The organism is Sphingopyxis sp. USTB-05 (assembly GCF_023822045.1).
Classification (GTDB): domain Bacteria; phylum Pseudomonadota; class Alphaproteobacteria; order Sphingomonadales; family Sphingomonadaceae; genus Sphingopyxis.
Map to the genome: position 1 here is coordinate 1,485,260 of NZ_CP084712.1, position 56,858 is coordinate 1,542,117.

General features: G+C 62.0%; 52 protein-coding genes, 1 tRNA gene and 1 pseudogene (2 of these 54 running past the window's edge). 20 read left to right on the forward strand and 34 right to left on the reverse strand.

The features are described 5' to 3' along the window. Window positions 1–1,782, forward strand: the 3' portion of a protein-coding gene (gene recG, locus KEC45_RS06595) for an ATP-dependent DNA helicase RecG (protein WP_252171686.1). Its footprint begins 285 nt before the window's first position; the window shows 1,782 of its 2,067 coding nt (coding positions 286–2,067); its start codon lies beyond the left edge, outside the window; its stop codon occupies window positions 1,780–1,782. Here recG and KEC45_RS06600 read toward each other — a convergent pair. After that, window positions 1,779–2,120 carry a PilZ domain-containing protein gene (locus KEC45_RS06600; RefSeq protein ID WP_062181546.1) on the reverse strand — a complete coding sequence of 114 codons (342 nt, stop codon included), beginning with the start codon at window positions 2,118–2,120 and terminating at the stop codon, window positions 1,779–1,781. The genes recG and KEC45_RS06600 overlap by 4 nt on opposite strands. A 75-nt stretch (window positions 2,121–2,195) precedes the next feature. After that, window positions 2,196–3,422, reverse strand: a complete 1,227-nt coding sequence (gene tyrS / locus KEC45_RS06605; RefSeq protein ID WP_252171687.1) for a tyrosine--tRNA ligase — start codon at window positions 3,420–3,422, stop codon at window positions 2,196–2,198. 41 nt (window positions 3,423–3,463) lie between these two features. On the opposite strand from tyrS, the gene KEC45_RS06610 reads away from it, so the two are divergent. The 3 genes from KEC45_RS06610 to KEC45_RS06620 are packed head-to-tail and all read left to right on the forward strand — an operon-like array spanning window position 3,464 to window position 6,476. After that, window positions 3,464–4,012: a DOMON-like domain-containing protein gene (locus tag KEC45_RS06610; RefSeq protein WP_252171688.1), complete on the forward strand. Its 549-nt coding sequence runs from the start codon at window positions 3,464–3,466 to the stop codon at window positions 4,010–4,012. Between the two features lie 2 nt (window positions 4,013–4,014). Then, window positions 4,015–5,214 (forward strand): exo-beta-N-acetylmuramidase NamZ domain-containing protein, encoded by a 1,200-nt coding sequence (locus KEC45_RS06615; protein ID WP_252172022.1) that lies wholly within the window; start codon window positions 4,015–4,017, stop codon window positions 5,212–5,214. A 14-nt stretch (window positions 5,215–5,228) separates the two neighbouring features. Continuing rightward, window positions 5,229–6,476, forward strand: a complete 1,248-nt coding sequence (locus tag KEC45_RS06620; RefSeq protein WP_252171689.1) for a Xaa-Pro peptidase family protein — start codon at window positions 5,229–5,231, stop codon at window positions 6,474–6,476. Between the two features lie 378 nt (window positions 6,477–6,854). Here KEC45_RS06620 and KEC45_RS06625 read toward each other — a convergent pair. From KEC45_RS06625 to KEC45_RS06645, 5 genes and pseudogenes are all read right to left on the reverse strand, one after another. Then, window positions 6,855–7,619 (reverse strand): annotated as a pseudogene (locus KEC45_RS06625) (DUF817 domain-containing protein); the annotation flags it as partial. Between the two features lie 80 nt (window positions 7,620–7,699). After that, entirely contained in the window at window positions 7,700–8,089 is a 390-nt protein-coding gene (locus tag KEC45_RS06630) for a VOC family protein (protein WP_252171690.1), read from the reverse strand. A 12-nt stretch (window positions 8,090–8,101) separates the two neighbouring features. Continuing rightward, complete coding sequence (locus KEC45_RS06635; protein ID WP_252171691.1) at window positions 8,102–8,908, reverse strand: lipid II flippase Amj family protein; 807 nt, start codon at window positions 8,906–8,908, stop codon at window positions 8,102–8,104. Window positions 8,909–8,949: 41 nt separating this feature from the next. Further along, on the reverse strand, window positions 8,950–9,642 hold the full coding sequence (locus KEC45_RS06640; protein ID WP_252171692.1) for a DUF2185 domain-containing protein: 693 nt from the start codon (window positions 9,640–9,642) through the stop codon (window positions 8,950–8,952). Between the two features lie 7 nt (window positions 9,643–9,649). Further along, on the reverse strand, window positions 9,650–10,828 hold the full coding sequence (locus KEC45_RS06645; protein WP_056369108.1) for a VWA domain-containing protein: 1,179 nt from the start codon (window positions 10,826–10,828) through the stop codon (window positions 9,650–9,652). A 601-nt stretch (window positions 10,829–11,429) separates the two neighbouring features. Between KEC45_RS06645 and KEC45_RS06650 the strand changes: the two genes are divergently transcribed. Next, on the forward strand, window positions 11,430–12,827 hold the full coding sequence (locus tag KEC45_RS06650) for a methyl-accepting chemotaxis protein (protein ID WP_252171693.1): 1,398 nt from the start codon (window positions 11,430–11,432) through the stop codon (window positions 12,825–12,827). Here the strand turns inward: KEC45_RS06650 and KEC45_RS06655 are convergent. From KEC45_RS06655 to KEC45_RS06670, 4 genes are all read right to left on the reverse strand, one after another. Further along, the gene (locus KEC45_RS06655) at window positions 12,818–13,243 is read right to left on the reverse strand and encodes a GFA family protein (RefSeq protein ID WP_252171694.1); all 426 of its coding nucleotides are present in this window, start codon (window positions 13,241–13,243) and stop codon (window positions 12,818–12,820) included. The two genes, KEC45_RS06650 and KEC45_RS06655, sit on opposite strands and share 10 nt — an antisense overlap. Further along, on the reverse strand, window positions 13,243–14,088 hold the full coding sequence (locus tag KEC45_RS06660; protein ID WP_062181524.1) for a MoxR family ATPase: 846 nt from the start codon (window positions 14,086–14,088) through the stop codon (window positions 13,243–13,245). Before KEC45_RS06660 ends, KEC45_RS06655 begins: the two co-directional genes overlap by 1 nt. Window positions 14,089–14,193: 105 nt before the next feature. Continuing rightward, complete coding sequence (locus tag KEC45_RS06665; RefSeq protein WP_252171695.1) at window positions 14,194–14,865, reverse strand: hypothetical protein; 672 nt, start codon at window positions 14,863–14,865, stop codon at window positions 14,194–14,196. Between the two features lie 261 nt (window positions 14,866–15,126). Continuing rightward, window positions 15,127–15,423, reverse strand: a complete 297-nt coding sequence (locus KEC45_RS06670; RefSeq protein WP_252171696.1) for a PspC domain-containing protein — start codon at window positions 15,421–15,423, stop codon at window positions 15,127–15,129. 601 nt (window positions 15,424–16,024) lie between these two features. Here KEC45_RS06670 and KEC45_RS06675 point away from each other — a divergent pair. Then, window positions 16,025–16,264, forward strand: coding sequence for a hypothetical protein (locus tag KEC45_RS06675; RefSeq protein WP_152682373.1), 240 nt, complete (start codon window positions 16,025–16,027; stop codon window positions 16,262–16,264). 48 nt (window positions 16,265–16,312) lie between these two features. Here the strand turns inward: KEC45_RS06675 and ychF are convergent, their stop codons facing one another. Next, window positions 16,313–17,410, reverse strand: a complete 1,098-nt coding sequence (gene ychF / locus KEC45_RS06680) for a redox-regulated ATPase YchF (RefSeq protein WP_062181516.1) — start codon at window positions 17,408–17,410, stop codon at window positions 16,313–16,315. A gap of 142 nt (window positions 17,411–17,552) precedes the next feature. On the opposite strand from ychF, the gene KEC45_RS06685 reads away from it, so the two are divergent. Both KEC45_RS06685 and KEC45_RS06690 read left to right on the forward strand, forming a co-directional pair. Next, window positions 17,553–18,209, forward strand: a complete 657-nt coding sequence (locus tag KEC45_RS06685) for a CAP domain-containing protein (protein ID WP_252171697.1) — start codon at window positions 17,553–17,555, stop codon at window positions 18,207–18,209. Between the two features lie 68 nt (window positions 18,210–18,277). Continuing rightward, the gene (locus KEC45_RS06690) at window positions 18,278–19,429 is read left to right on the forward strand and encodes a serine hydrolase (protein WP_252171698.1); all 1,152 of its coding nucleotides are present in this window, start codon (window positions 18,278–18,280) and stop codon (window positions 19,427–19,429) included. Window positions 19,430–19,472: 43 nt separating this feature from the next. Here KEC45_RS06690 and KEC45_RS06695 read toward each other — a convergent pair whose 3' ends face one another. The 9 genes from KEC45_RS06695 to KEC45_RS06735 all read right to left on the reverse strand — a co-directional run bounded on the left by KEC45_RS06695 (window position 19,473) and on the right by KEC45_RS06735 (window position 26,445). Then, on the reverse strand, window positions 19,473–21,347 hold the full coding sequence (locus KEC45_RS06695) for a PhoX family phosphatase (protein ID WP_062181507.1): 1,875 nt from the start codon (window positions 21,345–21,347) through the stop codon (window positions 19,473–19,475). 144 nt (window positions 21,348–21,491) lie between these two features. After that, window positions 21,492–21,920 carry a GNAT family acetyltransferase gene (locus KEC45_RS06700; RefSeq protein ID WP_252171699.1) on the reverse strand — a complete coding sequence of 143 codons (429 nt, stop codon included), beginning with the start codon at window positions 21,918–21,920 and terminating at the stop codon, window positions 21,492–21,494. After that, complete coding sequence (gene pth / locus KEC45_RS06705) at window positions 21,917–22,486, reverse strand: aminoacyl-tRNA hydrolase (RefSeq protein ID WP_062181502.1); 570 nt, start codon at window positions 22,484–22,486, stop codon at window positions 21,917–21,919. The genes KEC45_RS06700 and pth overlap by 4 nt, the downstream gene beginning before the upstream one ends. 69 nt (window positions 22,487–22,555) lie before the next feature. Continuing rightward, the gene (locus tag KEC45_RS06710; RefSeq protein ID WP_062181500.1) at window positions 22,556–23,191 is read right to left on the reverse strand and encodes a 50S ribosomal protein L25/general stress protein Ctc; all 636 of its coding nucleotides are present in this window, start codon (window positions 23,189–23,191) and stop codon (window positions 22,556–22,558) included. A gap of 153 nt (window positions 23,192–23,344) precedes the next feature. Continuing rightward, the gene (locus KEC45_RS06715) at window positions 23,345–24,196 is read right to left on the reverse strand and encodes a TraB/GumN family protein (RefSeq protein WP_252171700.1); all 852 of its coding nucleotides are present in this window, start codon (window positions 24,194–24,196) and stop codon (window positions 23,345–23,347) included. Window positions 24,197–24,240: 44 nt separating this feature from the next. Next, on the reverse strand, window positions 24,241–25,167 hold the full coding sequence (locus KEC45_RS06720) for a TraB/GumN family protein (protein ID WP_252171701.1): 927 nt from the start codon (window positions 25,165–25,167) through the stop codon (window positions 24,241–24,243). A 55-nt stretch (window positions 25,168–25,222) separates the two neighbouring features. Continuing rightward, window positions 25,223–25,660, reverse strand: coding sequence for a hypothetical protein (locus KEC45_RS06725; protein WP_062181491.1), 438 nt, complete (start codon window positions 25,658–25,660; stop codon window positions 25,223–25,225). Further along, the gene (locus KEC45_RS06730) at window positions 25,653–25,865 is read right to left on the reverse strand and encodes a helix-turn-helix transcriptional regulator (RefSeq protein ID WP_062181488.1); all 213 of its coding nucleotides are present in this window, start codon (window positions 25,863–25,865) and stop codon (window positions 25,653–25,655) included. Before KEC45_RS06730 ends, KEC45_RS06725 begins: the two co-directional genes overlap by 8 nt. A gap of 253 nt (window positions 25,866–26,118) precedes the next feature. Further along, window positions 26,119–26,445, reverse strand: a complete 327-nt coding sequence (locus KEC45_RS06735) for a UrcA family protein (RefSeq protein WP_252171702.1) — start codon at window positions 26,443–26,445, stop codon at window positions 26,119–26,121. Between the two features lie 275 nt (window positions 26,446–26,720). Between KEC45_RS06735 and KEC45_RS06740 the strand changes: the two genes are divergently transcribed. The 7 genes from KEC45_RS06740 to KEC45_RS06770 all read left to right on the forward strand — a co-directional run bounded on the left by KEC45_RS06740 (window position 26,721) and on the right by KEC45_RS06770 (window position 35,389). After that, window positions 26,721–27,602: a glycine--tRNA ligase subunit alpha gene (locus KEC45_RS06740; RefSeq protein ID WP_062184001.1), complete on the forward strand. Its 882-nt coding sequence runs from the start codon at window positions 26,721–26,723 to the stop codon at window positions 27,600–27,602. A gap of 130 nt (window positions 27,603–27,732) precedes the next feature. Beyond that, a complete protein-coding gene (gene glyS / locus KEC45_RS06745) occupies window positions 27,733–29,730 on the forward strand; it encodes a glycine--tRNA ligase subunit beta (RefSeq protein WP_252171703.1) in 1,998 nt (665 codons plus the stop codon). A gap of 112 nt (window positions 29,731–29,842) precedes the next feature. Beyond that, window positions 29,843–32,503: a pyruvate, phosphate dikinase gene (ppdK, locus tag KEC45_RS06750; RefSeq protein WP_252171704.1), complete on the forward strand. Its 2,661-nt coding sequence runs from the start codon at window positions 29,843–29,845 to the stop codon at window positions 32,501–32,503. 5 nt (window positions 32,504–32,508) lie between these two features. Then, entirely contained in the window at window positions 32,509–33,084 is a 576-nt protein-coding gene (locus tag KEC45_RS06755; protein ID WP_252171705.1) for a DUF1214 domain-containing protein, read from the forward strand. A gap of 1 nt (window position 33,085) precedes the next feature. Then, the gene (locus tag KEC45_RS06760) at window positions 33,086–33,613 is read left to right on the forward strand and encodes a DUF1254 domain-containing protein (protein ID WP_252171706.1); all 528 of its coding nucleotides are present in this window, start codon (window positions 33,086–33,088) and stop codon (window positions 33,611–33,613) included. A gap of 44 nt (window positions 33,614–33,657) precedes the next feature. Further along, a tRNA-Arg gene (locus tag KEC45_RS06765) sits at window positions 33,658–33,734 on the forward strand. 203 nt (window positions 33,735–33,937) lie between these two features. Beyond that, window positions 33,938–35,389 carry a CHAD domain-containing protein gene (locus tag KEC45_RS06770; RefSeq protein ID WP_252171707.1) on the forward strand — a complete coding sequence of 484 codons (1,452 nt, stop codon included), beginning with the start codon at window positions 33,938–33,940 and terminating at the stop codon, window positions 35,387–35,389. 86 nt (window positions 35,390–35,475) lie between these two features. On the opposite strand, the gene KEC45_RS21860 is transcribed toward KEC45_RS06770, so the two are convergent. After that, window positions 35,476–38,331, reverse strand: a complete 2,856-nt coding sequence (locus KEC45_RS21860) for a TonB-dependent receptor (protein WP_302851616.1) — start codon at window positions 38,329–38,331, stop codon at window positions 35,476–35,478. 517 nt (window positions 38,332–38,848) lie between these two features. Between KEC45_RS21860 and KEC45_RS06790 the strand changes: the two genes are divergently transcribed. Continuing rightward, window positions 38,849–41,056: a nuclease-related domain-containing protein gene (locus KEC45_RS06790; protein WP_252171708.1), complete on the forward strand. Its 2,208-nt coding sequence runs from the start codon at window positions 38,849–38,851 to the stop codon at window positions 41,054–41,056. A 71-nt stretch (window positions 41,057–41,127) separates the two neighbouring features. Further along, on the forward strand, window positions 41,128–41,235 hold the full coding sequence (locus KEC45_RS06795) for an excalibur calcium-binding domain-containing protein (RefSeq protein ID WP_252171709.1): 108 nt from the start codon (window positions 41,128–41,130) through the stop codon (window positions 41,233–41,235). Window positions 41,236–41,587: 352 nt separating this feature from the next. On the opposite strand, the gene KEC45_RS06800 is transcribed toward KEC45_RS06795, so the two are convergent. From KEC45_RS06800 to KEC45_RS06825, 5 genes are all read right to left on the reverse strand, one after another. Further along, window positions 41,588–42,226, reverse strand: coding sequence for a hypothetical protein (locus KEC45_RS06800; protein ID WP_252171710.1), 639 nt, complete (start codon window positions 42,224–42,226; stop codon window positions 41,588–41,590). Next, window positions 42,223–42,915 carry an HNH endonuclease signature motif containing protein gene (locus KEC45_RS06805; RefSeq protein WP_252171711.1) on the reverse strand — a complete coding sequence of 231 codons (693 nt, stop codon included), beginning with the start codon at window positions 42,913–42,915 and terminating at the stop codon, window positions 42,223–42,225. The genes KEC45_RS06800 and KEC45_RS06805 overlap by 4 nt, the downstream gene beginning before the upstream one ends. A 1,165-nt stretch (window positions 42,916–44,080) precedes the next feature. Then, window positions 44,081–44,500 (reverse strand): hypothetical protein, encoded by a 420-nt coding sequence (locus KEC45_RS06815; RefSeq protein WP_252171712.1) that lies wholly within the window; start codon window positions 44,498–44,500, stop codon window positions 44,081–44,083. 23 nt (window positions 44,501–44,523) lie between these two features. Next, window positions 44,524–44,847: a hypothetical protein gene (locus KEC45_RS06820; protein WP_252171713.1), complete on the reverse strand. Its 324-nt coding sequence runs from the start codon at window positions 44,845–44,847 to the stop codon at window positions 44,524–44,526. A gap of 101 nt (window positions 44,848–44,948) precedes the next feature. Then, complete coding sequence (locus tag KEC45_RS06825; RefSeq protein WP_252171714.1) at window positions 44,949–45,275, reverse strand: hypothetical protein; 327 nt, start codon at window positions 45,273–45,275, stop codon at window positions 44,949–44,951. Window positions 45,276–45,368: 93 nt separating this feature from the next. Between KEC45_RS06825 and KEC45_RS06830 the strand changes: the two genes are divergently transcribed. Both KEC45_RS06830 and KEC45_RS06835 read left to right on the forward strand, forming a co-directional pair. Further along, window positions 45,369–46,241 carry a DUF2726 domain-containing protein gene (locus KEC45_RS06830; RefSeq protein ID WP_252171715.1) on the forward strand — a complete coding sequence of 291 codons (873 nt, stop codon included), beginning with the start codon at window positions 45,369–45,371 and terminating at the stop codon, window positions 46,239–46,241. A 27-nt stretch (window positions 46,242–46,268) separates the two neighbouring features. Continuing rightward, the gene (locus KEC45_RS06835; RefSeq protein WP_252171716.1) at window positions 46,269–46,523 is read left to right on the forward strand and encodes a hypothetical protein; all 255 of its coding nucleotides are present in this window, start codon (window positions 46,269–46,271) and stop codon (window positions 46,521–46,523) included. A gap of 303 nt (window positions 46,524–46,826) precedes the next feature. Here KEC45_RS06835 and KEC45_RS06840 read toward each other — a convergent pair whose 3' ends face one another. From KEC45_RS06840 to KEC45_RS06870, 7 genes are all read right to left on the reverse strand, one after another. Then, complete coding sequence (locus KEC45_RS06840) at window positions 46,827–47,756, reverse strand: nucleotidyltransferase and HEPN domain-containing protein (protein WP_252171717.1); 930 nt, start codon at window positions 47,754–47,756, stop codon at window positions 46,827–46,829. Window positions 47,757–47,808: 52 nt separating this feature from the next. Beyond that, entirely contained in the window at window positions 47,809–48,057 is a 249-nt protein-coding gene (locus tag KEC45_RS06845; protein WP_252171718.1) for a sigma-70 region 4 domain-containing protein, read from the reverse strand. Further along, entirely contained in the window at window positions 48,054–49,625 is a 1,572-nt protein-coding gene (locus tag KEC45_RS06850; protein WP_368389969.1) for a tyrosine-type recombinase/integrase, read from the reverse strand. Before KEC45_RS06850 ends, KEC45_RS06845 begins: the two co-directional genes overlap by 4 nt. A gap of 1 nt (window position 49,626) precedes the next feature. Beyond that, window positions 49,627–51,117 (reverse strand): VCBS repeat-containing protein, encoded by a 1,491-nt coding sequence (locus tag KEC45_RS06855; protein ID WP_252171720.1) that lies wholly within the window; start codon window positions 51,115–51,117, stop codon window positions 49,627–49,629. Window positions 51,118–51,144: 27 nt separating this feature from the next. After that, window positions 51,145–53,619 carry a TonB-dependent siderophore receptor gene (locus KEC45_RS06860; RefSeq protein ID WP_252171721.1) on the reverse strand — a complete coding sequence of 825 codons (2,475 nt, stop codon included), beginning with the start codon at window positions 53,617–53,619 and terminating at the stop codon, window positions 51,145–51,147. A 77-nt stretch (window positions 53,620–53,696) separates the two neighbouring features. Continuing rightward, on the reverse strand, window positions 53,697–54,902 hold the full coding sequence (metC, locus tag KEC45_RS06865) for a cystathionine beta-lyase (protein WP_252171722.1): 1,206 nt from the start codon (window positions 54,900–54,902) through the stop codon (window positions 53,697–53,699). A gap of 14 nt (window positions 54,903–54,916) precedes the next feature. Further along, a complete protein-coding gene (locus tag KEC45_RS06870; protein WP_252171723.1) occupies window positions 54,917–55,606 on the reverse strand; it encodes an RNA polymerase sigma factor in 690 nt (229 codons plus the stop codon). A 315-nt stretch (window positions 55,607–55,921) separates the two neighbouring features. Here KEC45_RS06870 and KEC45_RS06875 point away from each other — a divergent pair, with 315 nt between their 5' ends. Beyond that, window positions 55,922–56,858: the 5' portion of a dicarboxylate/amino acid:cation symporter gene (locus KEC45_RS06875; protein WP_252171724.1), read on the forward strand. It continues 407 nt past the right edge of the window; only the first 937 of its 1,344 coding nucleotides appear in the window; the start codon lies at window positions 55,922–55,924; the stop codon falls past the right edge of the window.

Genomic DNA, 56,858 nt, shown 5'->3' on the forward strand with positions numbered 1-56,858 from the left:
CGGCTCGTCTATTTCGGGCGGACGTCGGGGCTGGCGCGCAAGCTCTTCCCACTCGGCGAGAAGCGCTGCGTGTCGGGGCGGCTCGACCTGTATGGCGACATGCGTCAGATCGTACATCCCGATCAGGTGGTGGAGCCCGGCGATGAGGGCGGAATCGCCGAGCATGAGCCAGTCTATCCGCTTACCGAGGGGCTCACCAACGCGCGGCTGTCGCAACTGGGACAGGTCGCGCTCGAACGTCGGCCCGATCTTGCCGAATGGATCGATGCGCCGCTGCTCGCCAGTCGTGGCTGGCCCGCGTGGCGCGAGGCGATGGAACGCGCGCATGCAAGCCCGCGCGACGAACCCGCACGCGACCGGCTCGCCTATGACGAGATTTTCGCGAGCCAGGTCGCGCTGATGCTGATCCGGCAAGGGCTTCGGACACGCAAGGGCAGATCAATCGTCGGCGACGGCCGGCTGACCGATGCGCTTAAGCTGCCTTTCGGACTGACCGGAGCGCAGGAACGCGTCGGGCGTGAGATCGCGGGCGACATGGCACAGGACACGCCGATGCTGCGGATGCTGCAGGGCGATGTCGGTTCGGGCAAGACGCTCGTCGCGTTGCGCGCGATGCTCGCGGCGGTCGAGGCTGGGACGCAGGCGGCGTTGCTCGCCCCGACAGAAATCCTGGCGCGTCAGCATTTTGCGACGTTGCAGCGGATGCTTGGCGGACTGCCGGTCAACATCGCGATCCTGACCGGCCGCGACAAGGGCAAGGTACGTGAATCGACGCTGATGGGGCTTGCGGACGGCACCATCGACATCCTCGTCGGTACGCATGCGATCTTCCAGCAGGCGGTAAATTACCGGGACCTGGCGCTTGTCGTCGTCGATGAACAGCATCGCTTCGGTGTCGCGCAGCGGTTGATGCTGACCCAAAAGGCGGCGCGTCCGCCGCATTTGCTCGTCATGACCGCGACGCCGATTCCGCGCACGCTGCAACTCGCCAATCATGGCGAGATGGACGTGTCGCAGATCGACGAGATGCCGCCGGGACGCACCCCGGTCGATACGCGCGTCATTTCGCTCGATCGGCTCGACGACGTCGTGGACTCGCTCGATCGGCACCTTGCAACGGGCGCACAGGCCTATTGGGTTTGCCCGCTTGTTGCCGAAAGCGAAGGGAGCGAACTCGCCGCCGCTGAAGATCGGGCGGCGTTGCTCCGCGCGCGGTTGGGCGATCAACGGGTCGGGCTGGTTCACGGCCGGATGAAAGGCCCCGAGAAAGACGACGTCATGGCGCGCTTTCAGGCGGGCGAGATCGGGGTTCTCGTCGCGACGACGGTGATTGAGGTCGGGGTCGATGTGCCGGCCGCCAGCCTGATGATTGTGGAACATGCGGAGAATTTCGGACTTGCTCAGCTTCACCAATTGCGTGGCCGTGTCGGGCGCGGCGCGGCGAAGTCGGTCTGCCTGTTGCTACGCTCGCAGAATCTGTCGGAAACGGCGCGCGAGCGGCTCGCTCTGATGCGCGATACGAACGATGGTTTCGTGATTGCGGAGAAGGATCTGGAATTGCGCGGCGGCGGGGAACTGCTCGGGCTCAAGCAGTCGGGCGACGCCGATTATCGGCTCGCGACGCCCGAACAACTCGTGCGCCTGCTACCCGTCGCGCATGACGACGCACGGCTGTTTGTCGAACGCGATGGCGGTATGGAGGGCGCAAGGGCAGAAGCCGTGCGCCTCTGCCTCTATCTGTTTGAACGCGATGCGGCGGTGCCGCTGCTGAGAAGCGGTTAGTTTGCGTCGCCGCGAGCGCCCATGGCGCGGATCATCGGCAGATAATCTTCAACAGAGATCGACTTGTCGAACTGGACACCGGTCTTGCCGCCGAGCGACCAGACGACCTTTGCGGCAGTGCGGCCGATGATCGGCATGCGGAACACGACAAGGTCGCCGGGCTCAAGCCCGCGCTCGAAACGCATCAGCAGGCCGTCGGCGCTGATATTGACGCATGTGCACATTTCCTGCCGTCCGTCGGGCATGACGAATGGCAGGCGACAATAAACGTCGCTACGCGGCGCGATCCGCTGGTCGAGGCCGACATAATGGGCCTTGCTCGTGTCAATCTTGCGCATATCTGTGGACCTTGTTGATTTGGCCATGAACGATCCATCCGATTGCTGAAGAAGTAGTAAATGCGTTTGTGGCCGTTACCGCGTCACAAGGCCATGTTTTTTTGAGCCGAGGCTCAGCGGAATGGGGTTCGCGCCCGGCTGGATCAGGTGCTGCGGGTCGCGAACGACATTGCCATCGACCTTCACGGCGCCCTCTTCGAGCTTGCGGCGCGCCTCCTTGTTCGACGTCGCAAAGCCGAGTTCGCGCAGCGCATCGACGACGCTGATACCGTCGGCGGGCGCGACAACTTGCGGAAGGTCGCCGCCTATCTGCCCCTTTTCAAAGGTTTGCGTCGCGGTCGCCGCCGCCGCCTTTGCGGCCTCTTCGCCGCGGCACATTGCGGTCGCCTCGTTGGCGAGAATCTTCTTTGCCTCGTTGATCTCCGCGCCCTCGAGCGCTTCGAGCCGGGCGATCTCGTCCAGCGGCAGGTCGGTGAACAGCTTCAGAAACTTGCCGACATCGCGGTCGTCGCAGTTGCGCCAATATTGCCAGTAGTCAAAATGGGACAGTTGTTCCGGATTTAACCAGACGGCTCCGGCAGCGGTTTTGCCCATTTTTGCTCCCGCGGCGGTGGTCAGCAGCGGAGTCGTGAGGCCATAGAGATCGGCGCCGTCCATGCGGCGGCCAAGCTCCATTCCGTTGACGATATTACCCCACTGGTCCGATCCGCCCATCTGCAGCCGGACATTCATGTCCTTCGACAGGTGGCGGAAGTCGTATCCCTGCAGGATCATGTAGTTGAATTCGAGGAAGGTCATCGGCTGCTCGCGCTCAAGCCGCAGCTTGACGGAGTCGAATGTCATCATGCGGTTGATCGTGAAATGCGTGCCAACTTCTTGCAGCAGTTCGATGTAACCGAGTTTGCCGAGCCAAGACTGATTATCGACCATAACCGCGTCGGTCGGACCGTCGCCGAAGGTCAGAAACTGCTGAAAGATGCTAAAGATCGACGCGATGTTTGCGGCGATCGTCTCGTCCGACAGCATCTTGCGGCTTTCGTCGCGCCCGGTGGGGTCGCCAATCCGCGTCGTCCCGCCGCCCATCAGCACGATCGGCTTGTGCCCTGTCTGTTGCAGGCGCCGTAGCATCATGATCTGGACAAGGCTGCCGACGTGCAAACTGGGGGCTGTTGCGTCGAAACCGATATATCCGGGGATGACCTGTTTGGCGGCAAGTGCATCGAGCCCTTCCGCGTCGGTCGTCTGATGGATATAGCCTCGCTCGTCGAGCAGGCGCAGCAGGTCGGATTTGTAACTGGTCATAGCGGGCGGGCGCTTAGCATGGGGTTTGATATTTGGATAGCATGCGCAGAACCCTCATCTGTCATCCCGACACGCCGGCGAAGGCCGTTCGGGCGGTTGCGGTCGAAATCACGCTGTCGTTCGACGATGGCTTTGCGCTGCGCTATCTCGTCGAAGGCAGGATTGACGAACTCGTCGTGCCGAAGGGGGAGGGCGAATTGGTCATTGCCGATAGCGCGACCGACGGGCTCTGGCAGAGCACTTGCTTCGAAGTCTTCCTGACCGAAGAGGGACAGCCCGACTATACCGAATTCAATTACAGCCCCGACGGGCGCTGGGCCTGTTACCAGTTCGACGATTATCGCTCGTTGCTGCGTTCGGATGAACTCGCGCCATGGGAAATCTCGGCCGAGCGTGGTGAGCAAAGCTATGCCTTGCGCATTGAGCCCGGCATCTTTCCCGACATGGGTGCGAAGCTCGCACTGTCGGCGGTGATCGAGGAACTCGACGGTACCAAAAGCTATTGGGCGCTCGCGCATCCGCCGGGCAAGCCCGACTTTCATCATCCCGATTGCTTTGCGCTCACGCTTGGGGCACCCGACGCGGCATGACAGTGAACTTCGGTATCGACCGCCTGCTCGCCGACCCGGCGCTTCGCAAACCGCTCGAAGGCAAGCGCGTAGCGCTGCTCGCGCATCCCGCCTCGGTCACCGCTGACCTGACGCACAGTCTCGACGCGCTTGTCGCGATGGGTCTCGATATCACCGCAGTGTTTGGGCCGCAGCATGGCGTTCGCGGTGACCTTCAGGACAATATGATGGAGTCTCCGGACTTCACCGATCCGACCTATGGCATGCCGGTGTTCAGCCTTTACGGCGAGGTGCGGCGCCCATCGGGTCAGTCGATGCACACCTTCGACGTGATGCTCGTTGACCTGCAAGACCTTGGCTGTCGCATCTACACCTATGTGACGACCTTGCTCTATATCCTCGAAGCCGCGGCCCAGCATGGCAAGGCGGTGTGGGTGCTCGACCGGCCCAATCCCGCGGGGCGCCCCGTCGAGGGCACGCGACTTCTGCCCGGCTGGGAAAGCTTTGTCGGTGCCGGGCCGATGGTGATGCGTCACGGTCTCACGATGGGTGAGATCGGGCACTGGTTCATCCGCCACTTCGGCCTCGACGTCGATTATCGCGTCATCGCAATGGACGGCTGGGATCCCAAAGGCCCCGGCTTCGGCTGGCCTGAGGATCGCGTGTGGATCAACCCCAGCCCGAACGCCGCGAACGTCAATATGGCGCGCGCATATGCGGGCACGGTGATGGTCGAAGGAGCCACGCTCAGCGAGGGCAGGGGAACCACGCGCCCGCTTGAACTGTTTGGCGCGCCTGACATCGATGCGAAGGCGGTGATTGCAGAAATGCATCGTCTCGCACCCGAATGGCTCGGCGGATGCAAGCTACGCGACATCTGGTTCCAGCCGACTTTCCACAAACATGTCGGCCAGCTCAACAGCGGCGTTCATATCCATGCCGATGGTCCCTGGTACGACGACGATGCGTTCCAGCCCTGGCGCGTGCAGGCGCTGGGGTTCAAGGCGATCCGCTCGCTGTACCCCGATTATCCGATCTGGCGCGGCAAGGATTTCAAATATGAGTACACCGACGATGTCCTCGCGATCGACGTGATCAACGGCGGCCCCGGCCTGCGTGAATGGGTCGACGATGCAGGCGCGGCGGCGGGCGATCTCGATGCGCTGGCGCAGCCCGACGAGGCCTCTTGGCGTGAGGAAATCGCCGATCTTCTGATTTATTGACGAAGGGGAAAATGATGCATCGACGGCAATTTCTGGGAACGGCGACGCTGGCTGGCTTTGCGGCGACTTTGCCGGCACCCGTGTTCGCCGCCGCCGATACCGCCGGTCTCCCCAACCTCGCCGCCAAGGCCGTCCCGATCGGCAAGGCCGAGCGTGTAGCGCGGATCGCCAAGGCGAAAGAGCTGATGCGCGCGAACGACATTGGCGCTTTGTTGATCGAGCCTGGATCGAGCCTCATCTATTTCACCGGCGTCGAATGGTGGCGCAGCGAGCGGCTGACCGCCGCGGTGCTGACGCGTGAGGGCGAGGTTGCGATCGTCACGCCATTTTTCGAGGAACCGTCGGTGCGCGAAAGCCTGGGCATCGACGCCGAGGTGCTGACATGGAATGAGGATGAGAATCCGCTTGCTGCAGTTGCCGCATGGCTCGGCAAGCGCGGCCTTGCCAAGGGCCGCATCGGTGTCGAGGAAACGGTCCGCTATTTTGCGGTCGATGGGCTGGAAAAGGCGATGCCCGGCGCGACGGTGGTCAATGGCGCGCCCGTCGTGCGCGGATGCCGGATGCACAAATCCCCCGCAGAAATCGCGCTGATGCAGATCGCCGCCGACATCACGGTCGCCGCCTATCGCCACACCGCGCCGCGGGTCCAGGTTGGAATGACTCCCGCCGACATCGGCGCGATCATGGCCGCCGCGACGAGGGCGCTCGGCGGCAAGAGCGAGTTCGAGTTGATCCTGCTCGGCGAGGCGAGCGCTTATCCGCACGGATCGGGCAAGCCGCAGGCGGTGAGGGATGGGGAGGTTGTGCTGATGGACTGCGGCGCGACTGTGCATGGATATCAGTCGGACATCTCGCGGACCTTCGTTCACGGCAAGGCGTCGGCGCGCCAGCGGCAGGTGTGGGATCAAATGCGCAAGGGGCAGGATGTCGCCTTTGCCGCCGCGAAGCTCGGCACGCCCGCGGGCAAGGTCGATGATGCAGTGCGCGCTTATTATGAAAGCCTCGGTTGGGGCCCGGGCTACAAGCTCCCCGGTACTTCGCACCGCACCGGCCACGGGATCGGCCTCGATGGACACGAGCCGGTCAATCTGGTGCGCGGCGAAACGACGAAGCTGGCACCCGGCATGTGTTTCTCGAACGAGCCGGGCATCTATATTCCGGGCGAGTTTGGCATCCGCCTCGAAGATTGTTTCTACATGACCGACACCGGCCCGAAATGGTTCAGTGAGCCGCCGCCGTCAATCGACCGGCCGTTCGGCTAAGGGCTCTTCTTGCTCCCAAACGATAAAATTAGCGTTGTCGGTAGACGCCACCGCTTCGATCATTTTCGCATGGTCGAAGCCACGTAGCTTAGTGATCCGATCGAGGACGAGGGCTTCGCCCCTTGCGCCTTGCGGGTACAATAATGTTGGCTGACCATCCGACCCGAAGAACAGCCACCAAACATCGGCCCCCCAAGGTCCGCTGTCGTTGGTTTCGATCGCGATCCCCGCGATGTCCGATAGCGCGCAGGTGCTTCTCCCGCCTGTGCCATCGATTACCGTCAACACATCATCGTCGATCGCCACAAGCCAGCGAGCTTCCGGATGAAGAGCGGGTGCGATCTCTGCACTGCTCGCGTCCGGCACCTTCGGCCGCTGAACCAGACTGACCAGCACGAACGAGATGATCATCAGCAGATACCAGCTGCCGAGCTTTTCCAGCCCGACCATGTGCCAGCCGTCGTCCTGGCTCGGATAGGTCCAGGCGCGCGCGAAGGTGCCGATATTTTCGGCGAACCAGATGAAGAGCGCGACGAGGCCCCAGCCGACGAGCAACGGCATGCGGCGATGGATGTGGAGCGGGCGGAACCACACCTGACAGCGCCAGAAGAGCAGCGCGGTTGCCATGAACAGCAGCCATCGGATGTCGTACAGCCAATGATGCGCGAAGAAATTGACATAGATCGCCGCCGCCAGCGCATAGCTTGTCCAGGCAGGCGGATAGCCGGAGTAGCGAAAGTCGAAGATGCGCCAGACGCGCGCGATATAGCTGCCGACCGCGGCGTACATGAAGCCGGAGAAGAGGGGGACGGCGCCAATGTGGAGCAAGCTTGCTTCGGGATATTGCCACGATCCTGCGGCGGTCTTGAACAGCTCCATCACCGTGCCGACGATGTGGAAGATGAGGATAACCACAGCTTCCCTAGGCGTCTCCAGCCGGAAGGCGAGCATGCCGAGCTGGATTAGCACCGCACCGATCGTGATCGCGTCATAGCGGTGGAGCGGCGCGCCATCGGGCCAGAAGAGATGCGTGCCGAGCAGCAGCGCGAGCATCAGCCCGCCGAACAGGCACGCCCAGCCCTGTTTGAAGCCGAAGACCAGAAATTCGAGAAACCAGCCCCGCGGTCCGGGCTCGATCGCCATCGCCTCCAACCGCGCCCGGACGGCATGAAAGCGGCTGTGGCTTCGTGGAGATTCAGGCACGAAGGGCAATCGGCATCGCGTCAGGCCGGTTCCGAGTGAAGAGCGATACGGTTTCCTTCGCTATCCTCGATTTCCGCGACGAACCCGGCCAATCCGATCGCCGTTTTGGGATACAACACCGACCCACCCTCAGCCTCGGCTCTTTTCAGCGCAACGTCGACATCGTCCACCGTGAAGTAGACGATGGCGCCCGTCTTTGACGGTATATAGACGTCGCCCCTGGCTAGAGCGCCGCTTGCCCCCGGGGCATCATCGCTCCGGGGGAACAGGGCCATGTCGTAACCGTCGATTGTCTGGCGTTCGAGCCGGAGCCCGAAAACAGCAGTGTAGAAGCCTATCGCCCTGTCCAGATCAACCACGGGGATTTCGAAATAGCCCACCGGGTTGCGGCGCCTTTCTCCTGCGGTCATGCGCCTCGGCCCTCAGACATAAACGGCGACGTAGGCGATCAATGCGGCAGCGGGCAAAAGGAGCGCTTGCGCGAGGACCGTGCCGGCGAGGCGGCTCAGCGAAATGAAGGTGATCGCGCGGCGGAAATCGGCCTCGTCGACTTTGCCCTCGACCGCATCGTCGGTCATCACCGACAATTGCGGGTCGATGAAGGCGAAGAGCAGGATGGTCGCAAAGCCGTTGATCAGCGCCGAGAGCTGCGATGCGGTGACGCGGAATTCGGGGGCGAGATACCCGGCGTAGAGCGAGGCGACGACGCCGACCGCCAGCAGCGACTGCGCAAGGCAGTTGGCGATCAGCACGCCCCAACCAATACCTTTCGGCATCTTCCAGCTTTTGAGGTGCGAAAGGCTGGGGATGGTCAGCGACCGGCCCAATGTGCGCAGACCGCTCGGGCTGGCAGCCTTCAGCGCCAGCTTCGTCGTCGAGCGATTGTTCTGATACCAGCCGATCGCGGTGGCGAACATGCGCTGCCCTGTCGGCACGAGCAGGATACCGATCAGCGTCGCGACGCTAGCCGCAGCAAGCACGAACTGCATGTCGATGAACAGCGAAGCGCCGCTGCCGTCGTGGATACGCGTCTCGATCCGCTTGGCGAGGAAGGGGCCGAGGAAACTGTTCGAGGTGCGCGAGAAGAGCACGAGAATGTTGAAGAGCGCGAACGACATTGCGATCCGCCGGGTGCGAACGCCCGCGATGCGCGCGGCATAGGCAAGCGCGCCGATGAGGTTGATGAAGGCTGTGAGGAGCAGGATGGTGACGAGGGGGAGGTCGATCATCGTCGGGGATTAGCCGCGTGGCGGCGCGATTTCGAGCGATTTCACTCGGAGCTTCGCATTTCCGTGGGGACGAATTTGCCTGTGCTCCAGTCGCGTAGAAAGGCGCTACCGACCGGTTCGTCGATCAGGTGAAGCCAACTATCATCCTTGTTCAACACCTTGCCGACGGCGATGTAGCTGAAACTCGGACTATTATATTCCTCGTCGGTCAGGTTGCGCGTGTCACATCGAAAACGCCAGCCGCTGTCCGGAAATTTGTCGCCGTCACGTGGTGGGTCAGGTTCTTCGCGATAGAGATACTCCACCTTGAGCCGGCCATCGAGAATTTGATCATCGACGAAGCAGCGTTCCCAATACCAGCGGCGTTCAGGCCCGGATGGTGGCGGGACAAGGCGATCCTTGGCCCAATCGATATCGATGATGTATCCGCGCCGGAATTGTACGATGTCGCCATATTCCAACTGGGGCATGTCGGCCGGGTTATTGTCGAGCGTACCAGTCAGCTCGTCGCCGTCGGCGGCGGTGACGATAACCCACATCCGCTCGGCACCCCACTCGTCGCTTGGCGGAATCGATTCGAAGATGATCTTGACGAGATCGCCCGGCGCGACAGCAAGCAGCTCGTTCTCCGACGGCAGATAATAGGTGTAGGGCGCGCCTGCAGCCGTGGGGCGAGGGTCGTCTATCCGGTATTTGCCGAACCAGCCGCGCAACCAGTCGCTGAATCCCGCCAACGTCGGCTCAATGCTTTCGCGTCAGCTCGCGCATGGCATCGTCGAGCCCGGCGAGGCTGAGCGGGTACATGCGGTCGTTCATCAGCTGTTTGATCAGCTTCACCGACTGGGTGTAGCCCCAATGCGCCTCGGGCACCGGGTTGAGCCAGACCGCGGCGGGGTAGACATGGGTGATCCGCCCGAGCCAGACGGCGCCGGACTCTTCGTTGAAATGTTCGACGCTGCCGCCCGGATGGGTGATTTCATACGCGCTCATCGACGCGTCGCCGACAAAGATCACTTTATAATCATGGCCATATTTGTGGAGGATGTCCCACATCTGGTGGCGTTCGGACCAGCGGCGCTTATTGTCTTTCCACACGCCTTCGTAGGGGCAGTTGTGGAAATAGAAGAATTCGAGATTCTTGAATTCGGTCGTCGCCGCGCTGAACAATTCTTCGCAGAGCTTGATGAACGGGTCCATCGATCCGCCGACGTCCAGGAACAGCAGCAGCTTGACGGCATTGCGCCGTTCGGGACGCATCTTGATGTCGAGCCAACCCTGCCGCGCGGTGCCGTCGATCGTGCCCGGAATGTCGAGCTCGTCCGCCGCCCCCTCGCGCGCAAATTTGCGGAGGCGGCGCAGCGCGATCTTGATGTTGCGGGTGCCGAGTTCCTTGGTGTTGTCGAGATTCTGGAACTCGCGCTTTTCCCAGACTTTCAGCGCGCGTTTATGCTTGCTCTCGCCGCCGATCCGTACGCCTTCGGGATTATAGCCCGAGTTGCCGAAGGGCGAGGTGCCGCCGGTCCCGATCCACTTGCTACCGCCTTCGTGGCGCTTCTGCTGTTCCTCGAGCCGCTCTTTCAGCGTCTCCATGATCTTGTCCCAGTCGCCGAGCGACTCGATCGCGGCCATTTCCTCGGGCGTCAGAAATTTCTCGGCGACGGCCTTCAGCCAGTCGGCGGGGACGTCGACGGGGTTCTGGCCGTAATCGGAGATGATGCCCTTGAAGACCTTGTTGAACACCTGGTCAAAGCGGTCGAGCAGACCTTCGTCCTTCACGTAAATCGCGCGGGACAGGTAATAGAATTGCTCGGGGCTACGGTCGATCACCTCGCGGTCGAGCGCCTCGAGCAACATGAGATGTTCTTTCAGGCTGGCGGGAATGCCCGCAGCGCGAAGCTCGTCGAGAAAGCCGAAAAACATGGGACATGACTATCCTGTCGGGCGCGCGGGCGCAATCACTTTACGTTTACGGAAAGTGACGGGCTGGGCGGTGAATAATTGCGCGACCTTACGCGCAAATCGCAATTCAGGACCGGGGTGTAGTCTGCTTAAAGCCACAAAAGCCTCGCATGCACGAACCAAAATCGAGTCCTTTGTGGCGTCAAGAACAAGGGATGCGCATGAGCTCAGCGCAAAAGTCTTCTTTGTCACATCAAGCGGCGGACGGCTTGCGGAGATCTGCGGGAGATAGGTGGAGGAAAGCGAGCGTCGCATCTGGCAGGATAGATCATCGCCCGGCCTTTTTTGGAAAGCGGTTTTTGCGTTGATGGAGGGGCGGCGAATTTCGACCGATTGCTGCCCTCCACATCGTCGTCACCCCGGGCTTGACCCGGGGTCCCGCTTGAGGTCGAAGCCAGTGAGTGCGTCAAAACGCAGGATCCCGGGTCCAGCCCGGGATGACGGAAGTGGGTGACTGAACCTCCGCCTACCACCCCAAAGCTGCGTCCATTCCTACCCATTGACCCGCCGTTAACCAATGTTGGGCATAGCTTCGCGATCATTCAGGGACGCGGGCAAGCCAATGAAATATGATCCGATCAATCCGTCGGCGCAAATCCTCGATCAGTCGGTTGCGAGCGATTGCGGCGAGCTGGCCGTTGGGTGCAGCGATGCCGCGGGGCGGATCAAGCTTGCGACCGACCAGATGGATCGTCAGATCGGCGAGCTTGGCCGGCTTGAGGAATATGTCGTCAGTCTTGAAGCGGACCAGCGTCAGATCGCCGATTCGACAGACGAGGCGAAGATATTGTCCGCGCGCGCATGCGAGCAGCTCGACGCCGGGGCCGAACGCGTCAACGCTGCGGTCACCGAATTCCGCTCAGTCATCGACCTAGTCGCGCGGCTTGGCACGCATGTCACGAATTTCGCCGCGGTGATGGAGCAGGTTCAGCAGGTCAGTCAGTCGATCGAGTCGATCGCCAAGACCACCAACATGCTCGCATTGAACGCAGCGATCGAAGCCGAGCGCGCCGGCGATGCCGGACGTACCTTTGCGGTGGTCGCCGCCGAGGTGAAGAAGCTGGCGCAGAATACGCGCGGTGCGACCGACGAGATTCGCCGTTCGATCGGCAGCCTCGCCGCCGAGGCGAGCGGGCTCGTCACCGAAATCCAGTCGGGGGTCGAACAGTCGAGCCGCGCCGAGGCGCAATTCGAGACGATCACCGATGCGCTGCACGACGCAACGCATCTTGTCGCCCTGCTAGACGATCAGAGCGATCGCATCGCGCAAAGCTCCGCGATGGTGCATGCGAATGGCGCGAAAGTGCGCGAGGCGCTCGACAGCGTCGTCACTTCGGTGCGCGACAATAGTTCAACGCTGGAAGGCACGCGCGATTCGATCCTGTCGATGGAGCATGTGTCGAAGCGCATGTTCAACGCCGTGATTTCGGCGGGGGTGTCTCCGCAGGATTCGGCGATCGTCGAATTGGCGGCAAAGGTACGCAATGAATTCGTCGGCCTTGCAGAAGCCGCGATCGCGCGCGGCGAACTGACGATGGAGCAATTGTTCGACGCCAATTATGTCCGCGTGCCGAACTCGAACCCCGAACGTTTTCGCACGACGCTGTGCGACTGGGCCGATGACAACTGGCGGCCGCTGTTCGATCGCATCGTCGCCAGCCATCCGGAGATCAAGATGTCATCGGCGGGCGACATGAACGGCTTCCTGCCGACGCATATCACCGACTGCTCGCGTGCGCCGACGGGCGACATCGAACATGACACCGCCCACTGCCGCAACGGCCGCATTCTCTATGACGAGACCGATGCAGCGGCGAAGCGCAGCACCGCGCCCTTTTTCATGACCGTCTATCGGCAGGAGGGCGATGGCATCAACTATCTGACCGTGCGCAACGTCTATATGCCCGCGGTGATAGGCGGCCGCCGCTGGGGCGACGTCGAGGTTGCCTATCAACTCTGAGGGCTGGGCGGTGCCGGCGGCTGCGCCGGGAAAGCTTCCATCGCGGGATCGATGATCGCCCATTCGGGCGCCTCGCTCGTCCAGATCGCCATCGTCGGCTTGAGGTCGTGCGGCTGGTCGAGCACGCCGAGGCGCACGACGCGCATCTGTGGCCGCGCCGAAGATCCACTAAACATCGGGGTGCCGCATGTGGGGCAGTGCGAGCGGGTCAGCGTGTTGCCGCTGTCGGCGACATAGCTGTCCGACGCCGTGACGCCCTCGACGACGATATCGTCGGTCCGGAAAATGGCGTTATGCGTAGGTCCGCCCGCCGCGATCTTCTGGCAGCGCCTGCACCAGCACTGGCGCACCGCGATCGGCTGGCCATCGATGCGCACTTCGACCGCGCCGCACGAGCAGCGTCCGGTATAGCCCATCAGCTTCCCTGACGGCGCGCCATGAAGGCCAGCTTTTCGAACAGCATCACATCCTGCTCATTCTTGAGCAATGCGCCGTGGAGCGGCGGGATCGCCTTGCCGACGTCGCGGTTCTGGAGCACCTCAAGCGGCATGTCCTCGTTGAGGAGCAGTTTCAGCCAATCGATCAATTCGCTCGTCGACGGCTTTTTCTTGAGGCCGGGAACTTCGCGGACCTCATAGAAGATGTCCATCGCGCGGCTGACCAGCGTTTTCTGGATGCCGGGGAAATGGACGTCGACGATCGACGCCATCGTGTCGCGGTCGGGGAATTTGATATAGTGAAAGAAACAGCGGCGCAGAAAAGCGTCGGGCAGTTCCTTTTCATTGTTCGAGGTGATGACGACGATCGGGCGTTCCTTTGCGGTCACCGTCTCGTCGGTCTCGTAGACATGGAAGGCCATGCGATCGAGTTCCTGAAGCAGGTCGTTCGGGAATTCGATGTCGGCCTTGTCGATCTCGTCGATCAGCAGCACGGGCAGCTTGGGCGAGGTGAAGGCTTCCCACAATTTGCCCTTGCGGATGTAATTGCGAATGTCGTGGACGCGCTCTTCGCCAAGCTGGCCGTCGCGCAGGCGCGCGACCGCGTCATATTCGTACAGGCCCTGCTGCGCCTTCGTCGTCGACTTGATGTTCCAGGTGATCAGCGGCGCATCGAACGCCTTGGCGATTTCCTCGGCCAGCACGGTCTTGCCGGTGCCGGGCTCGCCCTTCACGAGCAGCGGACGGCGGAGCAATGTCGCGGCATTGACCGCGACCTTCAGGTCGTCGGTCGCGATATAGGCGCTGGTACCTTCAAAACGCATGCGTCGCAGCCTTCCCTTAACGTGAACGTCAAGCCGGCATAGCGGGCGCGGGGGAGCGGTGCAAGCCGGAGGGAAAGACAGTGGCTATCGCTGACGGGGGCAGGGTCAGGGATGCGCGCGGCTGGCGGCGCGCGCTGCCATCAGATCCCAGAGGCCGCTGTGCTGGGTAACCAGCTGCTGCGCCCCGAAAACCATCGCGCGTTCGACCGCGGGCGTGCCTGCGACCGTCGCCGCGAGCCTGGCCGTGTCGCGCAGGTCGGGCAGGGTGCAAGTCGGCGGGGTCAGGTCGAGCCGCTGCGCACTGATGTCGAGCAATACCCGGATCGTGCGCCAGTCGAGGGTCAGCGCGATCGCGGCGCCGACAGCGCAGCCGTTGCGATCCGATTCGGCGAGCATGTCGATGGCCTTGCGCTGCGCGGCGACCGCGGCCTCGCATTGCGCCTGGCCCTGCGTACTCGGTACGGGGCCGACGGCAGACGCGATCTTGGTCAGGAAGGCTCGCTCTTGGACAAAGGCTTCGGCGGCCTGGTTCATCCACTGACGCGTAGTGGGGTCGACTGTCTTGCGCGCGACATTGTCGATCACGCCGGGATAGCGTCCGTGGAGCAGGCAGAGGAAATGGACGGCGTCGGCGAGGTTGCGCATCGCGTCCGGCCCGTTCGACAGCGCGCCAGAGCGGACGTGCGGATGCGCGCCGGTGCCGTCGCTGGCGACCAGCGAATCGAGCAGTTCGGCGACGCCGCGCGTCTGCGCTAGGGGCTGGGTCGACTGGCTCAACGCTTGATCCTCGCTGGGGCCGGGGCGCTGGGACCCAAGCCGATGGAATTACAGCGATCGGTTATAGAACGACGTCGTAAACGACGCGTTTATAGAGGGCGGTTTGATTTGCCGCGGGTCTGTTCCAGTCAGGGACAAGGAGCTCGAAAACGAAGAGACCGGCAAGCCCCGGGGGAAGCTTGCCGGTCCCGTCGATGCGGCGTCCTAGGACGCCGTTAAAGCGGAGGGCCAGACGGGGAGAGGGTGCCCGGCCGGTACCGCTCAAGCTGCGAGCGCGAGTTCCTCGGCCTTTTCGGCTTTGGGTGCATCGGCCTCGACCGCGCTCAGCGTCGGCTGGGCGGCGGCGGCCGTCTTCGCGGGGAAGATCAGGCGCGAGGCGAGGACGACAAGACCGAGGGCGAAATAGCCAACGAAGGTCTCTGCCGGAAAGAAGAAGAGCGGCGCGACGAAGGCGAGGCGCAGCCACAGGGGATTGAAGCCAAAATCCTGGCCAACGGCCTCGCAGATACCGAAGAAGGTGTCGCGGCGGCGGAAGAGGTTGGTGGTTTCGTTTTCCATCTTTTTTGTCTTTCCCTTTGGCTGCAGGCACTGCCCTGCGCCGATGCCCAATGCATCGCAAAGGCCGTGCCAATTTTCGCGAGACCCGGATTTCTGAGCTTTTTTGTGTCAGCCGCGAACGGCCGCTTGCTCTCTGTCCTGAATCAATTCCCACTCTGTGGGAACGATTGCCATTTGGTGGGTGGCTCCTGAACCTTTCATGAAGCCCCCGCATCCCGATGACGAGCGCTATCTGGGCGTCAAAGATGAAGATTTAAAGAGCGTCAGTGAAAAAAATTGTGCGCCGCAACATTGATGCAAGCATTTGTTTTCGCGGCAAACGGCCGATTGCTGACATAGTTTATCCTCGTCACCCGCGACTTGATCCGGGGTCCCGCTTGATATCGAAGTCAATGGGTGCGTTAAAAAAGCGGAATGCCGGATCAAGTCCGGGATGACGAATGGAGAAATCTGCCGGGAGCTGCCGCTTCTTCTCCCCTCCCTAAAAGGGAGGAGGGCGTCGGCTCAATACCCCGCAGACGACATTCCGCTTAATGTCTGTTACAGATATCGCGGGGCTGTCGGCGCCGGTCGCGCGAAAATCGTGAGGGAGCAGGGCGACATGACGGAGAGTTTCGGGGCACTGGTTGGCTGGACACACCATGATGCGGGCGACCGCATCATGCTACGGCTCGAAAGCGTACAATCCCCGGAAGCGGCCAAGAAGCACGATCCCGATTTGTTTCGGTGCCTCATGACCAAGCAGCAAGCCGCCATCCTGGGCAATTATCTGGTGCAGCTTTCCGGTCAGCCCCCGCTCGTGCCGAAAAAGCGGAGTTGGTTTCGTCGTCACTTCGGTTGACCGGATACGCTTTCAGCATCCAGCCACCTTGCAACGACGAATTCCCGATCAGCTATGCAGGAAATGCATCACGTCGCCATCGTGGACGACATAGGCCTTGCCTTCGGCGCGCAGCTTGCCCGCCTCGCGCGCCTTCGCTTCGCCGCCGAGCGTGACATAGTCGTCATAGGCGATCGTTTCGGCGCGGATGAAGCCCTTTTGGAAATCGCTGTGGATTTCGCCCGCGGCTTCGGGTGCGGTGGCTCCGGTGTGAACGGTCCATGCGCGCGCTTCCTGCGGTCCGACGGTGAAGAAGGTGATGAGGTGGAGCAACTCGTAACCGGCGCGGATGACACGCGCGAGGCCGGTTTCGTGCAAACCCATTTCTTCGAGGAACTCAAGCCGGTCGGCCATGTCCATGGTGACCAATTCGCTTTCGATCGCGGCTGACACGACGACGGCCTGTGCGCCCTCCGATGCAGCCTTGGCGAAGACCTTTTCGGAAAAGGCGTTGCCGTTCGCGGCGCTGCCCTCGTCCACATTGCAGACGTAGAGCACCGGCTTTGACGTCAGGAGCTGGGCGGTGCGCAGCACACGGGCTTCCTCGTCATCCTTCGGCTCAACGAGCCGTGCTGGTTTGCCTTCGCGCAGCAGGTCGAGGGCTTGCCCGAGCACCGAGGCGGCAATCTTCGCTTCCTTATCCCCCTGCGCGGCCTTCTTGGCGAAGGCGGGAACGCGCTTTTCGAGGCTTTCGAGGTCGGCGAGCAGCAGCTCGGTTTCAACGGTTTCGGCGTCGGCGACGGGATCGACCTTGTTTTCGACGTGCTGGATGTCGTCATCTTCGAAACAGCGCAGCACATGGACGATCGCGTCGACTTCACGGATATTGCCGAGGAACTGGTTGCCCAGGCCTTCACCCTTCGACGCGCCGCGAACCAGGCCCGCAATGTCGACGAAGGCGAGCTGGGTCGCGATGATCTTCTTGCTGCTCGCGATCGCGGCGAGCTTTTCAAGCCGCGCGTCGGGCACCGCGACGTTGCCGATGTTCGGCTCGATCGTGCAGAAAGGATAGTTCGCCGCCTGCGCTGCTGCCGTTTCGGTCAGCGCGTTGAACAGGGTGGACTTGCCGACGTTGGGCAGGCCGACGATCCCGCATTTGAAACCCATAAAAACTCCGTGAGGTTCGGCGCATTGTTGAGTGGGCGCCGGTGTTGCAGCGCCCCTAGCGCCAGATTGCTCTGTGCGCCAGTCTTTGCGGGCGGTTTCGCCGTTGCGCGCCGTTCAGATTTGCGGCTCTATCGCTGCGGCCATGACGAAACCCAGCTTCCTTGTTGCCGCCGGCGTTCTTGTGTTTTTCGGCGTATCCGCCGCGGCCACCGCACAGAGCCGTTTCGAAGAGGGCGTCTTCACCGAACTCAACCGCTTTCGGAGCGACCCGGCTGCCTATACCGACTATCTGCGCGACTATCGTCCGCGCTTCGAGGGCAAGCTGCTGGTCGCTGAAGACGATAGCGAGATCGACATCATGACGCGCGAAGGTGTTGTCGCAGTCGATGAGGCGATCAGCGACCTCGGCCGCGAAAAGCCGCTGCCGACGCTGGAATGGAGCGACGCGTTGTCGCGCGCCGCGGCCGATCATGTCGCGATCCAGTCACGGTCGGGGGAGGTAGGCCACTATACGAAGGGGCGCGGCCCCGGCGAGCGCATGAAGGCGCGCGGCGGCGGGCCTTATGTGAACGAAGTCATCACCTACGGCCATCACACACCCGAAGGCGTGGTCGACCAGTTGCTGATCGACGACGGGGTTCCCGATCGCGGGCACCGCCACAGCCTGCTGCGTTCGACACACCGCTATGCCGGCGTTGCATGCGGCTCGCATCCCGTGCACCGGACGATGTGCGTCATCTTGATGTCGCAGACGCGCGACGGATCGCCGCCGCCGCCTCCACAAAGAAAATCGCCCTGACGGCAGCATCTTGCATGGTGTATTGCTATAATATAGCAGTCTCTGTGTCTTGATATCGGGAGGTCGCGATGCGCGTTGCGAAACTTGGCTGGTTGCTGCCGTTACTGATGCCGACACCCGCAGCGGCCAAATCTATCCCCGACCGAGAGGCTATTGCCAGGACTGCGCAAAAGGCGATGAGCGCGACCGGCGCACGCGGCCTCGCGATCGCGACGATCGACAGGGGCAAGGTCGTCTCGGTGCAGGCGTTCGGCGAGCGCAACGCCAAAGGTGACCCGCTCACACCTCATACGATCATGTATGGCGCGTCCCTGACCAAGGCGGTCTTTGCCTATAGCGTGCTGCGGCTGGTCGACGAGGGCAAGGTCGATCTCGACAAGCCGATTGCAGGCATGTTGACGAAACCGCTTCCCGACTATGGCAATCTCGACGCCTATGGCAATTGGGGCGACCTTGCGGGCGACGATCGGTGGCGGACGATCACGCCGCGCATCGTGTTGAACCACAGCACCGGTTTTGCGAATTTCCATTTCCTCGAACCCGATGAAAAGCTGCGCATCCATTTCGACCCCGGCAGCCGCTATGGCTATTCGGGTGAAGGTATCATGCTGCTTCAGTTCGGCATCGAGAAGGGGCTCGGCCTCGACGCGGGCAAGGAAATCCAGCGGCTTGTATTCGATCCGCTGAAAATGCCGAACAGCAGCCTCGTCTGGCGCCCCGATTTCGCGGCCAATCTGGCCGATGGCTGGGAGATCGACGGCAAAGCGGTGCCGCATGACGAGCGCGGCCGCGTTCGGGCGGCCGGGTCGATGGATACGACGATTTCCGATCTGGCCAATTTCGCGGCGGCACTGGTGTCGGGGCAGGGGCTGTCGAAGGCGTCGCGCAATGAACTTTTGCGGCCGGGCCTTGCCATCCGCTCGCGATCCCAATTCCCGACGCTGGACGGGGACGCCCCGGCGGGAGAGCAGCCGACGGGCGTCGCATCGAGCGTCGGCTTGATCACTTTTACCGGACCGCAGGGTGCCGCCTTCTTCCGCGGCGGGCACAATGATTCGACGGGCAACACCCTCGTCTGCCTTGAAAAGGGTCAGCGCTGCGTGCTGATCATGTCGAACGACGTTCGCGCCGAGGCGGCGTTTCCGATGATCGTGCGCGATATATTGGGTGAAACCGGTGCGCCGTGGCGCTGGATCTTCGGCGATATGAAATTCGTATGAGGCGGCCGCCCGCTTCCATGGCGGAAGCGGGCGGCGCGCGATATCAATTCCCGACAGGCTGATTGTCGGTCCGCCGCACGACGATCGTCGACGAGCGCGGTTGCTGTCCGGCAACCGGCCAGTTTCCGGTCGGGTGCTGGATGTTGACGAAGAAGGTGCGCAGGTCGGGCGTATAAGCAAGGCCCGTGATCTCGCAGCCGAGCGGTCCGACGAGGAAGCGCTTCGACTGCTTGCTCACCTGATCGACATAGAACATCGCATTGTGGCCAAAGGCCTGATCGATCGTTCTGCCAGCCACGCCCGAATTGCCCGGGACGCTGTGGTCGGTCTGCACCCACATACGGCCCTGCGGGTCTATGCGGAGACCGTCGGGGCTGGAAAAGGTGTCGCCGACGATGTTGCCGACCAGATTGCTGCCGCCAGCCGAAAGCGACGGGTCGCCAGCGGTCAGGAAGATTTCCCATGTAAATTTGGTGGCCAGCGGCGAATCGCCTTCTTCACGGAACTTGATGATGTGCCCGTGCAGGTTGGTGACACGCGGGTTGGCGGGGTCGACGACGCGGCGGCCGCTATTGTTGGTCAGCGTGCAATAGACCGCCTTGTTGTCGGGAGCGACGGTCAGCCATTCGGGGCGATCCATCACGGTGCCGCCTGCGACGCGCGCTGCCGACTGGCAGTTGAGCAGCACATCGGCCTGGTTGTTGAAATTGACGATCGTCGGGGTGGGCGGCGTCGTGCTCTGGCTGACGTTGCCCGGATCCGACGCGGCTGCGGTCAGGCCGTTCTGCCCGGCGATCAGCGCGCGCCATTCGCCCGTGCCGTCGGCATTGAACCGCGCGACATAGAGCGTGCCATTGTCGAGCAGGTCGGTATTCGCTGCGCGGTTCGTCGTGCTGTACGCCTGGGCAGGGATGAACTTATAGATGCAGCCCGGCGTGGTGTCGTCGCCCATGTAGAATGCGACGCGATTGGCGCTGTTCGTCATATAGGCCACATTTTCGTGGTTGAAGCGGCCCATCGCGGTACGCTTCGTCGGCTGCGCCAGTTCGCGCCGCGGGTCGATCTCGACAACCCAGCCATAGTCCGTGGTCGGCTGCGTCGGGTCGAAATAATTGTCCATCGTCTCTTCACAGGTGAGATAGGTGTCCCACGGCGTGCGGCCGCTCGAACAATTGTTGAGCATTCCCTTGATCGAGGACGACAGCCGGCTGGCGGCCGGGCCGCTCGGGCGATAGCTGCTGTTGCCCGTATAGCGGCGGTTATAGGTCGATCCGGCCTGGACCGCCCATTTTCCGTCGCTGCCCTTGGCGATTTCGACGACGCCGATGCCGACGGCCGAGAGTGCGATCGCCTTCTGGTCGGCGGTCGCGGTTGCCGCGTTGTACGTGCCTGCCATCAGGATGTTGAAGTCGGGATATTCATAGTTCATCGCCAAGAGGCCGCGGTTGTTCGCGTCGACGCCCGGAAAAGCGAAATATTCCATGCCGTCGTGATTGCCGCCGGCCCATTTCTCGGCAATCGCGGGGGTCGGGAAGCTGCCGGTATAGGGCGCACCCGCCTCGACCGAATCGCCCGCTTTCAGCAGCACGTCGACAGTGTAGCCCGCAGGCACGGTCACGGCGTCGTTCTGGTTCGCAGCGACCGCGGCGAAGCTGGCTGCAAAGCTCGGCGGCGGGGTCGGCGTGGGGGTCGGCGTCGGGGTCGGGTTGGGCGGAAGGGTGACGGTCGGATCGCCGCTGGTGTCATCGCAAGCGGCGAGGGCCATGACGGGGAGGATCGACAAGCCGAACAGGCCGTTTCTCAGCAGCGTACGGCGCGTCGGATTTTGGGCAACGATGGCCTCGAGACTGTCCGGCCCCGGCAGGCCGTCAGTTTCGCCGCGAAAAGGCGCGCGGGCTTCGTCGGTAAGATGTGACAATGCAGTTCCCCTGTTTTCGGTTGAGCTCCGGACTCGTTGTCCGGATGAGGTGGCGCACCGATTGCAGAGGGAGGTGTCAGCTAGATGGCTTCACCAAGTCGGGAGAGTATGATTCATATGACGCTTCAGTGACATGGTGAGCGGTCAGTTACGCCCATCTTCACCAGCGAGCCATCGGGCGAAGACGCGGACGTCCTGCGGTTCCCAGCCAAGATGCTCGTAAAGGCCCGCTGCGGGGTTGCCGTCGCGCAGCATCAGTTCGACCTTTGGGCAGCCACGCAGCCGCAGCCATTCGCATGAAGCGTCGAGCAACTGGCGCGCGATACCCTGACCCTGTTGGTCCGGGGCGACGCCCAGATAATAGATCCATCCCCGGTGCCCGTCGAAACCCGTCATGGCGGTGCCAATAATGCGCGTATCGCGCTCGGCGAGGATGACGGTCGACGCATTATGACCCAGCGCGCGAAGGAAGTCCGCTCCGGGGTCGTTCCAGGGCCGCGTCAGGCCGCATGCTTCCCAGATTGCGACGACCGCATCGCGGTCGGCGACGGTCGCAGTGCGCGTCGCGATCACGCCTGCAGGCGCAGCGCGAGGTCGCTCTGGAAGCGAACATCGTCGCCGTCGGCGAGCCACTTCGCTTCGGCAGCGATCGCACCCAAAAGGTCGATCAGCGGTTCCATTTCGCTTTTGTGATAATTGCCGAGCACATGACCGGTGACGCGGTCCTTGTGGCCCGGATGACCGATACCGATGCGCACGCGGCGGAAATCCTCGCCGATATGCTGGATCATACTGCGAATGCCATTGTGGCCGGCGGCCCCACCGCCTTGCTTCACCTTGACCTTCATCGGCGCGAGGTCGAGCTCGTCGTAAAAGGCGGTGACGTCCTGCGCGGTCAATTTATAGAAATCGAGCGCGGCGCGCACGCTACGACCGCTTTCGTTCATGAAGGTGCCGGGTTTCAGCAGCAGGATGCGCTGCGATCCGATACGGCCTTCCTGGACCCAGCCCTGAAACTTCTTGGCTGGCGCGGGAAAGTCATAAAGGTCGGCGATGACGTCCGCGGCCATGAAGCCGACATTGTGACGGTGCATCGCATATTGGGGCCCGGGATTTCCGAGGCCGACCCAGAGCTGCATGAGACTGCCTTTCTCAGGGTCTGTCGTTGGCGGCCCCCTCCGATCGAGGAAGGGGCCGGCCGAACGGGATTAGGCTTCGTCGCCGCCTTCGGCAGCTTCGCCTTCGTCCTTCGTCGTGTCGCCGTCGCTCGACTTGAGCGCCGACGGGGCGACGATGGTGGCGATGGTGAAGTCGCGATCGGTGATCGCGCTTTCGCTGCCCTTGGGAAGGGTGACGTTGCTGATGTGGATCGAATCGCCGACGTCGAAACCGGTGACGTCGATCGTGATCTCGTCAGGAATCTTGTCCGCGTCACAGGCGATTTCCAGCTCGTGACGGACGATGTTCAGCACACCGCCGCGCTTCAGGCCCGGCGAGGCTTCTTCGTTCGCGAACACGACGGGAACCGCCACGGTGACCTTGGCGTCCTTCGAGATGCGGAGGAAATCGGCGTGGATCGGACGATCCTTGACCGGGTGGAAAGCGACGTCCTTGGGCAGGGTGCGGATGGTCTTGCCACCCACGTCGATCATCACGACCGAGTTCATGAAATGACCCGTCATGAGCTGCTTCATCAGCAGCTTTTCTTCGACGTGGATCATCAGGGGTTCTTCTTTGCCGCCATAGACAACGGCGGGGACGCGGCCATTACGACGCAGGTCACGCGAGGCTCCCTTGCCTCCGCGTTCGCGCGTCTCGGCCGTCAGCGTCAGCTGATCGCTCATGATATTTCTCCGAGAAACAGTTACACAGTTCCGCCACGCCTCCAGGGATGACCATGACGGAAGCCGGGGCGCTTAGCGGGGAAGCGGCGGAAATGCAAGCGTGAGTGATTTCTGGCTACGCTTCTCTTGCTTCGTCATGGCTGGTAAACCCGCTTATTGTACGCGCGTGACCTTCAGCCCTTCGGCCTCAAGCATCGCGGGCACGCCGTCGGACCCAACCAGATGCCCCGCGCCGACTGCCATCAGTACCGTGCCGGGCTGCTCCAGCCGCTTTTGCACCCATAGGCTCCAGCGCCGGTTGCGGTCGGTGAGGATCGCCTTGCGCGCTGCGGGGACGGCATCGACATCTTCGTTGATGACCCGTTCCAGCGCCGCGACATCGCCGCGGCCCCACGCAGTAGTGAGGGCGCCGACGTCTTTCACGGCATTGCCCGCCTTCTCGGCCGCGCGGGTCAGGAGCGTGCGCTGCGTCGCCGGGTCGAGCGTTTCGAAGAACATGATCTGTTCCTGCGCCGTCTCTAGGCCGCCAATTCGCTTTCGCGCGTCCTTGAATCGCGCGGTCAGGCGCGTTTCGACGCCGTTCGACGAATCAAGCTCGGCCTTTTGCGCCACCCGCTGGCCCATCATCACCATCACCGCCCAGTCGTCGAGTGCGTCGCCGCCGAAATCGCCCCCGGCGGCCTCCAGCGCGCGGTAACCGGCGAGCGCTTCCGGCGGGAGCCGTTTCGCCATCGCGAGCGGCTCAGTTCGCGGGGCGAGCGTCTGAAAGACGGCGCCCGCATTCGCGAGTTCGGCGGGCGACAATTCCATCACCAACTCGTCGGCCGCGGCGATGGCGTCGGCGACCTTGCCGCCATCCCAGTCAGTGCCGCGCGGCAGCGCGTGCATCGCGCCGAGCATATAGATTTGCGTGTCCTCGTCGGCGACCAGCCACATTGCGGGACGCGCCTGTTGTGCCGGGTCTGCGGTACCGCATGCGGCGAGCAGGCACGGCAAAAGGGCCACCGCAAAGCGGCGACCCCAATGATGCGAAGGGCGCGATGCTCCCTTCAATATTTGACCCGCTTGGCGATGAGCCCATTTGCCTTGAGGTAATCCTGGACGCTCTTCTCGCCCGCGAGATGGCCTGCTCCAACGGCGACGAACACCGTGCCGGGCTGATCCATCCGCGCCTTCAACTGATCGGCCCACCGCGCATTGCGATCCCAAAGCAGCACCTTGGCGAGTTCAGGCGTCTTGGCCAGGCTTTCGTTCATCGTCACCGCGAGCCCCTCGGGATCGCCCTTCGCCCATTGCACGACCATCTTGTCGAGCTGCGGCCCCAGCTTGTCGAGATCACTGACAACCGAATTCAGAAAGCTGATCTGCTGGCTTTCGGGAAGTGTATCGAAATAGCCGAGTTGCTGGTTCAGCGTTTCGAAGCCCGCAATCGGCTTGCCGGCCTTCTTGGCGGAGCTCGTCAGAAGTTTTTCGACGCCCTGTTCGGGGTCGTAACCGAGTTTGGTGACGGGCAGCACCGACAGGGTCATTGCGGCAAACCAAGGCTCGAACAAATCGAACTGCGCCGGCGCTATCCCAAGGCTCGCGAGCGCGGCCTGATAAGCCTTGAGCTGTTCGGCATCGAGGCGGGAGGAGAGTGTCTTGCCGCTCTGGTCCATCGCCAGCGGCATCATTTCCTTTGCCATCGCCGCCTGATCCTCGGGCATCACCATTTCGAGCATCAGTTCATCGGACTTGTCGAAGGCTGCCTTCACCGCTTCGTCGAACCAGCCGAGGCCGGGTTTCAGAACGTGGACCGTTCCGAAGAGATAGATCGTCGTGTCATCGTCCTTGACGACCCACAGCGCGGGGTCGGCGTCGGTCGTCGGCGTAGCCGCTGCCGTCGCGGGTTCGGCGGCGTGGACGGAAAAAACCGCAACCGGGGTCAGCGCGGCGATCGCGCATCCTGCGGTAAGCGTCTTGAACCAGGTCTTCATCGGAGAATTGCCTTTCTTGAGCGGCTTAAACATTTGCGCGGAAAGCGGAAAGGGGTCAGCGAAACTTCAGCCATAGATATACGATGCAGTTCGCCACCAGTGAGAAGACGAACAAAATCATCGCATCGACGGGCGGTGCCATGCCGGCGCGGTGGAGGACCCACCAGACGGGAGCCGGAAAGATAAAGGCGTACCATCCGGCCATGCTGGCCCAGAGCCAGGCGCGTTCCTCATGATCGTCGATCGCGCGGTGATAAATGATCATGCAGATCGCGAGGCCGATTGCCCATGCCAGCGAGGCGCCGATGGCGAAGCCCGGCGTCAGCGCGCCGCTGAACAGCGTCGCGGCGGAATGCGGTGCATCGGCCTGATCGGCGACCATCCAGCCGCCGACGATCCCGCCGATCACCGCGGCGAGTCCGAGCGAGGTCCAGTAGCGCTTTTGCCGGGGAGACATACGGCGACGGGGCTTCGAAACATCGGCATCAGTCATTGTCATTTCCTTCGTGGCCGTCGTCGAAGATTTCCTCGATCGGCATGTCGAACAGGCGCGCGAGCTTGAAGGCGAGCGGCAGCGACGGGTCATATTTCCCCGTTTCGATCGCATTCACCGCCTGCCGCGAGACATCGAGCCGGTCGGCAAGCTCCGCCTGGCTCCAGTTCCGCATCGCGCGCAGCACTTTCAACTTGTTGTTCATCGGCGCCTCGCCAGTTTTTCCGCCCGAAGGATCATCGACATCCCATAGCCATCAAATTGGCGGCGAAGGGGAATATTTTGTCGAGCCTCTTCGGGCGGTCGGGGTTGGAGCGACAGGGGCGGATAGGCTTCGCCAGACAGGAAATTGAGGAACAAGGGACTGGAGCGCCGCCACCGGGGGGAAGGGCGCTCCAGCCCAAGTCGCCTGCCGCCACCGGATCGGAGCGGCGCGAACGAAGCCGTTGCTTCCGCACTTATCGAGCGGCGCTGACCATCAGCAGCGCAAGCTGCGTGCCGCCTTGCGCCCGAGCGATCGCGCGCTGGGCGTGGCTTTCGGCCTGTGCCAACGCTGCGGACACACATACCGCGCGGCGGCCGTTTTCTGCGGCGCCGCGAGTCCGGTTGTCGCAGACGCTGCGCGCGGCGCTTTTCAGGCGGGTGTTCAACTGGTCGCGATCCGCGGCGCGAGCCAGATTAAGGTCGTCGATACGAACGACGGCCGTCTCGTCTTTGGCCTGCGCTGTGGCGGGCATTGCGACCGCGGTGAGCGAGAGGGCGAGGATCAGCGTGCGGGTCATCATGTCTTGTCTCCTTGGATCGATGGGTCTTGGTCAACTGAACCTGTCTTCATGTCAGGTATGCATGACTATATGTCGCGATTTGCTGACTGTGTCAATGACACCTTACAAAAAGTTCTGAAGACCTGACTAAAGCGAGCATTTTCGCGCCGTGGCGAAGGGATGGGAGCCTTGACCATGCGCCGCCGCTGGGCCAATGCGGCGGCGATTTTTGCACCTGCGAAGGAATTGCGGCCGTGGCCGACGGGGCGGACAAGACACCACTCAGCTTTCAGGACATGATCCTGACGCTGCACGCCTATTGGGCGGCGCGCGGTTGCGCGATTCTACAACCTTATGACATGCGCGTGGGGGCGGGGACTTTTCACCCGTCGACAACGCTGCGCAGCCTCGGCCCCGAGCCGTGGAACGTCGCCTATGTCCAGCCGAGCCGCCGTCCGACCGATGGCCGCTATGGCGAGAACCCGAACCGGCTCCAGCATTATTACCAATATCAGGTGATTTTGAAGCCGTCGCCCGCCGACCTGCAGGAACAATATCTGGGCAGCCTTGCCGCGATCGGCATCGATCCGCTTCTCCACGATATCCGCTTCGTCGAGGACGATTGGGAATCGCCGACGCTTGGCGCATGGGGTTTGGGCTGGGAAGTCTGGTGCGACGGGATGGAAGTCACCCAGTTTACCTATTTTCAGCAGATGGGCGGCTTCGACTGCAAGCCCGTCGCGGGCGAGCTCACTTACGGGCTCGAACGGCTGGCCATGTATATTCAGAATGTCGATAATGTGTACGACCTGCGCTTTTCCGACGCGGTCGGCGATGTCGCGGCGGTCAGCTATGGCGATGTGTTCCTGGAGAATGAAAAGCAGTTCTCGAAATGGAATTTCGAGGTCGCCGACACCGATACCTTGTTCGCGGGCTTCAAGGCGGCCGAAGCCGAATGTCAGCGCGCGATTGCGGCGAATGTCCCGCTCGCCGCTTATGATCAGGCGATCGAGGCGAGCCACCTCTTCAACCTGCTCCAGGCGCGCGGCGTGATCAGCGTGCAGGAACGCGCCAATTATATGGCGCGCGTCCGCGACCTCGCGAAGGGTAGCTGCAAGGCGTGGATCGACAGCCAGTCCGAACGCTGGACCGCCAAATATCCGGGGTGGACGCTGTGATGGATATTGTCGCCACCTCGCTTTCCGTTCGTGTCGAGCGTAGTCGAGACACCCTTCGGAATGGCGCCGTCCTTCGGGGCATCTCGACTTCGCTCGATGCGAACGGAGTTTGGGGTTCGGAGGATTTGCAATGACCGATTTTCTTCTTGAACTGCGCAGCGAGGAAATTCCGGCGCGGATGCAGGCTGGCGCGCGCGCCGAGCTTGAAAAGCTGTTCCGGGCGCAATTGTCGGCCGCGGGACTGGAAGCGGCCGATCTCACCATCTGGTCGACCCCGCGCCGCCTTGCGCTGATCGCCAAGAGCCTTCCCGAAGCAACCGCCGCGGTCAGCGAGGAACTCAAGGGCCCGCGCAGCAGCGCGCCGCCGCAGGCGCTCGAAGGCTTTCTGCGCAAAACCGGCCTGACGCAGGACCAGCTTGAGGACCGCGACGGCGTCTATTTCGCCGTGATCGACAAGCCCGGCCGGGCAACCGCCGACGTGCTTGCCGAAGCGATCCCCGCGATCGTCCGCGCCTTCGCCTGGCCCAAGTCGATGCGCTGGGGCAAGGAAAGCGCGAGCAGCGAAAGCCTGCGCTGGGTGCGCCCACTTTCGGGCATCGTCGCGATCTTTGGCGAAGAGCTGATCGCGTGTGAAGTTAGCGGGATTTCCGCGGGTTTCGCGACGCGCGGTCATCGCTTCCACTGCCCGGGCGAGATCACGATCGGCTCGGCATCCGACTATGCCGAGAAGCTGCGCGCGTGCCATGTCATCGTCGATCATGAGGAACGCCAGTCGATCATCCGCGACGGCGCCGCCAAATCCGCGGCCGACGCCGCGCTGACGCTGGTCGAGGATGAGGGACTGGTGATCGAGAATGCCGGCCTGACCGAATGGCCGGTGCCGTTGCTCGGCCGCTTCGATGAAGCGTTTCTGGAAGTGCCGCCCGAGGTCATTCAGCTCACGGCGCGCGTGAACCAGAAATATTTCGTCGTGAACGACGCGGCGGGCAAGCTGGCGAACGGCTTCGTCTGCACTGCGAACATCGACGCGGTCGACGGCGGCGCAGAGATCGTTGCGGGCAATCGCAAGGTTCTGGCGGCGCGGTTATCGGATGCGCGTTTCTTCTGGGATCAGGATCGCAAGACTAGGCTCGAAGATCACGCCAAAAAGCTCAACCGCATCACCTTCCACGAAAAGCTCGGCACCGTTGCCGACAAGGTCGAACGCGTCGCGAAGCTCGCCGAATTGCTGGCGAGCGAAGGCATCGTCCCCAACTGCGACCCCGCGCTAGCGCGACAGGCCGCAGAACTCGCGAAGGCCGACCTCGTCACCGAAATGGTCGGCGAATTCCCAGAACTACAGGGGCTGATGGGCGGCTATTACGCCCGCGCCGAAGGCCTGCCTGACGCCATCTCCAACGCGATCCGCGACCATTACAAACCGGTCGGACAGGGCGATGATGTGCCGACGGCGCCGGTAACGGTGGCTGTGGCGCTTGCGGACAAGCTGGATACGCTGCGCAGCTTCTTTTCGATCGATGAAAAGCCCACAGGGTCGAAGGATCCGTTCGCTCTTCGCCGAGCGGCGCTGGGCGTCATCCGGACCCTGACCGAAAATGGGCTGCGCTTTGCGGTCGCTGACGGCGAACTGCTCGACTTCTTCGCCGACCGCCTCAAGGTCCAGCAGCGTGAAGCCGGCGTCCGCCACGACCTGATCGACGCGGTGTTTGCGCTCGGGGGCGAAGACGATCTCGTCCGCCTGCTCGCTCGCGTGAAAGCGCTTCAGGCGTTCATGGCGACCGAGGACGGCACCAACCTGTTCGCGGGTTACAAGCGCGCGGCGAATATCCTGAAGCAGGCAGGCGAGGTGAGCGGCGCCGCCGCTGTGACGCCGCCGACCGATGCCGACGCGATCTTGCTCAAGGCCCTCGACGCGGCCGAACCCGCAGCCTCTGCGGCCGTCGCCGACGAACGCTTTACCGATGCCATGGCCGCGCTGGCCAGCCTCCGCGCTCCAATCGATGCCTTTTTCGATGGCGTGATGGTCAACGATCCCGACGAAGCAATCCGCGCCTATCGCCTCGGATTGCTCGCCCGATTTACCGGCGCGGTGCATGGCGTGGCCGATTTCTCGAAGATCGAGGGCTGACGTTACGGCTATGCGCCTCTCTTTATACCGCACGAAGTAAATCTGAATCGACGATAACAACTCTCCACCCTATCCAGCCGCAACCTCCTCCCCGGGGCAGCAGGAGCATATGATGACGAAGATGGTGCATTTGTTCGGCGGCGCGGCCACGACGGCCGAGCGCTCGAAGGAATTGCTGGGCGGCAAAGGTTCGAACCTCGCCGAAATGGCCTCGATCGGCTTGCCGGTGCCCCCGGGCTTTACGATCACCACTGACGTCTGCACCGCATATTACGCCAATGGCGAGCAATTCCCGGCCGGGCTGGTCGGGGATGTCGCGGCGGGTATCGCGCATATCGAGGGCATCACGGGCAAGAAGTTCGGCGATGCCGCCGACCCGCTTCTTGTGTCGGTCCGTTCGGGCGCGCGCGTGTCGATGCCTGGCATGATGGACACCGTGCTTAACCTCGGGCTCAACGACCGCACGGTCGTCGGCCTGTCCGAAGCCTCTGGCGATCCGCGCTTCGCATGGGACAGCTATCGCCGCTTCGTCCAGATGTACGCCGACGTCGTCATGGGGCTCGACCATGCCGAGTTCGAAGAGGCGCTGGAAATCGCCAAGGAAGACAAAGGCTTTTACCTCGACACCGAGATGTCGGCCGAAGACTGGCAGGCGCTGGTCAAGGAATATCAGGCGATCGTCGAGCGCGAGACCGGCGCACCATTCCCCCAGGAACCGAACGACCAGCTTTGGGGCGCCGTCGGCGCCGTCTTCGCAAGCTGGGAAAGCGACCGCGCGAAAGTCTATCGCCGCCTGAACGCGATCCCCGGCGAATGGGGCACCGCGGTCAATGTGCAGGCGATGGTGTTCGGCAACATGGGCGACACCTCGGCAACGGGCGTGGCGTTCACGCGCGACCCGGCGACCGGTGAGCGCGCCTGGTACGGCGAATGGCTGATCAACGCGCAGGGTGAGGACGTCGTCGCGGGCATCCGCACGCCGCAATATCTGACCAAGATCGCGCGCGAGAATGCCGGTGCCAAGCCGCTGAGCATGGAAGAGGCGATGCCCGAGACCTTCACGGAACTCGGCCGCGTCTTCGATACGCTGGAAACACACTACCGCGACATGCAGGACATCGAGTTCACCGTCGAACGCGGGACGCTTTGGATGTTGCAGACGCGCTCGGGCAAGCGGACCGCAAAGGCCGCGCTCAAGATCGCGGTCGATATGGCGGCCGAGGGGCTGATCACCGAAGAAGAAGCCGTCGGCCGCGTCGATCCGGGCGCGCTCGACCAGCTTCTCCACCCGACGCTCGACCCCAATGCATCGCGCGACGTGCTGACGAAGGGGCTTCCCGCAAGCCCCGGCGCGGCGTCGGGCAAGATCATGTTCGACGCCGACAGCGCCGAAAAGGCGGCAGCGATGGGCGAGGCGGTGATCTTGGTTCGCGTCGAAACCAGCCCCGAGGATATTCACGGAATGCACGCCGCAAAGGGCATATTGACCGCCCGCGGCGGGATGACCAGTCATGCGGCAGTCGTCGCACGCGGCATGGGGCGTCCCTGCGTCTCGGGCGCAGGCGGGCTGTCGATCGACGGCAATGCGCGCGTGTTGCGCGTTGCGGGACGCGAACTGCGCGAGGGCGACATATTGACGCTCGACGGTTCGACCGGCGAAGTGATGGCGGGCGAGGTCCCGACCTTGCTCCCCGAACTGGTCGGTGACTTCGGTACCTTGATGGGCTGGGCCGACAAGGTCCGCCGCATGAAGGTCCGCACCAACGCCGAAACGCCGCAGGATGCGCAGGTCGCGCGCGATTTCGGCGCCGAGGGTATCGGTCTGTGCCGCACCGAGCATATGTTCTTCGACGCTGCGCGCATCACGGCGGTGCGTGAGATGATCCTGGCGGACAGCGAGGACGGCCGCCGTGCGGCGCTCGCCAAGCTACTGCCCGAACAGCGCGGCGATTTTGCTGCGATCTTCGGCGTGATGGCGGGGCTTCCCGTGACGATCCGTCTGCTCGATCCGCCGCTCCACGAATTCCTGCCGACGCGTGAGGAAGATTTCGCCGATGTTGCCGAGGCCGCGGGAGTGGGGATCGAAGCGCTGAAGGCGCGTGCGAACGAACTTCATGAATTCAACCCGATGCTCGGTCACCGCGGCTGCCGCCTCGGCGTCACCTATCCCGAAATCTACGAGATGCAGGCCCGCGCAATCTTCGAGGCGGCGTGTGACGTTGCCGCCGAAACGGGCGCTGCGCCGATTCCCGAAGTGATGATCCCGCTGGTGGCGACGCGCCGCGAATTCGACTTGATGAAGGCAGTCGTCGACACCCAGGCGAAGGCGGTGTTCGCCGAAAAGGGGCGCGAGATCGCCTATCTCGTCGGCACGATGATCGAACTGCCCCGCGCTGCGCTGATGGCTGGCGAGATCGCGGAGACGGCCGAATTCTTCAGCTTTGGTACCAACGATCTGACTCAGACGACGATCGGCATCAGCCGCGATGACGCCGGGCGTTTCCTCACCCAATATGTGGACAAGGGGATTTTCCTGACCGACCCATTCGTCAGCCTTGACGTCGAGGGTGTCGGTCAGCTCATCGAGATCGCGGCGGATCGCGGCCGCGCCACGCGTCCGGCGGTCAAGCTAGGCATTTGCGGCGAGCATGGCGGCGATGCGCCGAGCATCCATTTCTGCGAAAAGACGGGCCTCGACTATGTCAGTGCCTCGCCCTACCGTGTGCCCATCGCACGTCTGGCGGCAGCTCAGGCGGCGCTTAAAAGGGGGTAGGGCGCATGAAGAGCTGGCACCGCTATGCTATCACTCTGGTGGGCGGATTAGCGGTGGGGCTCGGGGGCGCATGGGCGCTTACCAACGGCGGCCTTGGCGACGGAGGGATCCGGAACGGGCCGTGGACGACTTCGCTCGGTTACGGCACGAAGGCCACCGACCCGCTGACGCGCGCCATGGTCGCGCGCTCAGGCCTGCTCGCGCTGCCTGCCAAGGAAACCATCTATTGGATGGCGAAAAGCGATGCGGCCGGCGCGCCGCTCGACGGCAATTGCCGTTACAGCCTGTCGGGAAAGCCGCTCGATGCGCGCTGGTGGAGCGTGACGGTTTATGACGACAAAGGCTATCTCGTCGATAATCCGGGGCGCATATGGTCGGTCAACGGCGCCAATGTCGCGCTCGACGGCAAGGGCGAGTGGCGCGTCACCATATCGCCCGAAAAGCCCGCGGACGGTGCCTGGCTGCCCGGTATAAAGGGGCAGCCCTTCCAACTGACGCTTCGTATGTATAATCCCGGCAAGGCATTCCGTGCGAACCCGGCGAAGGCCGCGCTGCCGCGCCTCGTCAAGGAGGGGTGCTGAGATGCGCAAATGGCTTGGTCCCATCCTCCTCGGCCTGGTCTTCGCAGCGGCGACGGCATGGGCGGCGATCGCATATATTCCCTATGGGCTGATGAATGTCGCGATGGACCGGCTGGGGCAGGGGGGCGTCAACAGCATGTCCTACGGCAATCTCGCGACGCCCGAGCGCCAGCCCGTCGTGCGGCCCAGTCCCGACCTTGCCTATTCGAGCTGTCCCTATGATCTGTCGAAGGGGCCGGTGGCCATCGACGTGGCGCCGGCACCGGGGCGTTACAGCTCGCTCAGCCTATTCGACGCCGCGACCGACGTCATCTTCGTGCGCAACGATGTCGAGGCGGGCGGCAAGCCATATCGAATCATCGTCGCACGTCAGGGGCAGGCTGTTCCCGCGGGCGCCGAAATTGTCCGTACGAGCCATGATCGCGGGATCGCGCTGATCCGGCTTCTGCTGAAAGATCCCACGGAAATTGGCGCCCTCGACGCGGTCCGCCGCCAATCGTCGTGCCGGACGGTCACAAATCCGAAATAGGGGGTTGCGCCCCCGCCAAACGGGTCTTAAAGGCGCCTCTCCACGCACCCGTAGCTCAGCTGGATAGAGCATCAGACTACGAATCTGAGGGTCGGACGTTCGAATCGTTCCGGGTGCGCCATTCCCCTCCTGCCATTGTCCCCTGCGGTCGGAAGAGCGGGTTTCTCACCATCCATATAGAACGAAGCGGGCTTCGGGTCGGCGTCAGCTTGACGGCGTCGGCGAGCGGCCGCGTCAAACACTGTCAGCGGGCCGCATCTTGCTGTAAAGAGCCGCCGGATCGTCAAATTCGCAAGATACACCCGATATCCGGAGACAGTGCAGATGGCGGACGAGGTCGAGCTGAAACTCGAAATTGCGAGCGAAGACGCGGAAAAATTCGCTGCGTCGGATTTGCTGGCGGGCGCCGCCAAGAGCGTGCGCCAGATATCGATCTATTTCGATACGCCCGATCATGACGTCGCGAACGCTGGCTTTTCGCTCCGTATCCGCCGGTCGGGAAAGAAGCGGATACAGACGATCAAGGCGGATGGTGCCAGCGCCGCCGGCCTTTTCATTCGATCCGAATGGGATCGCGCGGTGGAAAGCGACACGCCGGTCCTCGACTATGCGACGCCGCTGCCATCGCTGCTCGGCGACAAGGTCGATGCCATCATCCCGGCCTTTGAAGTGGAGATCGACCGCCGAAAATGGAACATCGTCGAAGGCGACGCGATCATCGAACTGGTCCTCGATCGCGGCCAGATCACGGTCGGCGATCGCCGGTCGCCGGTGTGCGAGATCGAACTTGAGCTGAAGGCGGGCGATCCCGCCGCGCTTTTCACTTTCGCACGCCGGATCGACGCTATCGTGCCCATACGCCTTGGGGTCCTGAGCAAGTCGGAGCGCGGTTATCGGCTGATCCAGACGGCACCGTCAAAGGTTTCGGCGCATGCCGTGACACTCGGCGGCGACACCACGGCTGGAGAGGCGCTTGGGCTGATTGTGCAATCGTGCATCCGGCAGTTCCGGCTCAACGAAACCCTTCTGCTCGCCAACCGGAATGCGGACGCGTTGCATCAGGCACGCGTGGCGCTGCGCCGCCTTCGGTCGGCCTTCTCCATCTTCAAGCCGATGATCGGAGATGCGGCCATGGATTTGCGAGCGGAATTGCGTTGGCTGGCATCGGAACTGGGCAATGCGCGCGATCTCGACGTGCTGTTGAAGCGTGCCGAGGGTGGGCCGTTATATGAGCGGATCGCGGCGATGCGCGAAACCGCCTACGACCAGGTGTGTGAACTCCTCTCTGCCACGCGGGCGCGCTCGCTGATGTTCGATGTGACGGCGTGGATCGCGACGGCGAATTGGTCGGAGGAGGCTGGGGGTGAGCGTCAGGCCAACCGGCCAGCGCGCGACTTTGCGGCGAAGGCGCTCGATCGGTATCGGCGAAAGGTCAAACGCAAGGGACGCAATCTCGCCGCTCTCGATGATGAAATGCGGCATGAGGTACGGAAGAGTGCGAAGAAGCTGCGTTATGCAGCAGAGTTCTTCACCCCCTTGTTTGAGCGCAAAGGCGAGAAACGGCGGTACAAGCGCTTCATCAAGACGCTTGAGGCGTTGCAGGACCAGCTCGGCGCGCTCAACGATCTTGCGACCGCACCTGCTCTGTTGACCAGGCTTGGCATTGCGGAAAGCCCCGGCGCGGACGAATTGGGCGGCAATGGCAAGCGAGCAAGGCTCGTCGAAGCCGCAGCGGATGCGTATGAGGATTTCATCGACACCAAACGGTTCTGGTAAGCACGCCGAACGTAACGGCTGACACGCATACCACCGCATTTTGAAACGCGGGGGTATGCGTGTCGAGCTTTATCCCGGACTTGCGCCTACATCTTGAAGCTGGCGCGAACGTAGTAGTAGCGGCCAGGCAGGTCGTAAGCGGTCGGATCGAAATTGTTGAGGTCGCAACTGATGCAGCCGGGCGCCTTAACGTTGAACAGATTGTTCACGCCGAGCGCAAAACCGAATGCGTCGGGCGCATCTTCCGGAAACCAGCGCAGCTGGAAATCGGTGTAGAAGCGCGCCTTCATCCGATTGTCGTCGGCGAGCGGTTCGCGGATCGCCGAAACGTAGCGGCCGGTCAGCGTCGCGCCGATCGATTTGCCGTCCCAATCGAGGATGCCGACCGATTTCCATTTCGGGAAAGTCTGGCTGGGGCTGCCCTGCTCGGTCCCCTCGCGGCTGACGACGAGGCGGCCGTCGGCGGTTGGCACGATCACATCATATTTGGTCAGGATCGTGTTGTTCCAGGTAAAGCCGAACCGGCCAGCGGACGTCTCCTGCGTCCGATATGTCAGGTTGAGGTCGATGCCTGTGGTTCGGATTCCGGCGATATTCTGGAGCAACCCTTCGACAAAGGTAAGCTGGCCGCCCGGCGCGCGGGTAACGAGCGCGCAAGCATCGGAGTCATTTTGTCCGACGCATTGCGCCAGCGTGATTTCGGCATTCACCGACTGGATCGCGCCCTTGATCTTGATGTCGTAATAATTGCCCTCGAACGACAGGCCGGGAATAAAGCCCGGACTATAAACGCCGCCGAAGATCCAGCTACGCGAGCTTTCGGGTGCCAGATCCTGATTGCCGCCGACAAGGACCGAGATTTGCGGGTTGGCCTGCGCATAGCCTGCGGTCGGTACGCCTTGCGCGATGCAGTTGGCGCGGACGGTCGTGTTGTTACTCCAGTTCTGGCCCGCGGTGGTGGAGGTAGAGCAGGGATCGTTGATCGACTGGTCGAAGCGCGACTGGGTACCGAACAATTCGCCGATCGATGGCGCTCGGAAGCCCTCGGCATAAGAAGCGCGCAGGCGCAGATCCTGTACCGGTTTCCAGTTCACGCCGCCCTTCAGCGTCGTCGTCGAGCCCGAGGTCGAATAATCCGACCAGCGCACGGCACCAGTCAATTCGAGCAGGTTGAAGAAGGGCGTATCGGACAGGATCGGGGCGCTGAGTTCGGCATAGGCTTCCTTGACATTATAGCTGCCGCGCGTCGGCAATGCCGGGATATCCGAGCTGAAGCCCGCCGCGACGATCGGGTCGGGGTCGAAGCTGCCTTTCAGTTTTCGATATTCGACCCCGATCGCGACCCCGAACGGGCCGCCGGGCAGGTCGAACAGGCTGCCCGTCACGTTCGCCGAGGCGCTGAAGGTCGACTGGCGGCTGCGATCACGCTGGTCGAACATGACATAGTCGAGCATCGGCTGCGTGATCGAGCCGACCCCGCCGAAGATGTTAAAGGGCACGCATTCGCCGGTACAGTCGGCGACCGGCCCGAGCGCGCGGCGCAGGCGGTCGGAGTTGATATTGCCGTACATCGTCTGCTTGGCCTTATTGCGGCCATAGGCGGCATTGACGTCCCAATACCATTTGCCGCCGCCGACATCGAAGCTGCCATCGAGCGTCGCGACGCCATAGATCGTCGTTACCGACTGATTGAACCGACGCGGGCCGCCCTCGACGAAACGACGATAGACGAAATCGGTGTTGGTCGAATCGAGCGTTACCCCGAATGGATTATAGGGGTTGCTGGCGTCGACGGTGATCGCGTCGAGCACCGGCGTCAGCCCCGCGGCAACGCCGAAGCCGAAGGGCAGGGGGGCCGCCTGGTTCTTCGACTTGCGCTGATTCCATATGCCGCGGACCGAGAAGTTGATGCTGTCGCTGAGTTCCTGCCGGGCATTGACGAAGGCGCCATATCGCTCGACCGGGATTTGCAAATAGTTGAACGGGCCGAAATTGAAGCGGTCCGCATCACCGAAAGCCTTGAAATCGCTTGCCGGATCGGTCGGATTTCCAGCGTTATAGACCGGATTGCGGCCGATTACCGGGCCGCGCAGCGTCAGGTCGTTGCCGAAAACTGCGAAGCGGCCGAGCGGGACGAAGCCCGAACAGCCGCCGTCAAGGCAGGTGTCCGAATAGGGCGCCGGGAAGCGCGAGATATCGCGGCTGCCGGCAAGGACGCCGCTTTGATGGACATAGTTTGCGCCGACGACGATCTGTGTCGGCCCACGGCCGTTGCCCCAGCTGACCTGCGCACTCTTGGTAAAGCCATCGCCCTGGCCATAGCCGCCGACCTGCGCGCTGGCGCGAAGCCCTTCCTGGTTGCGCTTGGTGATGATGTTGACGACGCCGGCGATCGCGTCCGAGCCGTAGATCGCCGAAGCCCCGTCTTGCAGCACTTCGATCCGTTCGATCGCGCTTTCGGGGATTGAGTTGAGGTCGGTCGAGCCGGGGACGCCGCTGGCCGATGCGCCGTTCACATAACGGATGCCGTCGACGAGCACGAGGACTCGGCGCGACCCGAGATAGCGCAGGTCGATTTCGGCCGCGCCGGCGCCGACGCCGCCGCCGTCGGGCGGGTTGCCGAGGTTGCCGCTGTTGTTGAACTTGCTGTTGAGACCGCCGCCCGAACTCGGCAGGCGCTGGAGCACGTCGTTGACCGAGTTGAGGCCGGTCTTTGCGATATCCTCCTGACCGATGTGGGCGATCGGGGCGTCCTGATCGAGCGGGTCGCGGCGGATGCGCGAGCCCGTGACGACAATGGTTTCGCCAGACGCTTCCGCCGCACTATCCTGCGGTATTTGTTCCGATTGCTGTGCGTTGCCGGGCGAAGCCCCTGCCAAGGCCGCTGCGATGGCGATGCCGGCCGTTCCCGACCGGGCAAAAAGCTCGAACTTGGTCATCATCCTCTCCTCCTGTTATTTTTCAGGCATATGTCGTGGGTCGGCGGACGGAGTCCGGCGACCGCATCTGCAACGCTTGCGAAAAGGATTAGGGTGAGCGGAAAGCGACGGCGCGACACGAATCGCGCAAGACTGTGGCCTGAAGGTCACAGTGTGCCGGGCTATTGGATGGATGGCGGAGCGGGAGGTATTTAGAATATAATTGTATGTATTTGATATACTTTTCTAAATACTGTTGCTGCTTGTTCGGTCCCACGCAAGTCTCCCTGCGCGTCTGAATTCATCATTCAGTCCGTAAAACCCATATGCCAGATTACGCCATTGCTGTCTAACATTATCTATTCGTCGCCGGAGTGTTGTGACCGGAATTGTTAGACCTACATCGACCTGTGTAGTTCATTACAGCGGCAGTCGAATCCTCGCCCGTAGGTAATCATCGGCTGAGAGTGAATACGCTTCATATCTCGGCGGGGATGTCGTCACTTGCTTAACCGACGATTTAACCGGCATGATGGCGGATATGGCCGCCGACAAGACTGTTCCACCCGACGATATTAGCGAAGCCGCGATGGTGGCCGCCATACCCGGCTTTGGCCTTTCAAAACTGGCGGAATATGCCCAACGCCTTGGACAAGATCCCGACCCTCGCAGCACGCTTCGGGAAACGCAGCAAGCGTTGCTCCGTTTTCTTGCGGTTCGCGAGCCCGCCGCTTTCCTAGCGCGCACCGGCCTTTATGTAATTGAGCAGAGCTCGCGGACTTCCACGGATATAATCTTTGAACAATCCGAGGCTGAACTCCTCCAAGGCCTCGCTCTCACCGTGGCGAACGCGCCCCCAGTACCAACTGCTCCCAACTCTTTGGTTCGCGGCTGGGACTTGGCGCAGCGCAATCTGCGCGCCTTCGCCAATGTTACTGGCGAGACTATTGATCCGAACGATCCGATTACGCGCATCGTTGCCCAAGCAAGAGTTCAGACGCTCTACTATCGAAACTTCTTCAGCAGCGACGACGCCAAGGACATTTTGCCAACCCTGCTGCAGCCGCTTGATCGCCTGTCATTGGAACGTCTCGGCTATCTTCTTTCAGACCTCGCAGCGGCGTTGTTCGATCTCTTAGAGAAAATCGGGAGTCGTATCAGTGATTTCGATGCGGCTACGGAATTTTGGCACGGACGCGTCGACGAGGCCAAGCTTTCGGCGGTTCTGGAGGCGGTCCCGATGCTCAAGCGGGCTTGGCGCTTTTCGGAAGGACGTCCGACAGCCTCGCGAAGCCAATGCGCGTTCCAGCTTAGCGAAATGGCGTGGGCGCCGATTTTTACTTTCTCCCAGAGCGAGCTTCGGCAGTGGTACGGCGACCCAATCGCTGAGGCGCTGACGCGCTTGTCGCTTCGGTTCGGTGACCTCGCGGAGTTTGATCTCGAAAAGCTGTACCTCGATAGTCCGGTCCGTGAACAACCATTTGTCCGGCTCGATAATGACGCGCTGTTCCTTCCCATACCCGGTCTGCTTGTCAGCTTTCCCTTTCTGATTATCGAACGCCTCATTCGTGGTGATGCGGCACTCGAAGCTTCATATTCCGCCGCGCGCGCCCGATATCTAGAGGATGCAGCTGAAAAGATTTTTCGAACCGCACTCCCATCAGCCAAAATCTACCATCCTGTGCGATGGAAGGATCCAGATACCGGCGCTGTGTTCGAAAACGATCTCTTCGTCATGCTCGGCAACCACATATTTCTGATCGAATCGAAGTCCGGAAAGGTCAAAGCAGCTTCGCGTCGCGGCGGCCCGGACAGCTTGCGAAAGAACTTTAAGCAGCTCTACGTGGAGCCCGGTATTCAGGCCCGTCGGCTAGAGGCCCTCTTGCGCAAGGGCTCCGAGGCGGCGAACCTCTTGCGCGACGGAAAAGGACGGCCGTTAGATATTGATCTATCCCGCCCCGTGATCGTCCACAGCTTCGGTGTCTGTCTCGAACATTTTGCGGCAATTACGAGCAATCGGGAGCAGTTCGAAACGCTCGGCCTGATTGAGCCCGACGAACCTTGGTCTCCGATCCTGTCTCTCGGCGAGCTGAGAATGATCGCCGCTCATCTCGATACAGAGGTTTCATTCTTTCATTATCTGACCCGTCGCGCGACCATAGAAGAACAAATCAGCTTCCATGGCGATGAGCAAGATTTGCTATCCATGTACCTTGTTAACGGCTTCCAGCTTGATGCAGACGCGCTCGCTGGCCGACAGGTTAGATTTGGCATGGCTGACGCGCCAGTGCGGGGGCCCAAGGTGGCGCGGGAGGACCGAACCGAATTTGCGACGCCGGGTGTTGAGCTGCCATCCTCGTGGCGGCGGGTCGCCGCCGAGCTTTACGCCAGCGATAATCGTAATCGTTTTGATATGCTCGAAACGATCATGAACCAGCATCCCGGGGCACTCGCCGGTCTTGAGAAGCGAGCGCGAAGTTACCGTTCTGGTGCGCGAGGTGGTGCCGATGACTTAGCTGTGATGCGCTACAAGATCGGCGATCGCACCTTTGTCCTCGCGCAACTTCTAAGTAGGAAGCAGTTCGAGTCAGAGATGGACTGGCATGAACATGCTCGCGAGATCGCTGGCGGGCTTCAAAGTCAATTCGGCGCGACCGAGTGCGTCGTCGTGCTGCGGGCTCGAAAGTCGCGAGCGGCATTTGACGCGATCAGCTTCTTTCGCATGGTGAGGCGGCGCCGGTTGCCATAAGCAAAGCCGCGATTTTGCAGTGCTGGTGGGGCGATTACTGGGGTGGCTGCGCGGACGCGCGCAGGGCGGGCGTGGCTCCGATTTACCGGGGCGAACTGGGATACCGCGAAGGCTTAGACGCTGACGCGGACGGAGTAGCGTGTGAGCCCTACCGGGACAATAGGACAGAGTTTCAGTAAGTTTGGCCGTTTGCAGTCAAGCCGCTTTGCAACCACCGCAGCAGTTGAAGCGAGCCTTTTGTTCAACGGCCTGCCAGTGCAAGTTGAGAGAGCGGAACGCACTTTTCTCTCGCTACAAACTGTGTGTGGAGCGCTTCTGATGGCAGCATATATAGTATGTGTAGTGGCAAGGATTCCCCAGCGGAACGGAGCTCACTTTTGACCTCGGACAAATGCAAGCCGCCGGGACCGATGATGAGAATGTCGATATCCGCCCCGACCCCTGCTACGGTCGAACCGAACATGTAGGCCTCAAAATGCTCTAACGACGGGCAAGACGCCAGGAGGTGGATCGCAACCTCGTTAGCCGACATTATTCCCGCGCCAGTCGCTCTCTCAATTCGTTCCATAGCATCACCTCGCACCCCAACTCTCTTCCGGCTTCGTTCGCTTCGGGCTGCGGCGTGCCATTCGGATTGATGTTCCAGATGATGTCGACCGGTCCAAAACGATCCCACAACGTCCGAACCTGATCAGCGGTCGGCTCGTAATCGGCTATCATCCCAATACGCAGTTCCTCGCCGTTCCTTAGCGTAACCCGGTGAATTCGGTCGAACTCCCGATCGACGGTCACGACAGGGCCATATTGCCGAAGAAGCCGATCCGAGAATTTGTAGACCTTGTGCTGAGCGGAGTTGGCGTTGCCGTCGAGCACCGCCGAACCCAATGTGCCGAAACTGCCCCAGCCTACCCGGTTCTCCTCGAGAAACCGTATCGCCTCGCCCTCCCACACACACTCCGCGCGGTAACCGCACAAGAAATCGAGTCCCTCGACGCTGTTCCGGTAGTCGACCGCAGTGGCCTCATCGACATTTGCGGCGGCCGTAATGGCCGCGACGACGTCGGGCCGATCCTCGGTTACGATCCGGATTACTTCACCGCCAAGATGCTCCGCCCGCGATCGACCTTCTTTCGCAAAATTGGCGAGCGCATATTTGACCTGCCAGTTCATGCGAACATCTCCTTCATCGACGCCGGAAAGCGGATGGCGCGACCGGAGACGCCGCATATGTGCCTCTCAGACAAGCCACGAACATGCTCCTGATACTCAGCGAAGGTGCGACGTTCCTCCTCCGTGGCAAGGCCGAGATTGGCCTCAATGATTGCCAAGGTGCGATAGTGGTTGGGCAGGATCACGCTTCTCATCCGCTCGTCCCACGCAGGAGCGGTGGCCGATTCCGGGTCATACTCAAAGTCCGAACCTTCCTCCGGCGCGAACTTCTCCCAAATGGCCCGGTTCTCGGCCATAATGCCGGCAACCGCAGCTCGCGCATGCTCGCGATCGTCGTAAGCCCGGATGCCTTGTTTGTGTGCCAGCCGCGCGAGATGATTGGCCTTCCAATCAAGGAGGACATTCCGCGGATAAGCCTCGGGATCCTTATCAATCTTCGTATGGCAGGTCGGACACAGCAGGATGAGGTTTTCGAAGGCATCGGGATCGAAGTCGTCCGCCGGTCGGTCGCCATGGCGCGGGCCTGCATCGCCATGCGGAATAACGTGCGCCATTTCGGCGATGTGCTTATCACCACCCATTTCCGCCGGAAACAGGGCTTCCAAGCAGTCGGGTTTCTGGCAGAAGCCCGCCGCATCCGAGAATAGGTGCAGTCGAGTTGCCGCCGGTATCGCCTTTCTTTCCGCCATTCAAATTCCCCCCTCTTTTGCCGCCACGCATATAGGAATGTCTGCTACCCGCGTCAGCATATGAAACTATTCTCGCGGCCAGCAATCCACGTCAGCTCTTCTGACTTTACGGGTTGGGAAGCCGGAATGCGTCCTGCTCCAACTAGCGATAGGCCTTCCGCACGCGGTTTCGTAAGCAGATATTATAAAGGCGCGAAGCTGCCTAATCCCGCTCGAAGAGGGGAATAGAGGAGTATTCGTTGGCCGCGCGCTCGCTGCGAGATTGCGGCCCAGACTTTGGGACTCTGCGCTGATCGCTGCGGGGTCGGATCGGCGTCGCCGTCCGGCTGGTAGAAGTTCCGCGCTGCCGCTCAATCAAGTTGCGAAGGCTTTCCGTCAAGACCAAGGTCGCGGTGCCCATCTTCACGATCTCGACATCGCCTCTCGCAATGAGCAGATAGAGTGAACTGCGACTTAGGCCCGTAAACCGACATGCGTCGGGTACCCGCATGCTGATGGGCTCGATTGCAAGTGGTGACGATGGTGATGGGGCAGGGGACTGGAAAGGCATAAAGGCGCTCTCGCTGGAACGGTGGCGGGACGGCCGTAAGGGGCGCCGCCCCGTCGCGCTCGATTATCCAGATTTGTGCTGTGCCATTCCACACGACGTTTGTACGCCAACGCCTGTTTTCCTACGCCCGGCTGCCACACCTCGGCCGAATGGATACCTTTGATTGTCGCTGGACGGCTCGGCATACGGAAGGATCGCCACGCATTCTCGGACGCGGACGGAGTGCCGGTGATAGCGGCAATAGCCCAGAGGGCGGGGGCGCCAGGTCACCCCGGCGCCGGTTCAGCGTTGCCAATTCGCGCGCGGCTCATCCGCCCCTCGCGTCATTTTCATCCGCCATGTTCTTGTCCAGCGAGAGTGCGATGTGCAGCCTCGGAAAATCGCAGAAAAGCGTCAGTTTACGATAGCGAGGCAGCGCGCGCTGCCGGATCGCACCCTCGAAATGTGGCGGAAAAGCGCTATGCACCCGTGCGTAAGGTGTGTGATTATGAAATGTGGGTCCGATGCGTAGCATCGCGGCCCGAAAAATCGTGCGGGGCTGCGAAGAAAGCCTAGGGGCGATTGACCGCTTTGGGGTGGGCATGCGCGGTGCCCCCATTGGCAAAGCGCAGCATGTTATGACGTGGTGGCACGGCCACTTTTGTCAGCATCGACAGATTCATTCGTTGACGATTCAGGTAAAGTTGCTCCCTCCCGTGCTTTTCCAGCCTTGATAGCTGCCTCCTCAGCATGTGTCGCGGAGACTTTGAGAACCTCAAGGAACGTCGTTCCAATTGAAAGCGGCACGTAAATGCAGACGAAAATCAGGCCGATCACCAGAGAGGCGCGTTCTGTGCTAAGTTTGCCCAGATCGGAATCTTGAAATCGCGACATATCGCGTAAAAGAAAGCCGCTAGTGACGAGACTAAAGCTCGAGACCGCTACAAGCGCAGCTTGGCCTTTATAGTCGAGTTCATTTAGATGATAATAGGATAGCCCAGCATACATCACTCCAACGAGGAGTGAAAGGCCGATCCCGACGGCAATTCTATTCAACGATAGCCCCCCACAGACCGTTATCAGGAAGGCCGATTATGGCTGTTGAGCCAAGTAAATCCTAGCCCGGTCAGAACGCTCAACCCCAATGCTGGCAAAGCGGCGAGGCCTGCTGTCGCTGCCGCCGCAAATGCTCCGATCATTGCTGGCAACCCGTTCCGCACTAACGAACTTTTCGCAAAAGGGTGACGCAGTTCAGGGACTTCAATTGTTGCCGCCGCGCCGGGTGCGATTTCGGCGAACTCAAAGTGAACAGCCGCTGGCGGGACTCGGTATGAATGGGCCATATGATTCTCGGCAGGCGCGTCACCTAGCTCTGGGAGCGATGTCAATTTTTGTTCAATCATGGTGGCTACCTTTCATCAAAGATAGGCGAAGGCAAAGGTTGCTTCAAGCCATTCCGTGCGGTTCTCGTGATCCGCATTCGATCCATCGTGATAAGGATAGATCATCCTTCTGCGTATGCGTCCTCATAGTCGGGGTCGTACCGGTCGCATTCGCGAGGAAGACCGTCGCCGTTGAACATCTCTTCGGGGTCCGTCTTCATCATCTGCTCGCCGAGCAGCTTGCAGACGGCTTTGTGATCGCGTTTGAGATCGCTCCGGTAGCTCATTCCTTGCAGCAGCAGATAATAGGCTAAGGCAATGGTGACGATGTACGCTTCGCGGGACGGCTCTTTGCCTTTGATCTGGAATCGAAGAAACAGGAAAAGCCCGGGGCCGAAGGCGACGACCAGCGGCCAAAACCCCAATATTTCTGTCCAAATCCGTTCCATAGGTTGACCTCCGCCGCGCCCGCTAGCGCGACTTATATGCGCAAGCGGGAAATTCTTTTGCATCGAGTCTAATCGAAGTAGAAATAGCTCAATATGCTCCGACTGCTAAACCGCCATGAAGAGGTCGTCTTCGATCACATTTCCGAAGTCGGGAATAGGTACGGGCTTTCGGTTTACCCGAAGGTACGGGTTGCCGATGTGATAAATCTCGATGCCGTGGGCATCGACTTTTCACATAAATCATTCGGATTGCGGGCGCATTTCGATTTCACCATTTCGCGTGGATACGACCCGCTTTATGCCGTTGAATTTGACGGACCAAGTCACCTTACGGATGTGCAGCGTGAGCGCGATGGAAAAAAGGACAGGCTTTGCCAACTGAGCGGCCTGCCGATCCTTCGAGTGAACAGCCGCCACATAACCCAAGATTTCGGCGAGCTGACATTACTCGCATGGATCATGGAAACCTACGAGATGCAGTGTGGCTTTTACGAAGCGCAGGAGCGCGGGCAAATACCTTTTGATGAACCATTTGATCCATTCAATTTGATGACGATGCAGGACGGCAAATTCGTTCATCCGCTTTTTCTCAGCGAGAGCCATCGTCGGCAGATGCGGCTGCTAAAAGAGAGCGGCCGACTGCAAGATTTTGCTTCGTCCGGCATAATTGCGGATAGTATCGACGGCACCATGCGCGGGCTCGAATTCATCCGCGTCAGCCCAACACATGGCCTTCGCGTAGAAACGGCGATGCGAGCGCAACAGTTTCCAATTCTGTTTAGTGACCTTCTCGGCGAAATTTTGGTGATCCAATTGATGGAGCGAATCGCTGCATACCTTGCCGGCGAGATATCCGCCGAGCCGCTCGTTACTATCGATCAGCGGATTAAACATATCCAAGCGAAATGCAGGATGCGATGCAGTCATTCGGTCAGCAGCCTAGCTCGTGAACAGGCGGCGACTTAGATCGATCAACAAGGAAGGGAAGTGCGTGTGAAAGACGATGGATATGCCGATGCCGCGGATCGTGCATGGAGCTTCAGCGGTAGTCTCATTTCCGGGCTGAACCTGTCCGCGACAATGATGACAATTCTCGTCGCGAAGGGCGTTCTTACCAAGGACGACGCACTATGGGCAATCGACGAGGCTGCGGCCAGTTCGGCGAACATGGATTTGCCCGAGCCATATGCCAGCGGGATCGCGGGCACTTTCGCTCGCATCCGATCATCGTTTGATATGGCGTTCTAACTGAATTGGTGCCCAGAGGACTGGGCCTCTAGTCGTCATCGACCGCCGAAGCCTGAACAATTCGGATTGGCGCAAAGGAGGCCGGTGGATAGGGGCCAATGACTTGCCGAAATGAGAACCGACGATGAGAAAGACTTCGAAAATCAGGGAGCCAAATAGGAAGGCAAGATAAAAAACGTGCCAGCTTCGGGCCCAAGATGGTCGGTTTTCTGCGGCTTTGAGCGTATGGCACGGCGCGAAAATGCCATACCCGGCGCGCGAAACGGCGCGCAACCGCGCGCATTTCGTATGGCATTTGGACAATCAGGGGCGAATTGATGCGGTTGCTTCGAGCTGCGCGATCCGCTCCGAGCAGATCGCGTGGACCGCGCGGCCGAGCTCCTCGACGCAGCCGCCGAGCCACGTCAGCTCCTCTTCGGTGATGCGGTAATGCTTCGAATAACGGGCCTTCACATAGGCCTCTTTCAGCTTCTCGAACCGTGCTCGACCCTCGCGGCGCTCGCGCGGCCAAGCATCAACCAGTCGCATGTCGATGCGCTCAGCCTGCGTGCGCAGGAAGGCGAGATTGTGCACGTGTGGCGTGTAGAACGTGCAGGCCAACAAAACGCAGTGGTAAAGTCTCTCGGCCGACTGGTGAAGAATGAAAGCTGCTTCCTTCGGGCGCCTCTGGCCGATGAGATCCCGCGAGGTGTTCAAATAAACTATCGCGCTCGGATACCACTCGTCGAAATACTCCCGTGCCATCGCCAGCGCCTGCTCGGGCGTCTTGGGCTTCGGGGTGTGAAGCGGTTTGTCGTCATATTCGTAGAGCGCGATGCCGTCGCGCGCGACGTCCATGAAGAAATAACGCCCATGGGCCAGCCCGTCGTTCACCTCCTGCAAGGTGTGAACGATGAAGTTGACCGGCGTCTTGAGCGTCTTGTCGATCGCGAGTTCGCGAATGAGCCGGTCTTCGAGCTTGCCCCAAAAATCGACCTTCTCGGTGAGGCGCTTGTCGTTGACGATGATGAGAAGGTCGAAGTCCGAGCGGTATCCCTTGGCGGTGTGCGGCTCGTCGACCCAGCCGCCGCGGGCATAGCTGCCGTACAGGATGACCTTGTCGATCCGGCCCTTCTTCTTCCAGCCCATAGTGCCCAGCGCGATGGCATCTTCGAATTCTTCGAAGACGATCGCTTTAACGCGTTCGAGCTCGCGCTGCTTGTTGGCGGGAAGATGGTCGAGGTCGGTTTTCATCGCTGGCGGCACCCTGTCGGCGCGGCAGCTGATTGGCAAGGTCTAGGCGGCCTTATCGCCTCCAGAATTGCCACCACCTGCGGTTCTTTCTCTCGACCGACTGGGCGATGATCCGCAAACTGCGGATCAGCGCCTCCTCGACCTCGGCTACGCTGACGCCATGGCGCTCGGCGAGCTGGCGATAGCTTAGCTCCTCGACCCGGTGCCCGAGAAAGATCGCGCGGTCGACCTCGTCGATGCGATCGACTGCGCGTTCATATTGGCGGAGCAGGTATCGCCGCGCGCGGGTGTAGCGGCTCATCGCCTCCTCCCGTCGCAATAGTTTGCCCAATCCTCCATCATGAGACGGCGCTTTTCGAGGAGATTGCCCCGCCGGTAGGCCGCCTCAACCTTGTTGGCGACGGTATGGGCGAGGGCGGCTTCGGCAACATCGCTCGGGTGGTTCGTTTCCTCGCTCACCCAATCGCGGAACGATGAGCGGAACCCATGCGCCGTGTATGGCTCGCCCATTTCCTTGAGCAGCTTGGTCAGCGTCTGATCCGACAGCGGGCGATTGCGCCGCATGCCGGGAAAGACAAGGTCGCATCCCTTGATCCGCAACCGCGCGCACCGCTCGACGATGCGCAGCGGGCGGCGGGTGAGGGGAACCACATGCTCCCGATATGCCTTCATGCGGTCCTTGGAGAGCTTCCACAGGCCCTTTTCGAGGTCGAACTCTCCCCATGTGGCGCCGCGAACCTCGCCCGACCGTGCCGCCGTGAAAATGGCAAATTCGAGGGCGAGGCGGCTGAACGAGTCCCGCTCCCGGAGGCGCTGCACGAAGGCGGGCACATCCTCATATGGCATCGCTGCGAAATGATTGTCCCGGCGTGGCTGGCGGGGCAGACCCTTCGTGATTGCCCGCATTGGCGCGTCTGTTTCGCGGTAGCCAGACGCATAGGCCCAATCCAGCACGGCACCGACGCGCTGCCGGACGCGGCGCGCCGTCTCGGGCTTGGCTAGCCATATTTCCGCAAGCAGGTCGCGGATCATAGGACCGTTGATCTGATCGACCTTGAATTTGCCGATATGCGGAAACGCGTAGAGTTCGAGTGTCCGCGTCCACTGCGCGTGATGCTTACCGTTGCGCCATGTCTTCGAATGGATTTCGTAGGTCTTGGCGGCGGCTTCGATGAAGGTCGGCACGGCCTGCCGCTTGCGCCGCTCGAAATGCGGGTCGATGCCGATCTCGACCTGCTCGCGGATTTCCTGCGCCAGCTCGCGCGCCTGCGCCAGACTGACTTTCTGGCAACTGCCAAGACCGAAGTCCCGGCGTACACCGTCCTTCTGGACCCGGCACACCCAGCTGCTGGTGCCTCCCGGCCGATCGAGCCGGACGAGTCCGTCGCCAAGGCTGACCCGGCGCTGTTTGCCCTTGGGCTTCGCGAGCCCGTTCGAAGGGTTTTCCCCCCTTGAATCATAAGATTTAGTCCCACATTGGCAAAAGTGTCGGACTGGACGATGTGGGACGCACAGGGATGCGAAGCGCCCTTCAAACCCGCAGCTAAGCTGGGGTCTTGGGGACGGTTCGGGAGAGAGTGGGATTAGAACTTGGCGGAGCGGGAGGGATTCGAACTCAGGCCGTAAGTGGCTGAAATCCTTGTCCTCGCGGCTGCGCTTTCGCGTAAAATACCATGGAATATACCACGGCAGGTCGCTCGAAAATTCTCGCCTGAAATCAGAGGCTTGTCGCTTCAGTTCGACGGAGGCCCTCTCTATCGAACCCTCTATACATTGGCAACCAAAATCGGCGTGATTTTGGTCTGCGATGCAGGCGGAATCGAGGCGGTCACCGGGCCTAAACTCGCCAGCCGAATATCGGTCCGACAGCTTATTTTTGCCGTATGACCAGCTCCTTTCCGGCGTAGCGGGCCGGGCTGATGCGCTCGACGCGCTGCGTGCGGCGTCCCGCCTTGTCCATGAAGCTGACCTCGACGGTTACCGGCTCCATCGATGCAAGGCCGAAGTGGAGCGGCTGCGTGCCTTGCGAATTATAGCCTTCGCCGGTCGAGACCTGGCGCGTCGCGAGGATCTTTCCGGAAGCGTCGTAGAGGCGGACCTCGGCGCCCATGCGGGTGAAGTGTCCGGCCTTGTCGAGCACGCGTACCGAGAGGCTGCGGCGCGCAGCCGCCTTGCCGAGATCGTTGTGGAACAGGAAATGGCCGCCGGTGTCGGTATATCCGCGCGTCACCGAGAGATCGAGCGCACCATCGCGATCATAGTCGATCCACTGGACTCCATGATCGGCGACGTCGAGCGCCGAACCGGCGGGCAGGATATTCTCGAATCCTTTGCCGCCGAGGTTGCGGTAGAGCCGGTTCGCGGGCTGCTGCGCACCCGACTTGCCGGTGTAGGCGGCAACGAAGAGGTCGAGCCAGCCGTCATTGTCGAAATCGCCCCAAGCGGCTCCGACCGCGTGATTGTCCTCGGCGAGGCCGAGCGCCGGGGCGACATTCTCGAAGCTGCCGTCGCCCTTGTTTCGGTAGAGGATGTTGACCCCGTAGCTCGCGACGAACAGGTCGAGGTGGCCGTCATTGTCATAGTCGCCGACCGCGCAGCCAACGCTGCCTTCGGTGCGTGGGCGGCCCGGGCGGTCCATGCCGAGCGCGGGAGCAACGTCGGTGAAGCGGTCGCCGTCGTTCCGCCACAGCGCGTCGTTGGCGCCCGACTGGTTGGCAAGGAAGAGATCGAGGTCGCCGTCGCGGTCGTAATCGAACCAGCAGGCGCCGACGGTCGGCCTTGGATCGTCTCCCGCCTGGTCCGCGGGGACGCGCACGAAGCGGCCTGCGTCCTGGCGATAGAGGGCGTTGGGCCCCGAACGGTTCGCGGCGAAAAGATCGAGGTCGCCGTCATTGTCGAAATCGACCCAGCTCGACTGGCGCGCCGAGCGTCCGGCGGCAACGGGATCGGCGGTTTGTGCGACGAAGCGGCGGCCGCGATCGTTGCGGAAGAGAAGGTTCGCGGCATCCTCTTCGGTGGCACCCGCGTAGAGATCGGGCCAACCGTCGCCATTATAATCGCCCCAGGCGAGGCCGCGTATCTCCGCACCCGAGACGGGAAGGCCCATCATGGCGCCGATGCTGGTGAATCGGCCCTTGTCGTTGCGATAGAGGCGAATCTCGCCGCTCTCGAGCGAGACGGCGAGATCGAGGTCGCCGTCGCGATCGAAGTCGGCCCAACTGTTCGACAGCGACCCGGGCAGGCTGAAGTCGGCGGTCTGGACGGGCGTAAAGGCCGGGCCGGTCGCCCCGGCCGCCCCGCCGCCGGCAATACCGGTCGACAGGACGGCCCAGGACAGGATCCGCATCAGTTCATCGCGCATGATACGGACTCCAGTGGATGGTCTTGATCAGAAATCGAGCGAGATCCGACCATAATAATAGCCGCCATATTGGCCGAACGGTCCGGCGCCATAGGGGGCGAGCCCGATGGTGTTGGCGACGGTCGTGCGGTCGGGATAGACGTCGAAGATGTTATAGGCGCCTGCGGCGACCCGCAACTTCTCGGTCACGCCGTAGGACACCTCGAGATCGGTGATCCACTTGGCGCCGAAGCTCTGGTCGCTGACGGGCAGGCCGCCGACGAGATTATCGAGCGACTTGAACTTGTCGTAGCGGGTTTCCTTGAGGTTGATCGCGAACGGGCCCGATTCGAAGTTGGCGCCGAGGATCAGCTTCGTCTTGGGAGCCGAAGTGAACCAGCCCTGGGTACGCCGGTCGAACAGGGTCAGGCCGAGGCCCGAAAGTTCGCTCGGATTGGGCGCGATCTTCCTGATGTCGGTATCATTATAGTTGAAGCCGACGCTCGTGCGCAGGCGTCCGGCGCTGCCGACATCGAACGCATAGGTGCCGACGACGTCGACGCCGCGCGTGCGGGTGTCGACGGCGTTGGTGAAGAAGCGCACCGACTGGTCACCCGAGAAGCCGTTGGCGATCAGGATGTTCCGGATCCCCGTGCCCGACAACAGGCCGGTGAGGGTGATGCGGTCGTCAAGATCGATCTGATAGGCGTCGACCGAGAGCGAGAGGCCCGACGCCGGCGTCAAGGTGAAGCCGAGGCTGAAGTTCTTCGACTTTTCGGGCTTGAGCGGCTGCGCGCCGAGGGCCTGTGCGACCGCCGAGTTCGTCTTCACGATCTTGGTGAGCACCGGGATATAGACGCCTCCGACGAGGTTGATCGACGTCGAGGTCTGCGCGAAGTCCTGCTGCGCGAGCGACGGTGCGCGGAAGCCGTTGCTGAACGCGCCGCGGAACGCGAGCCAGTCGGTGACTTCGTAGCGCGCGCTGACTTTGCCGCTGAAGACGCTGCCCGAGCTGTCGTCGAAATGCTCGAAGCGACCCGCCGCGGTGACGAGGAAGCGCGGGCTGACGTCGAGCGCGAGGTCGACATAGCCGGCCCAGATGTTGCGGTTGATGTCCGCGGCATCTTCGGGGGTGACGACGATCGCACCCTGCGCACCGACCTGTGCCGGGCGTCCGGCGAGCGGACCGGTCGGGTAGAAATATCCCCCGGCCCGGTAGCTGTCGACGTCGAGCGGCTTGGTGACGTAATTCTCGTAGCGATATTCAGCGCCAAGCGAGACCTGGAGCGCCGTCTCTCCACCCAGTTCGAAGCGGCGCGTCAGGTCGAGATTGTTCGTCCATTGGTCGAACGCCGAGCTGAAAGTCTTGAACTCGGTCGGGCTCGACGGGCCGATCGACGCGTTGAGCGTGTTTTCGGCTCCATTCTTGGCATAGTTGCGGCCATAGGTGCTGCTGAGATCGATGTTCCAGCCGGCCGTCTCGCCGCGCAGGCCGCCGGTGAACTGGAAGTCGGTTTCCTGCAGCGTGTAGTAAGGCGTGAAACCGTCGGGATAGATTTCGATGATATTCTGGTTGCTGTTCGGGCGGCGGCCGGCCTGGCCGACGCGCGCATCGCGGTAACCGAAGGTGCCATCCGAATAGAAGGTGACGTTGCCGAGCGGCAGGACGAGCGTTTGCGCGACCTTGACGTCCTTCACGTCGGGAAGGCCGCCCTGATAGGTGCGGCGGTTGGCGGTGAGTTCGCGCGGATCGGGCACGCCGCCGGCGAGCGGGAAATAAAGCGCCCCGGTCACATCGGTGTTGCGCACGGCGGCGTTGGCCTTCTTGCCTTCGACCGACAGGGTGAACGAGCCGCCATCGCCGACCGCGAAGCCGTGCGATACGCTGCCCGAGATGGTTTCGCCGTCGCTGCCGCTGCCGTCGCGGCCATAGCGCTGGCCGGCTTCGAGCGTCGCCTTGCCCCCCGAGTCATTGGTCTTCAGGATGACGTTGATCACGCCCGCGATCGCATCCGAGCCATATTGCGCCGAGGCACCGTCGCGCAGCACTTCGATGCGCTCGATCGCGCTCGAGGGAATGAGATCGAGATCGACCGGATTGCCGCCTTGCGAGGTTGCGCCCGAGTTGAAGTCGATGATCGAGCTGTTGTGGCGGCGCTTGCCGTTGACGAGCACGAGCACATGGACGCCCGACAGGCCGCGAAGGCCCGCGGGACGCGTCAGGCTGTTGAACGACGAGCTGCCCACGGTCGTCGACTGGAAAGACGGCACGAGCTGGGTCAGCGCATCGCGGAGCTGCATGCCGCCGCCGAGCTTTTCGAGGTCTTCGCCGCCGATCACGTCGATCGGGGTCGGGCTCGAAATCACGGTGCGCGCCTGGCCGCGGGTGCCGGTGACGATGATTTCCGACGCGGGCGCCGAATCGCTGGCCTCATCGGCCGGCGCATCCTGCGCGAAAGCGGGCATGGACATGGTGGCGGCGACGCAGGACGCCCCCATCAGCAGTCTCGTATATGTTTTCATGGTCTTGCTCCTGAACACGGAAAAATGTTCCCCCTATTGAACCTGCTACATTTTCGTTTTTCGCCCGGTTTCGGCGCTTATCCTGCGGCCCTCAACTTGCGCTGCGGTGCCGCCATGTCCTGCGAAAGGGTGTCGAGCCCTTGCCGCAAATCCGCGATGAGGTCATCCACCCTTTCGAGCCCGATGTGCAATCTTAGCAAGGGGCCGGGATAGCTGACCTTGTGCGTCCGCGCCTTGAGCTGCGGATCGACGGGGATCGCTAGACTCTCATAGCCGCCCCAACTGAAACCGAGACCGAAGAGTTCGAGGCGTTCGACCATCGCCGAGACCGCTGCTTCGGACGTCGGGTGGAGAACCGCCCCGATCAATCCGCAAATTCCGGTGAAGTCGCGGCTCCACACCGCGTGGCCGGGGTCGCTAGGAAGCGCGGGGCACATGACCGAATGAATTTCGGGCTGCGCTTCGAGCCATTGCGCGACCTGGAGCGCCGAGGCGCCGTGATGAGCAAGGCGCGTATGGAGCGTGCGCAGGCCCCGGATCGCCATATAGGCATCGTCGGGCGACACGGCCCAGCCGGTCTCGTAGCTCGAACTCGCAAGGAGGTCGGCGGCCTGGCCCTTGGCAGCGGCGAGACCCATGAAGACGTCCGAATGGCCGCACACATATTTGGTGAGCGACTGGATGCTGACATCGACCCCGTGATCAAGCGGCTTGAAGAGAACGCCGGCCGCCCAGGTATTGTCGATGACCGTCATCACGCCGGCTTCCTTCGCCATGGCGGCGATCGCCGGGATGTCCTGCATCTCGAAGCTCAGCGAACCCGGAGATTCGAGGAAGATCACGCGGGTCTTGGGCGTGATCATCGCACGGATCGTCTCGGCGTCGTCCGCCGGGTCGAAATAGCGCGCGGTGACGCCATAGCGTCCGAGCGTACCGGCGAGGAAGCGCCGCGTGGGGTTGTAGACGGTGTCGCAGGCCAGCACTTCGTCGCCGGCGGAAAGCAGCGCGAGGAGGGTGCCGGTGATCGCGGTGAGGCCCGACGGATAGATGAAAGCCTCGTCGGCATTCTCGAGGTCGCGCAGCGCGTCGCGCAGCGTACGCTGGGTCGAAAGGCCGACGCGGCCATAGGTCACCTTGCCGCCATCATAGAGCGCTTCGCAGGTCGGCAGCAGCACCGTCGAGCCGCGCTGGATCGGCGGCCCCGGCGTCCGCTGGAGCGCGTCGCACGGGCTGTCGCCGTGGATGAGCCGCGTCTGCTCGTGAACCTTGCTGCAAAGCGTCATTTATCTTTTCTTTCTCAGATGGAATTGGAGAGGAGTTTTTGCCGCTGCGGCGAGAGGCCGCTGCGGTGTGCCGCGACGAGATCGCTGCGGCGGACGACCGAGAGCGCCTTCGCGGCCTTGGTCACATGTTTTTCGATCGCGCTCGTCGAGATGTTGTAGCGGCTCGCGAGGCTCTTCAGGCTCGACCCTTCGACGCGGATCGCGACGAGGATTTCCTGCGTGCGTTCGGGGAGCTGGCTGAGGGTAGTCTCGACCGCGCGAACCTCGTCCTTGGCGAGCAGGATGCGCAGCGGGGACATCTCGTCGACCGGATGGTCGGGTTCGTCGAGCTGGCAATGGCAGTCGCTGCGGCGCGTGGTCTGGCGGCGGTGGCGGTCGATGAGCGCGGCCTGCGCGGCCTGAAACAGGTAGCATTTGGGATGGGCGACCGCGGCGGCATCGGCGCGGCGAATGATGCTGAGGAGAACATCCTGAAGGACGTCGTCGAGGTCCGACACCGGAACGCGGCGGCGGAGATATTTCCGGAGGAGAGGGAGGTGGGGCCAGAAGGCTTCGACGAGATCGGGTGCACCATCGTCCGGTGCCGTGGCGGGGGCTGCCACCGGCTTTTCTACCGGCGGGGCGACGAACTCGAACGCCTGCCAGGCATCGCCTGCCGTGACGTTTTCAGTCTCATACTCTGCCCCATAGGCGCTGAATGTCATCGTGCGTCCCCTTATGGCGACATTTTATGACATGGGTGCTGGGGTGAATTCTTCACCGACTTTGACGGTGATTTGGCTAATGTTGGGATGATTGAACCGAATTGACGGTATTTTGTCGATCAAATGATCGAAATCCTACATGAACGACGTCGGTTCGGTCGAATCGGCTGTCCCGGAGTCGCCTCGGAACTGCAACATTCGGCCAATGCCGCGAAACTTACTCGCGGAATCGCGCTTTGGGCGATGGGGTATTCGGTTCGTAGCGCGTCAAAGCCAAGGGGCCTCCCGCAACGAGGAGGCAAGAGGAGTGGTCGCATGGCGAGAACCTGGCTCATATTGTCGTCGCTGGTCGCGGGGCTTGCGCTGGGCGTGGGATGGACGCGGCTCGGCCTTGCCGGTCTCACGGATGCGGTTTCGATTGCCGACAGCATCGGCGGCGTGTGGCTCGACGGCCTCCGGATGACGATCATTCCGCTCGTCGTCTCGCTTCTCATTACCGGGATCGCAAAGACGGTCGACAGCGCGCGGGGCGACCGCGTTGCGATGCGCTCCGTCGTCACCTTCATCGCGCTGCTGTGGATTTCGACCGCGATGGCGGCGGTACTCGTGCCCGCGCTGCTCGGCATCTTCCCGATGCCCGCCGAGGCGGCGCGCTCGCTCGCGGCGAGCCTGACGACCTCGGCCCATGTCGAGGCGCCGACGGTCGGGATCGCGGCATTCCTGCGCTCGATCGTGCCCACCAATCCGATAGCCGCGGCTGCGAACGACGCGCTGTTGCCGCTCATCCTTTTCACTGCCGTCTTCGCCGTTGCGCTCGCGCGGCTGCCGGCCGCGCAGCGCGAACCGGTCACGGCCTTTTTCGACACGATCGCAAGTGCGGTGCTGCTCATCGTCGGCTGGGTGCTCGCGCTCGCGCCGATCGGTGTGCTTGCGCTCGCTTTCGGCGTCGGCGCGCGCGCGGGCACCTCGGCGATCGGCGCGCTTGCCCATTATGTCGTGATCGTGTCGAGCGCCGGGCTCGCGGCCTGGGCGCTCGCCTATCCGGTCGCGGTGTTCGGCGGCCGCGTCCGCCTGCTCGCCTTCGCAAAGGCGGTGGCACCGGCGCAAGCGGTCGCGCTCAGCACCCAGTCGTCGCTCGCGTCGCTCCCGCCGATGTTGAAAGCGTCGGCCGACCTCGGGGTCGACCGTTCGGTCTCGCGCGTGTCGCTGCCGGTCGCCGTCGCCATCTTCCGGGTGACGAGCCCCGCGATGA

Bases quoted from the DNA above. Each gene is read 5' to 3' on its own strand.
- KEC45_RS06730 (WP_062181488.1), bottom strand. From the start codon at position 25,865: ATGAACAACAAGTTGAAAGTGCTGCGCGCGATGCGGAACTGGAGCCAG.
- KEC45_RS21860 (WP_302851616.1), bottom strand. From the start codon at position 38,331: ATGATGACCAAGTTCGAGCTTTTTGCCCGGTCGGGAACGGCCGGCATC.
- KEC45_RS06685 (WP_252171697.1), top strand. From the start codon at position 17,553: ATGACGAAACCCAGCTTCCTTGTTGCCGCCGGCGTTCTTGTGTTTTTC.
- KEC45_RS06830 (WP_252171715.1), top strand. From the start codon at position 45,369: ATGCTCCGACTGCTAAACCGCCATGAAGAGGTCGTCTTCGATCACATT.
- KEC45_RS06845 (WP_252171718.1), bottom strand. From the start codon at position 48,057: ATGAGCCGCTACACCCGCGCGCGGCGATACCTGCTCCGCCAATATGAA.
- tyrS (WP_252171687.1), bottom strand. From the start codon at position 3,422: ATGACCAGTTACAAATCCGACCTGCTGCGCCTGCTCGACGAGCGAGGC.
- KEC45_RS06645 (WP_056369108.1), bottom strand. From the start codon at position 10,828: ATGTTTTTCGGCTTTCTCGACGAGCTTCGCGCTGCGGGCATTCCCGCC.
- KEC45_RS06610 (WP_252171688.1), top strand. From the start codon at position 3,464: ATGCGCAGAACCCTCATCTGTCATCCCGACACGCCGGCGAAGGCCGTT.
- KEC45_RS06725 (WP_062181491.1), bottom strand. From the start codon at position 25,660: ATGACTGATGCCGATGTTTCGAAGCCCCGTCGCCGTATGTCTCCCCGG.
- KEC45_RS06675 (WP_152682373.1), top strand. From the start codon at position 16,025: ATGACGGAGAGTTTCGGGGCACTGGTTGGCTGGACACACCATGATGCG.
- KEC45_RS06790 (WP_252171708.1), top strand. From the start codon at position 38,849: ATGGCCGCCGACAAGACTGTTCCACCCGACGATATTAGCGAAGCCGCG.
- KEC45_RS06670 (WP_252171696.1), bottom strand. From the start codon at position 15,423: ATGGAAAACGAAACCACCAACCTCTTCCGCCGCCGCGACACCTTCTTC.
- KEC45_RS06825 (WP_252171714.1), bottom strand. From the start codon at position 45,275: ATGGAACGGATTTGGACAGAAATATTGGGGTTTTGGCCGCTGGTCGTC.
- KEC45_RS06600 (WP_062181546.1), bottom strand. From the start codon at position 2,120: ATGCGCAAGATTGACACGAGCAAGGCCCATTATGTCGGCCTCGACCAG.
- ppdK (WP_252171704.1), top strand. From the start codon at position 29,843: ATGACGAAGATGGTGCATTTGTTCGGCGGCGCGGCCACGACGGCCGAG.
- KEC45_RS06800 (WP_252171710.1), bottom strand. From the start codon at position 42,226: ATGAACTGGCAGGTCAAATATGCGCTCGCCAATTTTGCGAAAGAAGGT.
- KEC45_RS06650 (WP_252171693.1), top strand. From the start codon at position 11,430: ATGAAATATGATCCGATCAATCCGTCGGCGCAAATCCTCGATCAGTCG.
- KEC45_RS06755 (WP_252171705.1), top strand. From the start codon at position 32,509: ATGAAGAGCTGGCACCGCTATGCTATCACTCTGGTGGGCGGATTAGCG.
- KEC45_RS06860 (WP_252171721.1), bottom strand. From the start codon at position 53,619: ATGAAAACATATACGAGACTGCTGATGGGGGCGTCCTGCGTCGCCGCC.
- KEC45_RS06820 (WP_252171713.1), bottom strand. From the start codon at position 44,847: ATGATTGAACAAAAATTGACATCGCTCCCAGAGCTAGGTGACGCGCCT.
- KEC45_RS06805 (WP_252171711.1), bottom strand. From the start codon at position 42,915: ATGGCGGAAAGAAAGGCGATACCGGCGGCAACTCGACTGCACCTATTC.
- KEC45_RS06690 (WP_252171698.1), top strand. From the start codon at position 18,278: ATGCGCGTTGCGAAACTTGGCTGGTTGCTGCCGTTACTGATGCCGACA.
- KEC45_RS06840 (WP_252171717.1), bottom strand. From the start codon at position 47,756: ATGAAAACCGACCTCGACCATCTTCCCGCCAACAAGCAGCGCGAGCTC.
- KEC45_RS06740 (WP_062184001.1), top strand. From the start codon at position 26,721: ATGATCCTGACGCTGCACGCCTATTGGGCGGCGCGCGGTTGCGCGATT.
- glyS (WP_252171703.1), top strand. From the start codon at position 27,733: ATGACCGATTTTCTTCTTGAACTGCGCAGCGAGGAAATTCCGGCGCGG.
- KEC45_RS06870 (WP_252171723.1), bottom strand. From the start codon at position 55,606: ATGACATTCAGCGCCTATGGGGCAGAGTATGAGACTGAAAACGTCACG.
- KEC45_RS06630 (WP_252171690.1), bottom strand. From the start codon at position 8,089: ATGACCGCAGGAGAAAGGCGCCGCAACCCGGTGGGCTATTTCGAAATC.
- KEC45_RS06655 (WP_252171694.1), bottom strand. From the start codon at position 13,243: ATGGGCTATACCGGACGCTGCTCGTGCGGCGCGGTCGAAGTGCGCATC.
- KEC45_RS06720 (WP_252171701.1), bottom strand. From the start codon at position 25,167: ATGAAGACCTGGTTCAAGACGCTTACCGCAGGATGCGCGATCGCCGCG.
- metC (WP_252171722.1), bottom strand. From the start codon at position 54,902: ATGACGCTTTGCAGCAAGGTTCACGAGCAGACGCGGCTCATCCACGGC.
- KEC45_RS06710 (WP_062181500.1), bottom strand. From the start codon at position 23,191: ATGAGCGATCAGCTGACGCTGACGGCCGAGACGCGCGAACGCGGAGGC.
- KEC45_RS06770 (WP_252171707.1), top strand. From the start codon at position 33,938: ATGGCGGACGAGGTCGAGCTGAAACTCGAAATTGCGAGCGAAGACGCG.
- KEC45_RS06735 (WP_252171702.1), bottom strand. From the start codon at position 26,445: ATGATGACCCGCACGCTGATCCTCGCCCTCTCGCTCACCGCGGTCGCA.
- pth (WP_062181502.1), bottom strand. From the start codon at position 22,486: ATGCAGCTCTGGGTCGGCCTCGGAAATCCCGGGCCCCAATATGCGATG.
- KEC45_RS06660 (WP_062181524.1), bottom strand. From the start codon at position 14,088: ATGCGTTTTGAAGGTACCAGCGCCTATATCGCGACCGACGACCTGAAG.
- KEC45_RS06620 (WP_252171689.1), top strand. From the start codon at position 5,229: ATGCATCGACGGCAATTTCTGGGAACGGCGACGCTGGCTGGCTTTGCG.
- KEC45_RS06760 (WP_252171706.1), top strand. From the start codon at position 33,086: ATGCGCAAATGGCTTGGTCCCATCCTCCTCGGCCTGGTCTTCGCAGCG.
- ychF (WP_062181516.1), bottom strand. From the start codon at position 17,410: ATGGGTTTCAAATGCGGGATCGTCGGCCTGCCCAACGTCGGCAAGTCC.
- KEC45_RS06635 (WP_252171691.1), bottom strand. From the start codon at position 8,908: ATGATCGACCTCCCCCTCGTCACCATCCTGCTCCTCACAGCCTTCATC.
- KEC45_RS06855 (WP_252171720.1), bottom strand. From the start codon at position 51,117: ATGCGCGATGAACTGATGCGGATCCTGTCCTGGGCCGTCCTGTCGACC.